This window comes from Bacteroides sp. AM32-11AC (assembly GCF_003603515.1).
Lineage (GTDB): Bacteria > Bacteroidota > Bacteroidia > Bacteroidales > Bacteroidaceae > Bacteroides > Bacteroides uniformis.
Map to the genome: position 1 here is coordinate 1 of NZ_QTNH01000020.1, position 57,671 is coordinate 57,671.

Below are 57,671 nucleotides of genomic sequence, written 5' to 3' on the forward strand. Positions count from 1 at the left end.
ATTCGCTGCTGATGCAGCATGAAATTTAACGAAGTATTGTTTTATACTCAAAGCCCAGACTTTCCCAAGCCCGGGCTTTGTTGTTTCCTAAAGTTTTCGTACCTTTAGGCATAAGTTTAAAGTTATGGCAAAGATACACTTTCGTCCTTACACTCCCAACCAAACGGTTCTTTTTCCTCAAAGAATCGATGAGGATATTGCACCGGATGCTCCGGTCCGCATAGTCAATGCGATTGTCGACAGTCTGGATCTTGATAATTTCAGGAGGCTTTACAAGGAAACCGGCCGCTGCCCTTACCATCCCAAAATGATGCTCAAGGCTATTCTCTATGCTTACATGAACAATGTCTACTCTTGCCGCAAGATAGAGCAATTGTTGTTGCGTGACATCCATTACATCTGGCTTGCCGGTTATGAGAAGCCTGATTTCATCACCATCAACCGCTTCCGCAACCGCGTAAAGGATGAGATCAACAACGTCTTCACCCAGTTGGTCCTCATCCTTGCCGACAAAGGCTTTATCAGCCTTGACGTGGAATATGTCGATGGCACGAAGATAGAGTCCAAGGCCAACAAATACACTTTTGTCTGGCGCAAGAGCGTTGAGAGGAACCGGGCAAAACTGATGGACAGGATACGCGTCCTTTTGGAGCAGGTGGATGAGTCCATTGCGCAAGAGAACGCCCCTCAAGACACACCTGTGGAATTTACCCCGGCCATGCTTTCTGAAATAGTGGATGAACTCAAGAATGCCTTGGACCGTGAGCCTGCTCCGGTCAACAAGGAACAGAAGAAGGCCCGCGGTGAAAAGCGGAAAAGGATAAAGGAACTTGAGGCTCATCGCGAGAAGCTGGCTGAATACGAAAAACATCTGGAGATACTGGGGGAACGCAACTCTTATTCCAAGACAGACCATGACGCCACCTTCATGCGCATGAAGGAGGATGCCATGAACAACGGACAGACCAAACCCGGATACAACCTGCAGATAGCCACAGAGGACCAGTTCATTACCGACTTCGCCCTCTTCCCCAACCCGACAGACACACTTACGCTCATCCCTTTCTTCCATTCATTCAGGAAACGCTATGGCAGGCTTCCCGGCACAGGTGTGGCGGATGCCGGTTATGGTTCGGAAGAAAACTACAGGTTCATGCGGGAGAACGGGATAGAGGCCTTCGTCAAATACAACTTCTTCCATAAAGAGCAACGTCCCCGTTATGTTCCCGATCCATTCCATGCGGAGAGCCTCCATTACAATGCGGAAGGGGATTATTACGTTTGCCCCATGGGACAGCACATGACCCGCATAGGAACCAAACGCGGCAAGACAGCCAGCGGGTATATCACTGAAAGTGCTCGGTACCAGGCACAAAGATGTGAAGGGTGTCCTCTGCGTGGCGGTTGCTTTAAAGCCCGGAGGAATCGCATCATCGAAGTGAACCACCGGTTGAACCAATATAAAAGGAAGGCGCGTGAAAGGTTGACTTCGGAAGAAGGGGTCAAGCACAGGGGAAAGCGGTGCATAGAACCTGAGGCCGTATTCGGACAGATGAAATACAACATGGCGTACCGCCGTTTCCGACATATTGGGAAAGACAAGGTCACAATGGATTTTGCCTTCTTTGCCATTGCCTTTGACATCAAGAAAATGTGCGCAAAAATAGCAAAAGAAGCTTCTAAGCTACCCCTTGACCGAATTTGTAGGGGAAACACACGCTTAAGAACAATTTATGGGATGAATTGGGAGTTTTTAAAATCGCCGATGCGGGAAATGGCTGCATAGACAAACTGCCGAACTGTATCTGATATGAAAAGAGGATGTGCCTGTTTTGACACACCCTCATTTATCTTGTATTTATTTTTTTCCTGCCCAATAAACTCCCCCCAATATCAGTATCGCCCCCATCAAAGCAACTATAGTAAGCTGTTCGCCAAGCAGAAAAGCAGAACCTACCAGAGTGAAGAGAGGATTCAGATAAATATAGTTGGAAGCTCTTATCGTTCCCAGCTGTTTTAATACTACGTTCCAGACTACAAAACAAATCAAGGAAGCCAATACACCCAGGAAAAGTAAATTGAACAGAATAGCCGGCTCGAGAAGACGGGCAATGTCGAAATTCCAGGGATGAATCAGAAATGCAGGAAGAATAGTCAATACTCCATAAAAAAATATCTTACGGGTAATGAAAGTTATACCATAACAATTGGACATTTTTCTCATTATCAAGCTATAGAATGCCCAGGAAAAAGCAGCAAGCAAAGTAAGGAAATCACCTAAAGGAGAAATCTCCAATACAAAACTACCATTATAAACCACCAATGCCACACCAACCAACGCCAGCAAAGAACCAGCCATCAATCCACGGGTGGCCTTCTCCTTTTTATAAATCCACAAAGAAAGAATGGTGGTGAGCAACGGAGCCGTACAGACAATAAACGACACATTCGTCGCCAATGTAATCTCCAAAGCTGTATTTTCTGTAAAAAAGTAGAATGAACCGCCTGTCATGCCTCCTAAAAACATCCAAAATTCATCTTTCCAATTGTCGGCAAACAGTTTTCGGGGAGAAATAAGCCAAATGCCCATATAAGCTATCAGGAAACGAAGCAAGAATATTTCCTGCGGAGAAAGACCGTGCCCAATCAATACTTTCGTTGAAATAAAGGTCAGCCCCCAAATACCTACCGTAAGGACGGCAACAAGATGATAAGTATAATTTTTCATTGCGTTCATACACTTCCGACAAGTCGCACAAATATACGTACTTTCTTTTTTCAATACAATGAAACCAACCATAAATAATGTTCAGGGAGGATTTACTAAAACTCGAAGGAAGATTTACTAAAACGGGAGGAAAGATTTAGTAAATCTTCCTTCGAGTTTTAGTAAATCTTTAAACCCCTTATTAGAAGCCTATTGAACGAACTCTCATTTATCGGCAGAATAATAAACAACAATCTGCCGAATACACAGACAAAAAACACAAAAGATGAAATCTTCCCAGACTTCATCCTTCGCTATATCCTAAAAATCTTTTAGTAAATATCCTATTGAATTAATTTAGCTATTATTTGTATTACAAACAAAAAATTAGTTTTAAAAGCACATCACAAATGTAAGTAATAAAAAGTGAATTATCAAGTCTTTGCCATTGTTTTTTATGTTACTTCGCTACAAATCTGAAAATAAACCCGTAACTTTGCACCGATATTAACCGAATACTAACCGGTTTTAACCATTGAATAAACAATGTTTTCAACAAAATATTAATAAGTACCACTATGGAATACAATTTCAGGGAAATTGAAAAGAAATGGCAGAAAAGGTGGGTGGAAAACAAAACCTACCAAGTGACGGAAGACGAAACGAAAAAAAAATTCTATGTACTGAACATGTTCCCCTACCCCTCCGGTGCGGGATTGCATGTAGGTCATCCGCTGGGATATATTGCTTCGGATATTTACGCCCGCTACAAACGACTGCAAGGTTTCAATGTACTGAATCCCATGGGATATGACGCTTACGGACTTCCAGCAGAACAATATGCCATACAAACGGGACAGCACCCTGCAATTACGACCGTCAACAATATCAACCGATACCGTGAACAGTTGGATAAGATAGGTTTCTCTTTCGACTGGAACCGCGAAATCCGTACCTGCGAACCGGAATATTACCATTGGACCCAATGGGCATTCCAAAAGATGTTCAACAGCTACTACTGCAACGATGAAAAGCAGGCACGTCCCATCCAGGAACTGATTGAAGCATTCAGCCAAACCGGTACCGAAGGAATAAACGTGGCTTGCAGCGAAGAACTGAGTTTCACCGCCGCAGAGTGGAATGCCAAGAGCGAAAAGGAACAACAGGAAATCCTGATGAACTACCGTATAGCCTATCTGGGCGAGACGATGGTAAACTGGTGCCCTCAGCTGGGAACCGTACTTGCCAACGATGAAGTGGTGGACGGCGTAAGCGAACGAGGCGGCTTCCCCGTCATTCAAAAGAAGATGCGTCAATGGTGTCTCCGTGTATCTGCCTATGCACAACGCTTGCTGGACGGACTCGATACCATCGACTGGACCGAATCCCTGAAAGAAACCCAAAAGAACTGGATAGGACGCAGCGAAGGCGCTGAAATAGAATTCAAGGTAAAAGACAGCGATTTGGAATTCACTATCTTCACCACCCGTGCAGATACCATGTTCGGCGTCACCTTCATGGTATTGGCTCCCGAAAGCGAACTGGTACAGCAACTTACCACCGACACACAGAAAGATGAAGTAAACGCTTATCTGGAACGCACCAAGAAACGTACCGAACGCGAACGTATTGCCGACCGTAGCGTTACCGGTGTATTCTCCGGAAGCTATGCCATCAATCCCTTTACCGGTGAGGCAGTTCCCATCTGGATAAGCGACTATGTACTTGCAGGATACGGTACGGGTGCCATCATGGCTGTGCCTGCGCACGACAGCCGTGACTATGCTTTTGCCAAGCACTTCGGTCTCGAAATTCGTCCGTTGGTAGAAGGCTGCGATGTAAGCGAAGAGAGCTTCGATGCCAAGGAAGGCATTGTATGCAACTCTCCACGCGAAGGCGTTACTCCCTATTGCGACCTCTCACTGAACGGGCTGACCATCAAGGAAGCGATTGCCGCTACCAAGAAATATGTGAAAGAGCATAACTTGGGACGTGTAAAGGTGAACTTCCGTCTGCGCGATGCCATCTTCTCACGCCAGCGCTATTGGGGCGAGCCGTTCCCGGTTTACTACAAGGACAACATGCCTTACATGATTGACGAGAGCGCCCTGCCCTTGGAACTGCCCGAAGTAGCCAAATTCCTGCCTACCGAAACCGGTGAACCTCCATTGGGACATGCCGCAAAATGGGCTTGGGATACCGTAAACAAATGCGTCGTAGAAAACGAAAAGATAGACAACATCACCGTCTTCCCGCTGGAACTCAATACTATGCCCGGATTTGCCGGTTCAAGCGCCTATTATCTGCGCTACATGGACCCACACAACAACCAGGCACTTGTAGACAAGAAAACGGATGAGTACTGGCACAATGTAGACCTTTACGTAGGCGGTACCGAACATGCCACCGGTCACTTGATATACTCCCGTTTCTGGAATAAGTTCCTGTACGACCTCGGCATTTCCGTAGCCGAAGAACCGTTCCAAAAGCTGGTGAACCAGGGCATGATTCAAGGACGGAGCAACTTCGTCTATCGCATCAAAGATACCAATACATTCGTGTCCCTGAATCTGAAAGACCAGTACGACACTACCCCACTCCACGTGGATGTGAATATCGTATCCAATGATGTTCTGGACCTTGAAGCCTTCAAGGCATGGCGTCCAGAATACGAAACTGCCGAGTTTATTCTGGAAGACGGCAAGTACATCTGCGGATGGGCTGTGGAAAAGATGAGTAAATCCATGTTCAACGTTGTCAATCCCGATATGATTGTCGACAAATACGGTGCCGACACTCTCCGCATGTACGAAATGTTCCTCGGCCCGGTAGAACAATCAAAGCCGTGGGATACAAACGGAATAGACGGTGTGCACCGCTTCATCAAGAAGTTCTGGTCACTGTTCTACGACCGCAACGACAATTATCTGGTAACGGATGAACCTGCCACCAAGGAAGAACTGAAATCCCTCCATAAACTGATTAAGAAAGTGACGGGAGACATCGAGCAATTCTCTTACAACACAAGTATCAGTGCCTTTATGATTTGTGTAAACGAGCTGTTCGGAATGAAATGCAGCAAGAAGGAAATCCTGAACCAGTTTATCATCGTTCTGGCTCCCTTTGCTCCGCATGTATGCGAAGAGTTGTGGGAGACACTGGGCAATGCAGGCTCCGTATGCGATGCCAAGTGGCCGGTATGCAACGAAGAATACCTGGTGGAAGATACGGTCAACTATACGGTTTCCTTCAACGGAAAAGCACGGTTCAACATGGAGTTCCCGGCAGATGCGGCATCGGATGCCATCCAGACTGCTGTATTGGCCGACGAACGTTCTGAAAAATGGATGGAAGGCAAGTCCATCGTCAAAGTAATCGTAGTGCCGAAGAAGATTGTGAACATCGTTGTCAAATAACAGATATGCAAATTACAAAACCAACCAAAGCGGAAGTGACGAGAGAGCTGAAGGATTATATCTTCATCACTCTGGGACTCATCAGCTATGCACTGGGATGGGCGGCATTCCTCATTCCCTATCAGATTACGACCGGAGGTACTACCGGTATCGGTGCCATCATCTATTATGCCACCGGATTTCCCATCCAGTGGTCATACTTCATCATCAATGCCGTACTGATGACTTTTGCCATCAAGATACTCGGACCGAAGTTCAGTATCAAGACTACGTTTGCCATCTTCGGACTCACTTTCTTCTTATGGTTTTTTCAGTTGCTGGTGAACGGTTCGGACGGCGTCCCTCCCCAACTGCTGGGCGAAGGACAAGACTTCATGGCTTGCCTGATAGGTGCGGCAATGTGCGGTGCCGGACTGGGTATCGTGTTCAACTGCAACGGCAGCACGGGAGGTACGGACATCATTGCAGCCATCATCCATAAATACAAGGATGTCACGCTGGGACGCATGATTATGGCTTGCGACTTCATTATCATCAGTTCCTGCTATGTGGTATTCCATGACTGGCGACGCGTGATATTCGGTTTTGTAACTTTGTTTGTCATCGGATTTGTACTGGATTACATAGTCAACAGTGCCCGGCAATCCGTTCAATTCTTTATTTTCTCCAAAGAATATGAAAAGATTGCCGACCGCATCACCAAAGAAACCCATCGCGGTGTAACGGTACTCGACGGTATCGGCTGGTACAGTAAACACAACGTGAAGGTACTGGTCGTCCTTGCCTACAAACGCCAATCGGTAGAAATATTCCGGATGGTGAAAGATATAGACCCGAACGCTTTCATTTCCCAAAGTTCCGTCATCGGTGTATACGGAGAAGGTTTCGACCGGTTGAAAGTGAAATAGGGACTTGTATAAGCCACAAGTATAAGGAGAACATAATATGAGAAAGAAATTTGTATTTGCCACCAACAATTCACACAAACTGGAAGAAGTAACTGCCATTTTGGGAGAGAAGGTCGAACTTCTCAGCATGAAGGATATCAAATGCGATACTGACATTCCGGAAACTGCAGACACACTTGAAGGAAATGCTTTGCTGAAAGCAAGATATATCTTCGATAACTATCATCTGGACTGTTTTGCCGACGATACCGGTTTGGAAGTGGAGGCCCTTGGTGGGGCACCGGGTGTATATTCCGCCCGTTATGCCGGCGATGCACACAATTCGGAAGCAAACATGAAGAAGTTGCTGAAAGATATGGAGGGCATCGAGAACCGTAAGGCACAATTCCGTACCGTATTTGTACTTATCATCGACGGAAAGGAACATCTGTTTGAAGGCATCGTGAAAGGAGAAATCACGAAAAACAGAAAAGGCGCTTCAGGCTTCGGTTACGATCCCATATTCATTCCCGAAGGATATACGCAGACTTTTGCAGAAATGGGGAATGAACTGAAGAATAAAATCAGTCACCGGGCATTGGCCACTAACAAGTTGTGTAAGTTCTTAATGAGATAATGTTTTTAATGTGCTGATATGCTAATGTGCCAATGTGCTAATTGGCTGCGCTGTCACGCCGAAAGGTCATTAGCACATTGGCACATTAGCATATCAGCACATTATAACCCCAGTTGAGCCGATATTTCCAACATCCTCTTAATCGGTTTCACTCCTTTTTCTGCAATCTCAGCATCCACCTTTATTTCCGGTGATTCGTTTTTCAAACAATCATAAAGCTTTTCCAGTGTATTCAGCCGCATGTAACTGCATTCATTGCAGGCACAAGTGCTGTCGTTGGGAGGAGCCGGAATAAATGTTGTCTGCGGGCATTGTTTCTGCATCTCGTGCAGGATACCGCTTTCGGTAGCTACAATGTAGCTCTTTTCGGGATGTGCCACTGCATACTTCAGCAAAGCTGCCGTAGAGCCTACCACATCGGCCAGTTTCAAGACTGTACTCTTGCATTCGGGATGTGCCAGTACCACCGCATCGGGATGCTGCCGTTTTATTTCAACAATCTTTTCAACCGAGAATTCCTCGTGTACATGGCATGCGCCATCCCATAATAACATATTTCTTCCGGTAATGGAGTTGATATAACTACCCAAGTTCCGGTCCGGGCCAAAGATTATTTTCTCATCTTTGGGGAAGCTTTCCACAATCTGCTTTGCATTGGTAGAAGTTACCACCACATCGGTCACCGCCTTTACGGCAGCCGTTGTGTTCACATAGGATATCACCGTATATCCGGGATGCTCTTTGACAAACTGACTGAATTTGTCTGCCGGACAACTGTCTGCCAACGAACAGCCTGCCGCCATATCGGGCACCAGTACCTTCTTGTCGGGACAAAGCACCTTTGCCGTTTCTCCCATGAAGTGAACGCCGCACATCACGATAATGTCCGCTTCCGTCCGGGCTGCCCATTGTGCCAAAGCCAGACTGTCGCCCACGTAATCGGCTATATCCTGTATTTCACCTTTCTGGTAGTAATGGCCCAGAATGATTGCGTTCTTCTCCTTCTTCAGCTGCTTGATAGCTTCTATAAGATTATCCATAATTATATTTTTTAATTTCTCTTTCTTCTTTAAAAATCCTTTGATAGTGATGATAGGCTGTTAATAGTGTGGACAAATAAATACGATTTTTCTTGCCCATGAAGTTATTAGTATCAAGCTGAATTTTACTCTTATGCTTATAAACCGGGGTTTTTAAGTTTATCCGTTGATAATAAGACTTCTGCTAAACAGCATTAACATGTTGTTAATAATATGCAAAGTTAATAACTTTAGAGTTATAAACCGATGAAACCAGGCTGAAAAATATGTTGAATGAAGCCTGGAAAATTCTCCTTAACTTTTTTGGTTTGTTCGTTTCACTGCTGTAATATGCAGACCTTTGAATAATGCAAGGATTATTTTTAAAATTGTTTCCCTATTGTATTGACACCTTTTCAACGGTTATTAACCGGGATATAAACGGAAAAAAGTATCTTTGCAGGGAGATTTAAAAGTATATTGTCATGCGTAAACTGAAGATAACTGAACTGAATCGTATTAGTGTAGAGGAATTTAAGGAAGCCGAAAAACTGCCTTTGGTAGTGGTATTGGATAATATCCGCAGTCTCCATAATATAGGTTCCGTTTTCCGTACTTCGGATGCTTTCCGCATCGAGTGCATTTATCTTTGTGGCATTACAGCTATCCCACCCCATCCGGAGATGCACAAAACAGCTTTGGGAGCGGAATTTACCGTAGATTGGAAATATGTTGATAACTCTGTTGAAGCTGTTGATAACCTAAAATCCGAGGGATACATCGTTTATTCTGTAGAGCAGGCAGAAGGTAGTGTGATGCTGGACGAACTGGTGCTGGACAAGACTAAAAAGTATGCTGTGGTAATGGGAAATGAAGTGAAGGGTGTTCAACAAGAAGTGATTGACCATTCGCACGGTTGCATTGAAATTCCTCAATACGGCACAAAGCATTCGTTGAATGTATCGGTTACGGCGGGTATTGTTATTTGGGATTTATTCAAGAAACTGAGATAATAACAGGGCTGTTAATAAGCTGTCAATATATCGGGTTTGTTGGAGCTATAGATGCAACACGCTGGATTTATAGCTCCAATAAACTAGTTCTATATAGGTATGATGAGAGATTTTATGAACAGTGGTTTATTTTTATAATCAACCACTTCATTCATTGTAAATTAATGCTTTATCTCCTAATTTATCCTTTTTGTTAACCATGTATTCAACACATATCGGTTGTATGTGGAAAACTTGCTGTACAGTTGGTGTCTTTTCTTATTTTTTGTATATTTGCTGAATATATATAAATCATATCGATATGAAAAAGATAATATCTTCATGGATAGGCATTTTTGTAGGTTGTACTATTCTGGCAGCAGGTTTTGTTTACTTTATCAATCCTTATAATCTTGTTCCTGGCGGGGTGTATGGAGCCAGTATTGTGCTTCATAATCTGTTCCCTTCTATTCAGGTAGGTACTTTCGGTTATATGTTTGATATTCCTTTGCTTATCATTTCCGTGCTGGTACTGGGAGCAAAATTGGGAGCACGTACTATCGTGGCGGCACTATTCACTCCGCTTGCCATGAATGTGCTGTCTCTCCTCTCCTATCCTTCTGAAGAAGCGCTCCATCAGTTGGACCCTACACAGTTGCTGGGTGGCAGTCTGAATATGTCCGACCATTTGATGCTGACTTCTGTGATTGGTGCGGTGGTTATCGGTATAGGCTGTGGTATTGTAGTGCGTAGCCGGGCTACTACAGGAGGTACGGATATTGTGGCGATGATATTGCAGAAATATTGCCATATACGTTTTTCAAAGGCGATACTGCTGGTAGATGGTATTGTGGTGGGATTCGGCCTATTGGTTATCGGTTTCGGTATCGGAAATCCGGATGATGCTACACAACCTTCGTGGCATTTGTCTTTCTATTCACTGATAGCTATTTTTGTCACTTCAAGGGTATTGGCCTATGTGATAAATGGGGAGAAGAATGACAAGATACTGTTTGTCATCAGTGATATGCGCCTTACCGCTTTGCACGACTATATTCTTAAAGATTTGGACCGTACAGCCACTTGCATCAAGAGTAGTGGTCTTTATACCAATGTAGACAAGGAAATGCTGTTTCTTGTGGTGAGTTACAAGGAAGTGGTAGGTATCAAGCAGAAGATAAGGGAAGTAGACCCAAAGGCTTTTGTAGTGGTTACCGATGCTTATGATGCATTTGGTGAAGGTTGGAAAGAGCTTCCGATGGCAGGAGAGGTACAACCCGAATAGGTAGTAATAAACAATTGTTCATTCTATTATTAACTGAATATATAGCTTAATATCAATTGTTTAATAACTAATTATTTGTGTTGCTAACATAGTTTTCAACATGGTGTTAACGATAAGTTTTTTGTTTGAATGAACGGTATTGTTGCGAAGTCGATGATGTGGAACTTATGGCATGGTTGCCATAAATTGAGTGCAGGTTGCAAGCATTGTTATGTTTATCGTGGTGATGCCCGACGAGAGGTGGACAGTTCGGTGGTGGTGCGGACAAAAAACTTTGACCTGCCTTTGCGTAAAAAGCGTAACGGAGAATTCAAGATACCACCTGGAACATTTGTCTACACCTGCTTTACTTCCGATTTCTTTGTGGAAGATGCTGACAAATGGCGGGCCGAAGCATGGGAGATGATTCGTTGTCGCAGTGACCTGCATTTTATGATGATTACCAAGCGTATAGACCGTTTTTCTGACTGTCTGCCCGATGATTGGGGAGACGGATATGATAATGTAACCATTTGTTGTACGGTTGAAAACCAGACTTGCGCCGATTATCGCTTGCCCATCTATAGGAGAGCTCCCATAAAGCATAAGATAATAATCTGTGAACCGCTGCTGGAAAGGATAGATTTAAGTACTTATGCTGTTGGCGAATGGATTGAACAGATAGTTGCAGGGGGAGAATCCGGTTACGAAGCCCGCCCTTGTGATTTTGAATGGGTGATGGACCTTCGCAGAATTTGTGTGGAAAATAAAGTGGACTTCTGGTTCAAGCAGACCGGTTCTAAGTTCGTCAAAGACGGAAAGACATATAATGTGAAACGCCAATTTCAACATTCGCAGGCACGCAAGGCGGGAATAAACATCAGTTTATAATTGTCCGCTTTCTACCATCAATATCACCCGTTCGGTCAATGCATCGTCTCCCATAGGGTCGTATTGTTTTTTTAGACTGGCGCCGAAGAGTGCGGCAAAAGTCTGGTAGAAACCGGCTTTGAAAGGGCCCATAAAAGCTTTTACCAGTTCATATCCGGTGGAGTTGGTCTGTCGGTCTACCAGTTTTATTAACAGTTTGCCTTGGGCAAAGGTAAGTTTCTTCATGCGGGGAGTGTATTGCTCCTTCAAGCTTTTCTCTACTGCTTTCATGTGTTTCTGGCGGGCTTTCTCGGTGGGCAGGGTCATCATGTATTCGTAGGTTTCAATGATGGCACGGTTAATCTCCTTGGAGATGGGAAGTACCTTCTTTACGTCACGAATGAGTTTGTAGTACTTGTTCATGTCGCGCTTGTTCTTGAATTTAAGCGGCTTGAAGATGTAGACAGTGGGGAGCTTGACATAAGGGATGGTATCTCCTTCGTAAACGCACATGGGAGTAAGATAGACACTCTTTTGCGCAGCAGACTGTGGTTGCTGCTGTGCAAAACATTTCAGGCTTCCGAGAGAAAGAAACATGATGAGTATTACTATGTTAAGCCTTGCGTTCATGTTGCAAAAGTACACCATTCTGTGTAATGTTGTTGCATCATGTTGATTTTTCCTTGCTCAATTAACTTATTTAAGGTAACTTCGCTTCCCAAAACATGAAAGTGACCTACTATTAATGGAATTACTCAAGATAGGAGTTTTTGTAAGTATGCTGTCAATGACTCCTATGCTTGAAGCTCAAAATATATCCGGCCTTCAGAAAGAACAGCCTTTACTTCTTTTGGAAGAAAATTTGGAACAACTTTCCATCGGGAATGAGGAAGAATACGGTTGGGAAGATGAATTGGAGGAGTTGTCCCGACGTCTGCAAGAGCCTGTCAACCTCAATGCCGCCACTAAACGGCAATTGGAGCAGTTTCCTTTTCTTACGGATATACAGATAGAGAATCTTCTGGCTTATGTCTATATACACGGACAGATGCAGACCATTTATGAATTGCAACTGGTGGAGGAGATGGATAAACGTACCATCGACCTACTGCTGCCCTTTGTCTGTGTGCGGGCAGTGAAAGCGGGTAGGGGGTATCCTGCTTTAAAATCTATACTGAAATACGGGAAACACGAAACATTGGCACGTTTGGATGTACCGTTCTATATCCGTAAAGGATATGAGAAGAATTACCTGGGACCTTCCCTTTACCATTCTTTGCGCTATAATTTTCATTATGGAGATTATCTCCAAATAGGCGTGACGGGAGAGAAGGATGCCGGAGAACCCTTCTTTGCCCTGCACAACAGAAAAGGCTATGATTACTATTCTTTCTATTTTCTGATAAAGAATCTGGGGCGGCTGAAGGCTTTGGCATTGGGCAATTACCGTCTGAGCTTCGGGCAGGGACTGGTACTTAGTACGGATTTTCGTTTAGGAAAAACATTCTCTATGTCTACAACAGAATATCGTACCGGAGGCATCCGTAAGCATAGTTCTACCGATGAGTACAATTATTTCCGGGGAGTGGCGGCAACGGTGGGAGTATTGCCTTACTTGGATATTTCGGCTTTCTATTCGCATCGCTCCATGGACGGTGTGGTGGAGGATGGCGAGATAACTTCCATTTACAAGACGGGATTGCATCGCACGCAGAAGGAGGCAGATAAAATGAATGCCTTTGCCTTGCAGGTGATAGGTGGAAACATGACCTATGAAAAGAACTCTCTGAAGGTGGGAGTGACGGGGATTTACTATTTTTTCAACCATCCTTACAAGCCTCGGTTGAACAAGTATGCAAAGTACAATCTTCATGGAAGTGATTTCTATAATGTGGGCATGGATTATAGGTATCGTCTGGGCCGTTTTGTCTGGGTGGGGGAAGCGGCAACCGGCAGTAAAGGCTATGCGTTGCTGAACCGGCTGAAGTATAATCTTTCTTCCGATTATCATCTGCTACTTGTTCACCGGTATTATTCATATGATTATTGGACTTTGTTTGGGCGTTCCTTTGGCGAAAGCAGTATGCCGCAGAATGAGAACGGATGGTATCTGGCAGCAGAGGCCACACCTTTCGCCCGGTGGAAGTTTTTCACTTCACTGGATGTGTTTTCTTTTCCTTGGTGGAAATACCGTATAAGTAAGCCCTCAAAGGGAGTGGATGTCATGTTTCAGGTTACTTATACTCCTCGAAAGAGCCTTTCGATGTATTTTAATTATCGGTACAAACAGAAAGAAAGAGACGTGACGGGTACAAGCGGTGCAGTTATCGAACCTATTTATCACCATAAACTCCGTTATCGGCTGACCTATATGCCGGGAAGATATATCTTTCGTACTACAATAGATTATAACCACTTCCGTCAGCAGGATGGGAAAGGGTATCGCTTTGATAGACGGCAAGGTTATCAGTGTACTCAACTTTGCTCGTACACTTTCCCCTTCCCTCTGTCAGTTTCCGTGCAGGGAACCTGGTTTCATACGGACGATTACGATTCGCGTGTTTACGCCTCCGAGCGTGGATTGTTATATACTTTCTATACCCCTTCCTTCTATGGCAAAGGGTTCCGTTACTCCGCTCATCTGCGATATGATTTGAGTAAGAACTTCATGTTTCTTGCCAAATTCGGACAGACGGTTTATCAGGATAGGGAGACGATTGGTTCGGGCAATGATGAGATACCGGGAAATAGGAAAGCGGACTTGCAGATGCAACTGCGTATCAAGTTTTAGAAACTGTTTTAATTTTATTTTTCAGGTTGCCTCAGAAGAAAACTGAAATAAAATTAAAACAGTTTTTTAGAGTCTTCTCTTTATCTGTCACTTTCTTCCAACATGAAAATTTCATTTACAGTCTTTCCGAATATCTCTGATATTTTCAATGACAGCAAGGTGGAAGGGACATACTTTCCCGATTCTATGGCATTGATGGTTTGCCGGCTCACTCCTATGGCTTCAGCCAATTGCTGTTGGGTCATATGCTTGATGGCTCTTTCTACCCTTAATGTATTAGTCATTGTTGCTCCTCCTAAATTTATAAAGTTCAATGTTGTACTTTATGATGAACAGAAACAATATCATGAACAAGTCTATAAATACAAAATTAAGATATTGCATGTCATAAATCAGCATAGTGCATACTATCAGTAGGGAATACGCTGTTATGGTAGCCCAGATAAGAGAGTTTGAACGAATATTGGCAATGCATTCATCTTCGTCCTTTTCTTTTGAGAAAGCTATGAACAAGAGTGAAACCGTAAGCCCTATCATACTCAACTCGTCGAATAAAGAGTTCTTGATAATACCCCAGGGAATTACTGACAACGCGTTTACCTTCAACCAATCTTCATTGCTGCCGTCGAAAAGGCAGATGAAGGACGTGATGGCGAATGGGACAAATAAACACCAACCTATCTTTCTGAAAGTGGTTGGAAATAAATAGTTCTTTCTCATAATACTATGCATTTAGATGCTATCTGCAAATGTAATGTATACTTTACATATAAACAAGTAAAATAGATAAAATGTAATGTATGATTTACTTTTTTAACATGAGATGTATGCTTTATAAAGGGAATATTTTCTTTTATGGGTAAACTTTTGCAAGCCGAACATTGCCAGATACCATAGTTTTCACTTAACTTTGGAGCGGTAAGATTGTTTAAGCATTAATCAAACCGTAAATCGTCAAATCGTAAATAGTATGACTGTCATTTATCCATCTCCCATATTCGGTCCCGTTCATTCTCGCCGTCTGGGAGTATCTTTGGGAATAAATTTATTGCCGGCAGACGGCAAAGTATGCACTTTCGACTGCATTTACTGTGAATGTGGCTTCAATGCCGACTATCGTCCCAAACAGCCGTTGCCTACGCGCGAAGAAGTCCGTTCGGCCCTTGAAGCCCGTCTGCGGGACATGCAGCAAAACGGACCTACACCGGATGTACTGACTTTTGCCGGTAATGGAGAACCGACGGCACATCCCCGTTTCCCCGAAATCATAGAAGATACACTTGCCTTGCGCGACAAGTATTTTCCGAATGCAAAGGTGAGCGTACTGAGCAATTCTACCTTTATTCATCGTCCTGCCGTATTCGAGGCTTTGAACAAGATTGACAACAACATCCTTAAACTGGATACGGTAGATGAAGAGTATATCCGTGTACTTGACCGTCCTACCGGACATTACTCCATCCGGGAGATTATAGAAGGGATGAAAGCGTTCAAAGGGAACTGCATTATCCAGACCATGTTTCTCAAAGGAAGTTATAAAGGACAAGATATGGATAATACATCCGATAAATTTGTTCTTCCCTGGCTGGAAGCTGTCAAGGAGATTGCTCCCCGCCAAGTGATGATTTATACCATCGACCGCGAAACGCCCGACCATGATTTGCAGAAGGCCACCCGCGAGGAACTGGATCGCATTGCGGAACGGATACGGGAAACGGGTATATCGGTAAGTGTTTCTTATTAATAATATACTTATGAAATCAATAGCAATTAAAGATTTAAGCGAGAACTTCTTCGAAGTGATAGGCAAAGAGTGGATGCTGGTTACGGCAGGCAGTAAAGAACATTTCAACACCATGACTGCCAGTTGGGGAGGTATTGGCTGGCTTTGGAACAAGCCGGTGGTGTTTGTCTTTATTCGTTCCGAGCGCTATACGTATGAGTTTATGGAGGAGAACGAATATTTCACCCTTTCTTTTTTAGGAAAGGAAAACCGGAGCATTTACAACCTTTGTGGCAGTAAATCGGGTAGGGAAGTGGATAAGGTAAAGGAAACTGGTCTGAATCCTATCGTTACCGAGCGGGGAAACATTCTCTTTGAGCAGGACCGCCTGGGATTGGAGTGCCGCAAGCTTTTCATTACCGATATGAAAGAAGAACTCTTTCTCGACCATTCCGTCTACGAGCGTTGGTATGGCGGTGACCACGGTGGATTGCACCGGGTTTATGTAGCCGAGATTGTAGATGCCTGGATAAAGGAATAGCTCCTTTACCACAGTTTCAAGTCATATTCGGCTTCCACCTTCTCTTCTATTTCATCCGGAAGGGCGGGGAAGAAGTCGATACCTGTAATCCGTTCCACTTCGTCCACTGTATTGACGTAGCTGTCCAACGGATGATTGCCTGATGCATTCTTATAAATGAAGCCGATGGCTTTGGGGGGATTGCTGTCTGCACACAGAACGACCTTGAAGAATGCTTCGGGCACTGTAATTTTGTGCTTCTTACCAATGGTACGGTGACGTTGGTCATAGAGAATAGGACCGCATACAATGTATATCTTGCCTTCTTCTTGTGCCCAACGGCGGCATGACTCTTCCAGTTCTTTCCAGTCGCCACGGTTTAGATTGTGGTTCTGCGGGCAAATGTTTGTCATGTAGAAGCTCTCTTGCATGGCTTTCCAGTGCCAGCGGTTGTCACCGGCCGGACACATATGTCCGCGGTCCATGCCGGCTCCTTTGTAGTCATCGGTGGTTACTGCCTCGTGCTCAGGCAGGTCGGGGTCGGGCAGGAACTTGTCTGTACGGCTTTCACGCTCCACCAGTTTTTCGGGAGTGAGTTCCCAGGCTACCCAGTTGGGTATCTTTAAATCTTTGTTGTAGGATACTGTGTAGCCTTTCCGCTGGAGAATCTGTTCGGAGACGTTCTTCAGCTTTGCCGGTATTTCAAGGCGTGTGCCTGCCGTGAGTTCTATCTTGGCAGGCGTAGAACTCTTTTGCCTGGCATCCGAAAGTATCTTTGCAACGGGTTCATAGGCAAGGCAGACCGCACATATAAACAATATAAGATAATAGACGCCTTGCGATTGTTTCTTTTTTTTTCGTGCCATGCCGGGATTAGTGTTGGATAATCATTTTGGCCCTTTCCAGTGCCACATTTATGTTCGGACAGATATTTTCTTCGCCCAACAGCTCATAGAAGCCCGATTTTTCCAGTACCTTATGTACCTTTTCATTGACACCGGAGAGCACAATGGTTATTTTTTCCTTTTGGGACATCTCACAAAGGCTTGTCAAGTTGTGGATACCGGTAGAATCGATGAACGGAACTTTACGCATGCGGATGATGCGCACTTTGGGGCGGTCGCCCAGCCGCGCCATGATTTCTTCGAATTTGGTGGCGATGCCGAAGAAGTAAGGACCGTTTATTTCATATACTTCCACATCCTCGGGGATTATCAGGTGCTCGTCATTGCTTGCAATGTCCGATTCTGCATTCGGGTCTATTTCATCTTTGATGACGGATATTTCGGTAGTCTCCATGACGCGGCGCATAAACAGCACGCAGGCAATCACCAGACCTACTTCAATGGCAATAGTCAGGTCGAAGATGACGGTCAGGAAGAAAGTAATCAGCAGTACCGTGACATCCGATTTAGGATTCTTCAATAATGCCTTGAACGTACGCCAACCACTCATGTTATAGGATACTATGACCAGTACACCCGCCAGGCAAGCCATTGGGATATACTGTGCCAGCGGCATGAGGAACAGTAGGATAAGCAGCAATACCACTGCATGCACCATGCCTGCTACGGGAGTTTTTCCTCCGTTGTTGATGTTTGCCATGGTACGCGCGATGGCTCCGGTGGCAGGGATACCGCCAAACAGCGGGGTAGCCATGTTGGCAACACCTTGTGCTATCAGTTCCGTGTTGGAATCGTGTTTGTCGCCTATCACACCATCGGCCACGGTGGCAGACAGCAAAGATTCGATGGCACCCAGTACAGCGATTGTAATGGCTACGGGGAACAAGTTCTTTATCGCTTCCCAATCCAGGGCAGGCATCACGGCATCCGGCAGTTCGGCACGGATGCTGAAACGGTCGCCGATGGTATCGATACAATCAATGCCTCCATATACTTTCATCAGCCAGACTGCCACTGTCACCACGATGATGGCAATAAGTGACCCCGGAATCTTCTTCGAGAACCGCGGTGTAATGGCAATGATGAAGATGCTGACAATACTTACAATCGTGTTCCACCAGTTTACGGTATCGAAATGTCGGAAATAAATCATCCATTTTCCTACAAAGTCTCCCGGAACTTTCTCTCCTCCGAACGTCAGCCCGAAAATGTCGGCAATCTGCGTAGTGAAGATGGTGACGGCAATACCGCTTGTAAAACCTACGATGATGGGATAGGGGATAAACTTAATGACAGCTCCCAGCTTGAACACTCCCAGCAGGATGAGCAGTACGCCTGCCATCAGTGTGGCGACAATAAGCCCCGATTCACCGTATTGCTGGATGATGCCATAGATAATGACGATGAACGCACCGGTCGGTCCTCCAATCTGTACCTTGCTCCCGCCCATCAGGGAGATGATGAAACCGGCTATGATAGCCGTAATGATACCTTTCTCCGGTGATACGCCGGAGGCGATACCGAATGCAATGGCAAGCGGGAGGGCAACGATACCTACAATGATACCTGCCATCAGGTCTGCCATGAACAGTTCTTTAGAGTAATTTTTTAAAGCCGTGTATAGCTTTGGTCTGAATCCGAACGCTTTCATTATAATCTACTTTTTTATACGTTTTTTTATACAGAATGTAATGTATATATTGCAAATTGCCTGCAAAAGTAGATAAAATAATGGATATTAGTGAACACAACTGTGATGTATTTTGTTTTCCTTATCAGATATGTGCTATTAATTATGTCTGAAATACCTCTTCGGGTTATCGGTGAAGATAGATTCTTTCTATAAGACGATAGATAAATCCGATGGGGCAGAGGTGTGATTATTTCAAACTAAATTCGTAATTTTGTGTTGTTTATAAACAGTACGAACGACATTTATACGTAATTATATTAACTAATAAAAAAAGAGACTATGGCTAAAAGTGTTAAAGGAACTCAGACTGAGAAGAATCTGCTGACTTCATTCGCTGGTGAATCACAAGCAAGAATGCGTTACACTTATTTTGCAAGTGTAGCCAAGAAAGAAGGTTACGAACAAATCGCCGCTATTTTCACAGAAACGGCTGACCAGGAAAAGGAACACGCTAAACGTATGTTCAAGTGGCTGGAAGGCGGTATGGTGGAAATCACCGCTTCTTATCCTGCAGGTGTTATCGGCACTACCCTGGAAAATCTTCAGGAAGCTGCTGCCGGCGAACACGAAGAATGGTCATTGGATTATCCTAAGTTTGCTGATATTGCAGACGAAGAAGGTTTCCCCGAAATCGCTCTTATGTACCGTAACATCGCCATTGCCGAAAAGGGACACGAAGAACGTTATCGCGCTTTTATCCAGAATATAGAGACTGCCAGCGTATTTGCCAAGGAAGGCGAAGTGGTATGGCAGTGCCGCAACTGTGGTTTCATCTACACCGGTAAGGAAGCTCCTCAGGTATGCCCGGCTTGCTTGCATCCGCAGGCTTACTTCGAAGTAAAGAAGTCAAACTATTGATGATAATTTCCTCATAGAGAGAACAAAGTCCCGCAGAGCGAAAGCAAGCTCTGCGGGGCTTTTTGTTTGCTGTGACAGTCATATAGCTTGTAATTGCTGCACATTTGCTGCAGCGTCACTGCAAACAAATTGCAGTGCGACTGCAAAACTGTTGCAGTGCTGCTGCAAACCGGTATGCAGTGACGCTGCAAAAAGTATGCAGTCGTTTTGCAGTGGCTGTACAGTACGACAGCAAGCTGTGTATGGCGATGCTGCAGCGGGCAGAGAAGGATTAATAGCCGGTTGTTGGAGATGTAGGGGGATTAATGGTTGCTTGAAACACTATTGAAAGTGCTTCATAACTGTTGGCAGCATCGGTTATTTCAAGCAGTTTCTCCCAGTTGGCTACCGGTTCCGTCTTGTGGTTGATGCGTTTTTCGGCTTTTATTCTTAATGTTCCGTCTTCAGTGGTGGCTTGGACAATGAAAGCGCCGCAGTCGTTTTCTACTTTTACGTTCAGTCTTTCCAGGCCTTCGGGAGAAATTCGATAACCTTCCGGCAGATTGACTGTGATGTCCCATTGGTAACAACGGGGCATCTCCCAATAAATGTCCTCCTTGCGCAGGCGTTGTTCGCCTTTCAGCTCTGGCTGTGACCCTATCAACCGACCTACGGAGAGAACAAAGTTTGTACCCGCTTTCTTTACGTATCCGTCCAGTACATAGTCCACTTGATAGGCAAGTGCCGCACTGTCTGCCCGGTTTCCGATGCTGAAAAGCTGGTAGCCGAGGAGTGTTTCCAGTCCTTCTTCCGAGCCATGATAACCGATGATTTCATTACGGTAACGCTCTTTCTCCTGTTCCCGTTCACGGCGGTAACTTTCGCGCAGGTCGGCATGGAATTTTTCTTTGGTTTCGTCGTAGATGGTGGCTGTAATACCCAGTTGGCGACGAACGGAGTTGTAAAGGTCCTCGTCCATAATGAGGTAGGGTTGGAAGTGTTCTTTCAGTGCACCGCTCATCTCTTCCCGGCGGCTGATGTGGAGAGTGGTGCCGCTTATAGAAGCGTTTATGGTAGCCATATCCCGGTTGTCTTGGGGGGTGGTGGAGGGAAGGGTAAGGCATGTGTTGTCTTCCAGTATGGCTTCTTCGCCTTGCAGGCTGGCAGGCACTTCACCGGGAACAGCATAGCAGGCCGGTGGAGTATAGCATTTTCCGTTGGATTCCAGATAGATAAACCAAGTGGTATTGCTGTAGTTGATGAGCTGGTCCAGAGGCTCCCGAGTATCTTTGGTCGTGATTCCTGTCCGGTGGGGAATACCTGCTTTTTCCAGAAGTTCGTGCATCAGCAGGATGAAACTGGCGGGAGTATAGTCTGCACCGTTTTCCATATACCGGTAATAGCAGTATTGGTAGAGGTAGTCCATCAGTTTCTTATCGCTCCATCCTTCGGCTTGACGGGCTTTGAGGGCTTTGGATATTTCGCCTTTCCGTCCGCTGCGCAGACCGGACCAGTTGGTGCCGGGAGCCTTCATGGAGGCACGTGTGTCATCTGTCATCAGTTTTGGATTGGGGTTGGCATATAGTCCCGGCTTGCGGGCGCTGGGTGGCATCCAGGCATAGGGTGTCTTGCTGTTGTAGATGTACATCAGAATCATGGGCGTTTGCCGGGCACTGTTGTACCAGAAGTCGGGAATGACACGTCCGGAGTCTCCGGTATGCAAGTCGAGGATATGGTTTCCTTCGGTATCGGTGCTATGGTCGAAGTCCCTTGCTCCGTTCAGGCAACGGTAGAAAGTGCTCAGCTTCGGGTCTATCTCGCAATGGACGGAATAGGCAAGCAGAGGATAGCTGTCCATAAAGTAAAAACCGAAAGGTTCGGGATTCTGGTTGTTCAGTATGGTGTATCGTACGAAGAACAAGTCGATGATGTCTCCGATTTCCAGTCCGGGTACGGCCAGCTTGTTCCATTTCTCTTGGATGTTGCGGCTACGTGGGTGGCCGCCTTCATCGGTTTCCATGTACTCCTGCGGGTCTGTTTCCTGAATTGTTCCGTCCGGTTTGATGATGCGCACACCCAGTATACGCTGTTGTTCATTACGGGTGTAGCGTTCTTTTTCCTGGGAAAGGAAGCTGAACTGTGACATCTCTTCCAGTGCACTTTGGCTGTTGATGTATACCATTTGGCGGTAGATGCTGCGGCAGGTTATCTGTTGTTTGGTCAATCCCATTCCCCACCAGTCCAACTTGGTTTTCCGGGTTACCTCCAGACGGCTGTGTACGGCAAGGATAACGGCGGGTTCGTTTCTGTATTTCTCGGGTACAGTCATATTTTTAAAGTCGGGCAGGTTCAGCGACCATACTTCATTGCGCACTTCGCTTACGAGCGCAGCATATTTGTCTTCTTCCTTTTGGGCATTCAGTCCCGAAGTGGCAAGTAACATCAGCAGCAGTAGGAAAAAACGTGTTGTTTTCATGGTGATGGCGTTTTATGTTCAATTATTTGTTTAAAGGGTGCTTTGCCGGATTACTATCTGTTCGTTGCAGGCTTTTTTCCATTGTCGCAGGGCATCATTCCAAGCAGGGATAAGAGCAAGTGGAATACGTTTTCTGCGTATCTCCATCACTTTTCGGAAGTGGATATATCCTGCTCCGGCGCGGTAGGAGCAACTGAGGATGCCCTGATTCGTTTCAATGTGAAAGTCTGCAGGCAAATAAGACACGGCATATCCTTGTGGAATATCAATCGTTACCTCGCGTATAATACGGCATCTCCACGGCAGTAGGTAATCCTGCTTGCGGCGGGTGGTGTCAATGGGCTGGTGGAAGAAATCTTCGTGCGGGTCTGCTTCGAGGCAGTACTCTCCATCGGCCGATTGTACGGCAGCGGTATTGTTTATCTGATTGTTTAGCAGGTCTGTCTGCTTCTCCTTGGGGGTGTCATGGTAGAGACTGAGCAGGTATTCCTTGTATTCGCCCGTACTTACGCGGATGGCGGTGCCTTTCAGGGTAGGGGGATTGCTGTCCGTCATCAAGCGATAGTGATAATTGAGACTGTCCGTAGAGGTAGAGGCATCCTGCTGGGGAAGAGTCAGTATCAGGCAGCTGTCTCCGTTTTCTACCAGTGCTTTTCGGCCTTGTATACCTTGGGGGATGTCTTCGGGCGGTAGGTATCGGTAGGTGGCATCCAGGCAATATCTTTTCCCTTGATGGAAAAGAAGGCAGAAGGCATGGTTGATGGCAGCCAGTGTCGGCACTTCGTCGGGAGAACTGGCGATGTCGTCCGTACCGATATAGGCCATTCGGGCATCGAATCCTTGGGCTTTCAGCAATGTGCGCAGCAGGAGTGCCATTCCCTTGCAGTCGCCGTAACGCTTGCGCAGCACTTCGGCAGGCCGGTCGGGCCGATGTCCTGCCAATCCGTTTTCAAAGGCGATGTAGCGTATGTTCTGCTGTACGTAGGCATAGGTGCGGCGTATCTTCTCCAGTTCATCGGTGCATCCGGCAGTAATTTCATCCGTCAGCATTTCGGCTTGGGGGAGAGTGCAGTCCACCTCGGCCAGTCCGTTCAGCCAGCGGTACATGGCCTGTACATCGGCAAAGGGACCGGTTACCAGCAGATGGGGATAGAGGCAGTTGTCTGCAGGGGCGGCTTCTTCTTTTCGGGTGGCAGGCACTCCTTTTAAGGTGTAGACAAAAAGGGAATCCCCTTCCTTATTCACGCTCTTTTCACACCGGATGCCGGGACCGAAGTTCTTCTCCACCAGCCGGAAACGGGACAGTGCGGCAGGAATGGTGACGGTGATACGTTTCTTGCGGATGAAGTATTCCTCCGGAAAGTAGATGCGTGTAAAGTAGTGCAGGTCATGGAAGGTACGGCTGAACTGTACGGCCGCCTTTTTCCCCTGCCGGCTTAGGGAGAGGTTGAAGTAGCAGATGCGGGTATCGTCGAAGAATACATTTTCCGGTGTGGCATGGCGGTGGATAGCTTTGGGGGCAAGTACTCCCTTGGCTTTGGCTTCGTCCAGAGAGATGAATTCGCCATAGAACATATGAGGTTGTACGGTAGCTCCCATCCGCAAGGCTTCATATTCGGTCTTTCGGGTGTTTTGTACGATGGGGTTGTCTCCTGGTCCTTCTTTGAAAACATAGCTGTCTTCACAGCAGTTGATGATGATATTGTCGTCCATCGTCTGACTGTAGAGACAGCTTGAGAAAATATACAAAAAAATGAAAGAGAAATATTGTTTCCTCATGATGGAGAGGATTTATGTTTATTTCTTGGCGTGCGGATAGTCTATCGTGTAATGCAGTCCGCGGCTTTCCTTGCGTTCCATGGCTTGCTTTGTTATCAGGTATCCTACGTTTATCATGTTGCGCAGTTCGCACAGCTCTCGGGTAGCCTTGCTACGCTTGAAGAGTGCTTCTGTCTCCTCGTAAAGGATGTCCAGGCGGTTCCATGCACGTGTCAACCGGGTATTGCTGCGGACAATGCCTACGTATGCCTCCATAATCTGGTTCACTTCCTTCATGCTTTGTGTGATGAGGACACGTTCTTCGGTGGAGATGGTACCTTCGTCGTTCCATTCGGGAATGTCTTCGTTGAAGTCATAACGTTCCAGTACGCTCAGCGCGTGTTTGGCTGCCGCGTCGGCATAAACCACGGCTTCAATCAGTGAGTTGCTTGCCAGACGGTTGCCGCCATGCAGTCCGGTGCACGAACATTCGCCGATGGCGTACAGGCGGCGGATGCTGCTCTGTCCGTCCAAATCCACCTTGATGCCACCGCAGAGATAATGGGCGGCGGGGGCTACCGGTATGTATTCCTTTGTAATGTCTATACCGATGCTGAGGCATTTCTTGTATATGTTAGGGAAGTGCTTCTTGGTTTCTTCGGGGTCTTTGTGGGTGACGTCCAGATACACATGGTCCTCACCGCGCTGTTTCATTTCGTTGTCGATGGCACGCGCCACAATGTCACGCGGGGCCAGTGAGAGTCGCGGGTCGTACTTCTGCATGAATTCTTTTCCGTCTTTGGTACGCAGCACGCCGCCATAACCGCGCATGGCTTCGGTGATGAGGAACGAGGGGCGGTCTCCCGGATGGAAAAGGGCTGTGGGATGGAACTGGATGAATTCCATGTCTTTCACTGCTCCCTTGGCACGGTAGACCATGGCAATGCCGTCTCCCGTGGCCACCAGCGGGTTGGTGGTATGGCGGTAAACGGCTTCGCAACCGCCCGTTGCCATGATGGTGACTTTGGAAAGGAAGGTATCCACCTCGCCCGTCGCTTCGTTCAGCACATAGGCACCGTAGCACTTGATGCCGGGGGTGTGGCGGGTAACGATGATTCCCTGGTGATGCTGGGTAATGATTTCCACAGCGTAATGGTCGGTCAGTACGGTGATGTTGGGGTGTTGCTTCACAGCTTCAATGAGGCTGGTCTGTATCTCTGCACCCGTATTGTCCTTATGGTGGAGGATGCGGAATTCGGAGTGGCCGCCTTCTTTGTGCAGGTCAAACTCTCCGTCCTCCTTTTTGTCGAAGTTCACTCCCCATTTGATAAGCTCCTTGATTTGTTCGGGGGCATTGCGCACCACCTTCTCTACAGCTTCACGGTCGCTTATCCAGTCACCCGCAATCATGGTATCTTCGATATGCTTTTCAAAATTGTCTACGGCCAGATTGGTGACAGAGGCGATACCTCCTTGTGCAAAATAAGTGTTTGCCTCTTCCAAACCTGCCTTACAAATGAGGGCTACTGTTCCTTTATGCGCTACTTTCAGCGCAAAACTCATACCGGCAAGTCCGGAGCCGATAACGAGAAAATCGAACTTTCTTACCATAGGTTTTGTGTATTAAACGCCGCAAAGATAGTGTAAACCAAACGTAGAGCAAAATAAGCGGGCTTATTTTTATTTGTTATGTAAGGTATTGTTTCAATACTTCATCCAGGGATTTTTCTTTGGGTAATTCCATGTTCTTGCGCATGCGCGAACGGACTACGTTTACACTATTCCGGTTGATTCCCATGATAAGGGCTATTTCGTCGGTACTTTGGTTCATGCAGATGAGCATGGCCAGTAATTCTTCGTTGCGGGTCAGTTGAGGATAACTTTCGCGGAGCTTGGGCAGATAAGAAGGATGTATGGTGGCAAACGACCGGCGGAATGTGTTCTCATCTTCCCTGCTGAGCAGGCTTTGCACGGTGAGCTGGCGAATGGAGTTGAGGTTATTGGTAGCCATGGCCCGTTCTATTTCTTCCGTCAGTTGTTCGTTGCGGCGGTTCAGGTCTTGCTGCCGGGTAATGAGGGTCTGTATTTCCCGTTTGTTGTTTTCTATAAGCTGGTGGTTGGCCTTCCTTCGGATGATGAAATAGGCTGTAGTGGTGATAAGTAGCAACAGTAATGTAATGGAGATGCAGATGTTGTAGAACAACTGCTGTTGCTGCCATTGCACTTGTGCCGAGAGCAGTTTGTTTTCTTTCTCTTTTTGGTTGGCATCAAACCGGATGTTGGCTGCTGCCACAGCACGTTTCTTTTCGTTATTGTCCAGAGAATCGGCAAACTGTCGGTTACGGATGTAGCAACGAGCAAAATCGTCGTTCATGCCTTTGGCCAGATAGTAATCCATTAATATCTCGTTGGCATCGCGGCCTTCCATGAACTTCATGTTGATGAGGTCTTGTGCAGCCCGGTCTATCAGGTGTATGCCGTTTTGCTCCTTCCCGGTTTGCAGTAAGGCCCGGCCTAGGTGGAGGTTGAGTTGGTATTTGGCCCATTGGGGCATCCGCACGGTATCGGGACAGATGCTAAGGGCAAGTTGCAGTGCTTTTTCCAAAGAGTCGGGATAGTCCAGATAACTGTTTACCGTTTCTACTTTGTTTACGAATACGCCCTTAAAGCTGTTTTGTATCATTGACAACTTTTCTCCCAGCCTGAGGTAGTGGAATACAGAGTCCTTTTGATTCATGTTACGAAAGATCTGGGCACGGTAGCGGTACAAGTCTCCCAGTCCGAAGCTGTCTTTCAGCATGGAGTAGTATTGGGCTTTTTTGTTCATTTCCAGGGCCTGGTCGTACATACCCAGTTCGGCGTAGAGATTAGCTTGTTCTCCGTAGGCAATCACTACATTTCCAGGTGCTATGCTGTCGTTGTAAGTGGCTATGGCTTCTTGGTTAGTGGCTATAGCTTTCTCGTATTCGCCACTGAGGTGGTAATAGATGCCCAACCGTGACATTATCCGCAGCATGTTCGGGAAGTTTCCACCTTTCCGGTAGACATCTATTGCTTTTTCCAAAATTTGGATAGCTTTGGGTAGATTGTTTCCGGAGTACATGTAGACACCGCTTATGATTTCTGCCTGCCGGATAAAGTCATTGGCACTGGTACAGACCGGTAACTGGAGGTAGTCTTCTGCCAGTCGGACAGCTTCCGGGTTATTGCCATACAGTTGGTTCAGTCCGGCCTTGAAGCTCAGCAGTTCGTGCGGGCAATGTTCGCGGATGAGGGGATGGTTCCCAATGCTGTCCATATAGTCGATGCCGTCTTTGTATTGTTTGGTGTTTATGTAATTGTTCCCGCAGGCATTAAATATCTTGCGGGCATAGTAAATCAGGGTATCTGTAGTTCCGTTTTTTTCTGCCGATTCCAGGATTTCGGGCAAGGTCTGTTTGGCAAGATCCAACGTTTGTCGCGCTTTGTTTTCGAGTAGTAAGGCATTGATTTGTTGAAGGACATTGTTCCAATGCCTCATTTCGTCTTGTTCCGAAGAGGTGGAGCGGTTGGTGCAGGCTACAGCTACGAGAATCAGAAGTAAAAATGAAAGTTTTTTGGCATTCATATTTTGTGGACTGTTTGTTTTGTAAGGCAAAGATATAATTTCTTAATTTAAAATTTACAACAATGGACTTGTTTTTTGTTTCTTGTTAATTATTTGATAATAAATATAATATGAAATTGTATATCAGATTGTATATCGTATTCTTATGGTTAGGTTGTGCATATTTTGCAAATTTGTATCAAAACGATTGTAAATATGTATAATGGTGAAATAAGATACAATGAAAACAAAGAAAACAGTGACACCTTTTAATATGCAGGAGATTGCCAGAGCTTTGCGCGAAATGATTTCGGAAGATTCTCCCAATGCTTCGGAGGCTTTGTTGTCCGGAACTCGTGAGGCTGTATTCCGTGAAATCTTTATTTTTCATTATCCTTCTTTTTTAGAGAAACTTTATCAGTCTATTCCGGAGGTGGATAAGGATGAAGAACTGATATGTATGCTGGTAGCTCTTGGACAGTCTGTAAAGGAGATTGCAGAACTGATTTATTTTTCGCCGGAACGGGTAGAATTGTTATGTGCTTCGGTCTGCCGCAAGCTGAATGTGACGGAAGTTCGAAAAATGGAGATACTAATGAAGAAGTTGTTATCATAAAAATACGTACCTTAGCGGCAAAAATCAGATAAAATGAATCGAATCTTTCATGCGCGCATTGCTATGGGGCAGTATCTGTTTCTCATCCTGATAGGTATTCTCGCCGTCTATATGCTTTGGTACAAGTCTCCGTTCCTGGCTGCTATTTTCATGCTTTGGCTGGTGGTTATTATCGAGAAGCTGATTCATACCACCTATACCGTAACGCCCGACGGGAAGTTGGTGTTGTCCTTCGGCCGTTTCTCCCGGAGTAAGGAAATTCTGATGAAAGACATCACTTCTGTGGAGCGTGCTTCTTCCATGCAGGTAGGGCGGTTTGCGGTGATGCGCTATGTGCTCGTGAAATATGGCGAGGGCAAGTGTGCAGTGCTTCTTCCCGTCAAGGAGGAGGAGTTTATCCGGTTACTGGAGGAACGGAGAGGGTGAGCAATAGGGTGTGCCCACGTATGCGATTCCGTTTTAATCTGCCGTTATCGGTTCCATGGTAATGTCTCCTGTGTAGCTTTCCGGAGTTATTTGTATGAACTTTCCCTTTATCTGTTTTTCCGTTTTTGTATATTCACCTGCGAATGTCAGCGTATAGGTAGCTACAAGCTTGCTGTAGTGTAGTGTTCCTTTTATGATGAGCCGACAGTGAGGTTGTATGCTGATGGTGGAAGTACTGCTGTTTGGACCTTTGGCTTTTGTTGTTTCGCTGCCATATTTTATGGTTGCCCCACTTAACAATAGTTCATCTCCAAACATGTAAGGGGTATTGACGAACACATCTTCTTCCCCCATCCATACAAATGCTTCGGGGTCGTTGCTCTGAAAGGTGGTTTCCTGCCATGTGTCTTCGAAGGGGGAGTTTGTGGTGGTGATACTATTGTTTAAATTGTTTTCCATGATGAAGGGCAGGAGCTCTACATCATACGTACTGAATCCATCCCCTTCTTCAAAAGAGTATTGAATATCTTTGAACAGATATTTTTCAGCATCTTTAATTTCGTCTTTATCGTAACAGCCGGTCGTGCAGACAATCAGCATGGCGGACAATACGAGGTGGAATAGTTTCTGTTGTTTCATAGCCTTTACTTTTTGTGGGGATGTACATGCAAAGATAAGTTTATTTTTTGAAACTGTTCATAATAAGTACTTTATTTTCCTGATAATATAGTCTTTCCGTAGAGGCAGATTGTTTTTGAATCATAAATAAAGCTTAATTTTAGCTCTTCTGTTTGCAGTTTTTCGGATATGGCAGCGTCCATTATGTAAAAGAGAAACGAATATGAATTTGAATTGCGCCATTTTACATGCAGACCCGGAGATTGCCGGAAGGTTGGAAGAGTATATCGACAAGGTTCCTTTTCTCTCTTTGCACGGAAAGTACGGCAATCCTCTTGAAGCGCTGAAGGATTATTATGAGACAAAAGTGGAAGTTTATTTTATTGGCATCTATCCGGTGGAAGAAGGTGAAATCAACGGAATGGATTTTTGCAGGCTCTTGTCCTCGTCCACTCGTGTCATTTTCATTACAGACACCGACCGCTATGCTGCCGAATGTTTCCGTCTGGATGCGTTGGACTATCTGATGGACGGGCTCAATTTCTCCACGTTTTTCCAGTCTGTCAGCAAAGCGGCACGCTGGTTCTCTTTGCAGGATGCAGGTACGTCCGACTCCAAACACAGGCAAGGTCCGGAAGAGGTTCCGAAGGTGATTTACATGCGGTGTGACAACCGCATCATGCGGCTCGACCTGGAACGGATAAACTATATAGAAGGTATGGGCGATTATGTGAAGATTTTCTGTAAAGATTCCCCTAAGCCTATCTTGAGCCTATGCAGTATGAAGTACATGGAGGAAAAACTTCCGGCGAACGAATTTATCCGCGTGCACCGTTCTTTTATTGTCCGCATGGACTGCATCAGCGCCATCGGGCGCAGCACATTGCTCATCGAGCAGAAGGATGTCCCCATTGGCGATGCTTACCGCGAAAGGGTGAAAGGGTATGTGTCCAGGCTGGCAATGTTGTAATACCCTGTTTTCAGATACTATATACTTTGTTTGTTGGATCTATAGTTCCAGCGTGCTGCATCTATATATGCAACGCGTTGCATATATAGATCCAACAAATGATAATCATTCGGTGTAAAATCCGTGTAATCTGTGGTGAACCGGAACCTTGTATTACTTTAGTTTTGCTCTCGAAATCCTTTCCCCGAACGTCAAGTTCAGATTCAGGCTGAATCGGCTTTCCTGCATCAGATTGCTGCGTGTGTTCAGTTGTTTCCGCCAGGTGGCGCCCAGCGAAAGATAGGAGTACCGGATGGGGAAACTCGCCCCTACACTGGCTTCCAGATACTGCATCTTCCCGCCTTTCAGGTTGATATAGGAGTTGCCGAAACCTATTCCACCCATCAGCTCGGTGGAACGTGCCAGACGTGGCTTGGTAATGTAGCTGCCTCCCAGGTTCACTTTGTGCTGGTTCTCGTATTTCATGGAAGTGTAGGAGGAGGAGTTGCGGCTCCAGTCCAGGTAGTTGTAGTCGGCGGTCAGCACCCAGCGTTCGGTGGTTATGCTGAGGCCGGTGCCGAGGTGCATGGGCAGATATTGTGTACGGCTGTGGTATCCTTTATCGAGGTTCTCGCTGGTAGATGAGTTGCTGTAAGTCAGTGTATTGTCGTGGCTGATGGGAAGGGAGGAAGCAAATACCAGCCCTGCCGCCCACTTCCGTTGTCCGGTCGCACCCCATTCGTAATGTATGCCGAAGTCCGCATAAAAGGCCTGTTTAGAAGATTCGTACTTTACGACGGCGCTTTCCTGCGTTTCGCTTTGCGTCACTGTGCCCGCTATCATCCCCAGGTTGATGCCGACCGACAGTTGCCTGCTCAGTGCAAAGGCATTGGTGACGTAGCACCGGTATAGTCCGCCCGTACCCTCAAAGAGCGAGTAGGTGTAGTTGCCGGGCATTCCCTCTATCTCTTCTTCGGTCTGGATGACATAGCCCACACTGCTGTATGGTGCTGCACCTACAAGGGCATACCAGCGCGGCAGGACACGGAAGCTCATGCTGATGCGGTTGGGGTTGCCGGTGAAGTTGGAGCTGTGTTCGCTCAGAAAGGAGTAGCGGGCATATGAGGCAGATACACCCACATCGAACGTGAAGCAGGCGGTGTCCATGCGGGTGATGGCTGCGGGGTTCAGCGTGTTCAGAAATCCGGTACGGTTCAGGGCGATGCCCGTGTTGCCCATGCCGGCATAACGTCCGCCGTCACCGGCACTCAGTTCGCCCACTCCGTACATGGAGGTGGGCAGGTTGGTGGTGTTCTGGGCCACGGCGGTGAGGCTTGCCGTACACAGACTGCACAGCAGAAGGGGAATCCGGTAATGGCGTTTCATTGCTCGTTGTATATTTTGAATCTTACGTCTAATCTGCATTGTCTCTCTTGTTCGGGGTCGTTGGTGAAGATGACCTGGTTGAAGGTGGTGGTGCTTTCTTCGTCTGTCAGACTCATCAGCAGTTTCTGCCGCTTGATGCCCGAAGTGCCGTAGTTGTTGCGGATGAATTCGGTGAGGTCGAAGGAGTAGTAGGTCTCTTTCCCGTACATCTCGTCGATGGTCAGGTCGCCGGTCTGTACGGTTACGCCGTCACTGCCGTATACGTAGTCCTCCAGCACATTGTTCTCGTCCGTGATATAAAGGCGGATGTCATTGGGAAGCTGGCTCACTTCGTTGTAGCTCCGGGCCAGAGGATAGAGGTAGAGTGTGGCGCTCTCTATGGAGACTATCTGTCCGGCACTTCCGAGGCTGTTGAGGTAGGGGAATTCCAGTTGGTTGTAGTAACCCGTCAATCCCTGCATATAGGCCAGGCAACCCATGTCGCTGGAGTGGACGAGGTTCTCTATTCCGCTTTTCAGGGAAGCAAGGTGGGTGCCGGTGGGGTCGTGCCGGATACCGGTATAGGCATAGTCGGTGTTTATGTTGAAAGTCAGCACTTGTCCGGTCCGCTGGTTGGAGACTTCCTGATAGTGGAGGTTGATGCTCATGGCAGAGTCGTTCACCATGAATCCGGTGATACACTGCCCGTCGTTTTCGGGAACAAAGGCCAGTCCGGGGAATTTCTTCTTGAACTTGTCTTGGGTATCGAAGTAGTCGTCCTGCGCCACGAGGTCATTCAGCAGTTGTTGTCCCCATGAGTCGGGCAGGCGGACGCTTACTTCCTTCTTCCGCCCCGGGCAGGGGGTGAAGGTAAAGCTGAAGAGCGGGGTATCTTCCGTCGGGAGTACGGTGCTGTTGTAAAGGTCCTCGTCGTTGTCCAGCACGATAGGGTTTTTCAGCCGGTAGATGGAGATGCGCTGTTGCGTCAGGGTATCTCCCCAGAAATGGCCCGAAGGTATCATTCGCAGTACGAGGGAGTCGAGGGTATAGGTATAGTCTGTGTTGGGGGTGAAGTCGGACGTGGAGTATTCGGCATAGTAGGTGGCGGATACTTCTCCCCAGGCGCTGCTCCGGTAATGTCCCAGCTGGCAGATGCTGTCGCCCCGGGTCTCTATGGAGTCCAGCAGGATGGTGCTGATGTCTACCGAGCAGGTGTCTGCGTATACATTATAGAAGGAGCTTTCCACGAGGCTCTTTCCAAGCTGCGAGTTCTCGTCCTGGCAGGCGCAGAAGATAGCGAGGACTGCGAATAAGCTGTACAATGACTTCTTCATTTCTGTTCTTTTAGTTGGCGGCAAAGGAAAGGCAAAACTTTTATATCTTCCTACAAAAATCGGCGTTTGGACGGTTTTTATCGGTAAAGGCGTTTAACGGGAATTTCGGACTGTTCGTCGGTTATTTTTGTCGGTGTGGTTGCGGTGGTTTACTTTTGCGGACAGACAAAAAGGACCTCCCGCAGCTTCTTGTTTTGGAAAGTGGGAAGTATAAAGCTTAATCATTAAAAAAACAATAAACAATGAACAGACTATTGGTAGGAATAATGTTGCTGGCCATCGTGTGCATTGCCGGCAGTTGTACGGACGAGGATGAATACACTCAGGGGCAGTGGATGAAGAAAGCCAGCTATAACGGTGTGTACCGCGCTTATGCCTCCGGCTTCACCATCGGCAATTATGGATATTTGTGTGGCGGCTTCTACGGAGCGAACAAGGATTACCTGAACGACCTTTGGGAGTATGACATGAGCCGGAACAGCTGGACGCAGTGTGCCGACATGCCCGTTGCCGGGCGCAAGGCTGCCGTGGGCTTTGCCGTGAATGGCAAGGGATACATTACGACCGGTTCCGTAAAGGACGGCTCCTCGTCCTACTGTGTAGCAGATACCTGGGAGTATGACCCTGCCACGGATACCTGGACACGGAAAGACGACTTCAAAGGTGGAGTACGCGATGGTGCCCTGGCTTTCAGTATAGGCGGATATGGCTATGTCGGTACGGGCTGCAACAGCGACGCTACCGGCAGCGAGAGTGCCTACAAGATGGACTTCTACCGTTTCAACCCCAATGGCGCCGAAGGTTCGCAATGGGAAGCGGTGAGCGGGTATGGAGGCGAGAAGCGCTACTTCGGTACGGCATTCGTCATCGATGAGGTGGCCTACATCTGTTGCGGGCGAAACAACAGTACCGATCTGGTGGATTTCTGGAAGTTCGACGGAAGCAACTGGACCCAGTTGCGTGACATTGCCGATACGGACTCCGACAATGACTATGACGATGACTACGCCATCACACGGTCCGAAGCCGTATCCTTCGTCATCGGTGGAAGGGGATTTGTGGCTACGGGAATACGTAACAGCACTTCCTTGAGCAGCGACTACTGGCTGTACGACCCTGACAAGGACTTATGGTACGGCGATTCCGATGACGACTTTACCCCCATTACAGATGTACATAATTATCCTTCCGGTGCTTCTTCGCGCAGGGCTGCCGTTGGTTTCTCTACCGGCGAACGTGGTTTTGTGCTGACAGGAACAAGTGGTACCAGCTACTTTGATGATGTGTACGAACTTCTACCCGATGAGGAAGAGGAAGTCTGATTCGCCCCATAATTGAACGGAACTTATGAAGCTGATGTTTATTATGATAAAGATAGGTGTACCGGCTGTGATGGCGGTATGCCTTTCTTGCTGTTCGGGTCATACTGCCGGCGGTGGCAATGAGTTGAAATGCCGGGTGATGGAGGTGGAAGGCGGTTACGGCTACGTGGTGCTGCATGGAGCCGATACCCTGATATATCAACCTTTTATACCTGCTTTGAGCGGTCGCCTGCCATTTGCAACAAAGGTGGAAGCGCTGGCGGCCGGTCGGCTGGTATGCCGTAAGCTTGCCGATGGGCAAGCTCCGGCATTGAGCAGGGAGGAGGTGGAGTCTTGTCTGACAGACACTGGACTCTAATCTTCTAAAGAATCCTTTACTTCGTGATGTATTTCCGAGCAGTCATAAGGGTATCTCTGCATGAATTTACCCTTGAGTACCTTCTTTGTATCGCTATCGGGACGTGAAAGGGTGGCGGTGAATGTCACTTGAAGCCGTTTGTAGTAGATGGTTGAAGTGTATATGTTCCATTTCATGCCCACTATGTCTACTTCAAAATGTTTATATCTCAGTTCGTCTTCTTTGTAATACTTGCCTTGGTTGATGAAGAATAACAGTTGTTGTCCCATGATTATTTTTCCGTCTTCTATGTGGTTGGGCAGATAGATGCTACGTTTCTCCGGGTCTATGCTTTTGAAGGTTTCATCAGAGTGCCCATCGGGTATGAATGCGTATTCTGTCCATTTATTGATGAATGGATAGTAGTCATGCTTGTCGGTTGTGTTTCCCAGATTTTCATTTTTATAGGTACTCTTATCAGGTCCTGTTCCGGCTTCTTTCACTCCGTCACCTTCTTCCACGCTGTATTCGATGGACTCTATCTGATAGAAGTTAGTGCACGGTTCTTGGTGTATGATGATTTGTTCCTTGTAGAGTCCCGTTTTCATCTCAAGGTTGATGATGAGGCTACGGGATTCACCTAAGTCAAAGTTGTCTTTAAAGTGCAGGATGAGATGGCTGTCGGTGTCCCGTTCCAAGTCCCACCATTTATAATGCAGGCTTCCCGTACCTTCCAGTTGTGGGAGCTTGTTGCCATCCATCATGAGGTCTCCCCATGGGGTGGTGATGGAGGTTATGCGCCAGTCGCCGCGTGTTAGGTCTATCTGCAGGGTAGAGGCTTCGCCCTTCACGGTAGTTTCCTGAAAGGGCGAGAGGCGGATTTCATCGCTATCATTGCAAGCCGTCAGGCCGCAAAGGAAAAGAGCGAACAAAAGGATGGATTGGAATAAGTCAGTCGTTTTCATGTTGGTTATTATTTGATTATGTCCATTGGACGTGGCATTCTTTGTAAATGCTGCACGACAAAGATAATTATTTCCTCTTTACGCTGTATTCTCCGAAAGAAAGAAGTGTTCTTTTTTGTCGGATAATACGGGTTTTATTAACTTGCGCACAAATTATCGCTAATCATTAACCACTAACCATTAATTCCATGAAATACCAAGTTGCCATTATCGGTGGAGGTCCTGCGGGATATACTGCTGCCGAAGCTGCCGGAAAAGTAGGATTGAGTGTCGTACTATTTGAGAAGCAGAGTCTCGGTGGAGTGTGCCTGAATGAAGGGTGTATCCCTACCAAGACCTTGTTGTATTCGGCCAAGACCTATGACGGAGCCCGCCATGCTGCAAAGTATGCGGTCAGTGTGCCCGAAGTATCGTTCGATTTGCCCAAGATTATTGCTCGCAAGCAGAAGGTAGTGCGCAAGCTGGTATTGGGAGTCAAAGGAAAGCTGACTGCCCATGGTGTGACGATTGTCAGCGGAGGGGCCACAGTGACGGACAAGAATCATGTGGAGTGCGGCGGAGAAACCTACGAATGCGATAACCTGCTGCTCTGCACCGGTTCCGAAACCTTTGTCCCTGCCATTCCCGGCATAGACAAAGTGTCCTATTGGACTCATCGTGATGCACTGGATAACAAGGAACTGCCCGCTTCGCTTGCCATCATCGGCGGCGGTGTCATCGGTATGGAGTTCGCTTCTTTCTTCAACAGCCTGGGAGTGCAGGTAACCGTCGTCGAGATGTTGGACGAGATACTGGGAGGCGGTATGGACCGAGAGCTGGCGGGTATGCTCCGTGCAGAGTACGCCAAGCGGGGAATCAAGTTCATGCTGAGTGCAAAAGTAGTGTCTGTCATGCCGGATACTGCCGAAGCTTCTTCCCTTATCCAGGTGAATTATGAAACAGCCGACGGTCCCGGTTCCGTCGTTGCCGAACGGCTTCTGATGAGTGTCGGGCGCCGTCCGGTAATGAAAGGCTTCGGATTGGAGAATCTGGGCTTGGAAAGAACGGAGCGCGGAAATGTCTTTGTCAACGGACAGATGCAGACTTCAGTTCCCGGAGTATATGCTTGCGGCGACTTGACGGGATATTCCTTGCTGGCGCATACAGCCGTCCGCGAGGCGGAAGTAGCCATACATTCCATCATTGGCAAGAAGGATGCCATGAGCTACCGTGCCATCCCCGGCGTGGTATATACTAATCCCGAAATAGCCGGTGTGGGCGAGACAGAAGAATCCCTGCAGAAGAGAGGCGTTGCCTATCGTGCTGTGAAGCTTCCGATGGCGTACAGTGGTCGCTTTGTAGCAGAGAATGAAGGAGTGAATGGCGTCTGCAAGTTACTGTTGGGCAGTGACGATACCGTATTGGGGGCACATGTCTTGGGTAATCCCGCTTCGGAAATCATCACGCTGGCAGGCATGGCTATTGAACTGAAACTTACTGCCGATGAATGGAAGAAGATTGTCTTTCCGCACCCCACGGTGGGAGAGATATTCAAGGAGGCATTGTAGAACCCATGACTATTGTTTCATATAAACATAAAAGATGAAAACCGTAAAGCTAATCACCTGCGACGATGCCTTTCAGGCACATGTTATTCAGGGTGCCTTGAAGAATGAGGGCATTGCGTCTGTTTTGCATAATGAAAACATGTCTTCCGTGATGCGCGGATATGTCCGTGATGTCACGGGAGTGGATATATTTGTCTATGAGGACGAATATGACAATGCCCTCCGTCTGCTTGAACGGAACCAGATGATTCCGGAACAGTTGAGGTACTGCCCCCATTGCGGTTCGGATGAGATTAAGTTTGTGCTGAAGAAGAGCCATCGGGTGCGTGCTGTGGTGGCTGCTGTTATTGCGGCATTGTCGGCCGCACCTCCGGGCACTGAGCATTGGGAGTATGTATGCAGGAAGTGCGGCACTCATTTTGAGAAGCCGGTGGCGAAAGGAACAGTTGAAGAATAATCAGGTGTTTATTCTTTTAACCGCTTTTCAATCCAGTCCCGGTTTTTACGTCCCAATCGGCTTTCCGCAAAATCCAGGAAAGCCGATGTGTCTGTTATATGGGCTTGGATGACACCTGCCAGAAAGTTGAAGAAAGGTTCTTCACCCACTCGGACAAGCAGGTCGGCGAGTAGTACTGACCCTTTCCTATAGAGGGCAAGATGCGCTTCGCGGTCGTTGCGGTCAATACCCCAGATAGGACGGATATGGCGTGTTTCCTTACGGTAGGCGTCGATGTAAGCGGCATAGGCTTTTTCGCCGCGGGCGTGGCGTATGTATTGCAAAGCACTGAATTCGGCAAAAGATTCGTTCAGCCAGTCGTGCCAAGATTCCACCGGAGCCTTGTTCCACCAGAAGTGGCCGATTTCGTGGGCGGTGTTCTTGAGTACATATTCATTGAATGTTCGGGAACTGAGCATAATGAAATTTTTACGGCTGTACCCTCCTGAGGTGCCGGAAGCTGAAAGCAGGAATTTCATGTAAATATCCTCATCTCCCGCAATTTTATAAAGGCGTCGGAAGAATTTCAAGGCATTGTGGCAACATTGAAGTGCCGAGTCTGCACCGGCATCCGGGAAGTCTGTATAGATAAGTTCAATGGTAGTTCCGTTATCATTGATGCGGCGGCTTTTCAGCATGGGTGAAGCCAGGATAACATTGTCGAAATTCTCCCAAGGTTGTTCCATTTCCCACATCCCTTCTTCTGTATGGGAAATAATACCTGAGCCGCTCACCGTATAACCGTCAGTGATGCCGATTCGTAAGTGCGAATAATCTGCCCGGTTACCGTTGCAGACAGGATACCATCCCGTATAGTAACCAAGTTCAATCCAATGGTCATTGAATGATTTTGCAGGGCCCTGCACTTCCTGCATGTAGAGTGTGTAACGGGTATTTATGCGGCAGCGGTCATCGGCTCCTGCCGGCCGGTAGAGGGTCAAGGTCCGTCCGTCGGGAATGAATTGGGCAGGTGCCGGGGCAAGCGTATCGAAACGGTAGGTTATCTCCCGGCTGCTGTGGCGTAGTGTGTCGATACGGGCATGGCGCCATAGTACCAACGAGATTGAGTCACTGTCCTGGAAATCGACTTCAAACGAACCGCCAACTTCGACTTGTCGGTTCGGTACATCAATCTGTACGGTTAAGTCATAACTGACAATGCGCGGAGATTCTTGTGCCCGAAGCATGGGGGAGAAAAGGAGGCATATTGTAAAGCTGGCAATTGTAAGTTGTAGTTTCATGGTACATCAATTTTAGAGTGATAGTAACTGGGAGATTTTGCCTATGCAATCTATGCAAAAGTAGTATTTTTAAAGGAATATTAAGATGGATGGCTGGATATAATTTATGAAAAGACTACCTGGTTATTGTTCATTTGTAAGATTGTCGTACTTTTGCCTTTAAAGATAAATATATTTATGAAAAGGATATTGTTGCTGTTAATTTTATCCGTCTGCCTGCTCCCATTGTGGTCCCAAGAGACGGTAACTCCGGTGAAGCCGCTCTCTGCGCGGATTGATGCGTTGATAGAACACAAACTTCCCGCAGGCTCTAATGTGGCCATTTCGGTCTATGACCTGACTGCCGGCAAGCCCTTGTACGGCTATCAGGCGGACAAGCTTTCCCGTCCCGCTTCCACTATGAAGCTGCTGACCACCATTACCGCCCTTTCCCGTCCCGAAGCCGACGAGCCGTTCCGTACGGAAGTGTGGTATCAGGGAACCATTGAGCGCGATACCTTGCAGGGGAATATGTATGTGATAGGCGGTTACGACCCGGAGTTTGATGAAGAGGCATTGGATTCCCTGGTGGCTGCCGTGGCCCGTTTCCCCTTCTCTGTCATCAAAGGCAAGGTGTATGGAGATGTCTCCATGAAAGACTCCTTGTACTGGGGCAGCGGCTGGTTGTGGGATGATACTCCCTATTCCTTCCAGCCCTACCTCTCACCGCTGATGCTGAATAAAGGAGTGGTGAAGGTTACCGCCACACCCGGCGAACGGGGCGACAGCGCACGCCTTGAATGCACTCCCGCCTCTTCCTATTATACACTGACGAACAAGACCCAAAGCCGTACCCCTTCTGCCGGACGTTTCCGTGTGTCGCGCGACTGGCTGGTGAACGGGAACAACATCACCGTGACGGGCAACGTCGATGCCCGCCGTGCAGGTACGGTCAATATATTTTCTTCGCAGGACTTCTTCATGCATACCTTTATGGAACGGTTGCAGGCACGAGGCATCCGGTGCATTCCGGCGGTAGATGCGGAAGTCTCTTACCTCTTCGGCGAGTTCAGGCAAGACAGCCTCTCCGTACGGATGGCTTCCTACGAAACTTCCGTGCAGGATGTGGTGAAACAGATAATGAAGGAGAGCGATAATCTCAATGCCGAAGCCATGCTCTGCCGGTTGGGTGTGCAGAGCAGCGGAAAGAAGCGTGTCTCTGCCGAGGACGGGCTTTCTGCCATCCGCATGCTGATAAAAGAGATGGGATATAACCCCGATAGGTATAATCTGGCAGATGGTTGCGGTCTTTCCAATTACAACTACATTTCACCGGAACTCTTGGTTTCTTTCCTGCGATATGCCTACTCGCGTACGGATGTTTTCCAGAAACTTTATAAGGCTTTGCCCATTGGCGGCGTGGACGGTACACTGGAGTTCCGCATGAAGAAAGGCACCCTTTCCCACAGAAATGTACATGCCAAGACGGGTTCCTTTACCGCCATCAACTGCCTGGCCGGCTACCTTAAAGCCCGCAACGGACACGAGATAGCCTTTGCCATCATGAACCAGAATGCACTGTCGGGCAGGGAAGCACGCGCTTTCCAGGATGCGGTGTGTGATGAAGTGATACGTTGAGGTTTAGCCATCGTAAAGTTGACCTTTAGCGTCGTAAAGTTAAGGTTTAGCTTCCTAATGCAGACCTTTACGGAGTGAGCCCCAAGAGTAGGGGAAATCATTCCTCTTTCGTATTGCGGTAGCGTGCCGGAGACATACCCAGATAAGACTTCACATACTTCCCGAAGAAAGACTGGTTGGGGAAATTAAATTCTTCTGCAATCTCCTTGATGGACTTGTCCGAATGCTTCAGCCGGTACTTGATGTGCTCGATGGCACTTTCGTTAATCAAGTCCAGCGGTGTACGTCCGCATGCCTGCTTGATGACCTTCGAAAAGTGTTTGGGACTATAGCAGAGTGCATCGGCATAATATCCTACAGAACGGTGTATGCCGTTGTCTTTGGACAACATCTCTATAAACTTACGCAGGATATAGTCGGACTGTTTGATGCTTTCTTTTGTATCGACTGTCATTTCTGAAGGGTTCACTTCTTTGTTGAGGTGTCCCAACATCTCACAGAAAATGGCAGAAAACAAGTATTGCATCACTTCCCTGTGATAGTGATGAGGCTCGTCGTTTATCTTTGCCATAAGCAGTTCCCGGTAGAATTTGAAGATTTCCTTGTCCCCTTCCTCCCCGACAGACTTTATGGGATTGTTGTGGATATGCATAACGGTATTCCATGTATCCTTCTCCATCTTGACCACGCGTTGTAGGAACTGTGTGGAGAATGCGGCAAGCCTTATCTTGTGCTTTGGGCTTACCATCGCGTGGCTGATAATGGTATTGGGAAGGCCGAGCAGTAAGTCGCCTGCTTCCAGTTGGTAGGTTTTGTAGTTGACGTCCAACTGGATACAGCCTTCTAGACAGATAGCGATAAGGAAGCATCCTAATCTTATTGTATCTTCATTGTAGGGGCTTCCCTCCAGACTATTGATTATGACAAAGTCATTGTCTACATAGTCAAGGACATGTTCGCTGTTTTTAAAGTCCGCGATTTCTACGATTTTTATGTTCCCTTTCTCCATATTCTTCCTTTTTCGTTTTGCAAAGTTGGTGAATAATGGGAAATATGGGATGTTCCATTATGCGGCTTTCTTGTTCTATATGTCATTTATAGACAATTCATTAGCCTTAAAAAAGATGAATGTCGAAAAAGGAACATCTTTGGTGTGTAATTGGTCATTATGGCGTTGTTCCTTTCTCCTACTTTTGCCATCGGTTTTAACAAAAAGACAATGAGAAAAAGTATGATTACATTGAACAGGAAATGGATACGGCTGATAGGGATTGTCGGCTGTACAATGTGTTTGGCATCTTGCAAGCAGGCAACGGATGCTTCCGGAATGAAACCTTCTTACGCTACCATGAAAGTGGAGGCGACGGACAAAGAGCTTTCCACTTCGTACTCAGCAACGATACGCGGACGGCAGGACATAGATATTTATCCGCAAGTGTCGGGTACCATCGAGAAGTTGTGTGTGACCGAGGGGCAGAAGGTGCGCCGGGGACAACTGCTTTTCATCATCGACCAGGTTCCCTACAAGGCTGCACTCAAAACGGCCGTTGCCAATGTGGAAGCGGCACGTGCCGCACTGGCTACTGCCGAACTGACTTATAACAGCAACAAGGAATTGTATGCGCAGAAAGTGGTTTCGGAATTCAGCCTGAAGACTGCCGAAAACAGCTACCTTACCGCCAAGGCGCAACTCTCGCAGGCCGAGGCCCAGGAGATAAGCGCACGCAACAACCTCTCCTATACGGAAGTGAAGAGTCCCAGCGACGGGGTGGTGGGGGCATTGCCCTACCGTGCAGGGGCATTGGTCAGCCCCAGCTTGCCGCAACCGCTGACAACGGTCAGTGACAACAGCGACATGTACGTTTACTTTTCCATGACCGAGAACCAGTTGCTCGCCCTGACACGCCAGTACGGCAGCATGGACGAGGCGCTGAAGAACATGCCGGCGGCAGAGCTGCGTCTGAACGACAATTCCGTCTACGACAAGAAAGGTACCATCGAGTCCATCAGTGGTGTCATCGACCGCCAGACGGGTACGGTAGTGGCACGCGTGGTCTTCCCCAACGAATCGCGCCTGCTCCATAGCGGGGCATCGGGCACGGTGGTGGTGCCTGCCACGTATAAGAACTGCATTGTGATTCCGCAAGAAGCCACCGTACAGTTGCAGGACAAGACATTGGTATACAAGGTAGTGGATGGCAAGGCCGTCTCTACCCTGATTACCGTGGCAGGAATAAATGACGGACGCGAATACGTGGTGCTGGACGGACTGAAAGTGGGTGACGAGATTGTTTCCACAGGTGCCGGACTGCTGCGCGAAGGAACGCAAGTGAAATGATGATTGCTATTTTATCAACTATCAATGACCCATTAAGATGAAAGGAAATATATTTATAAAACGGCCGGTGATGGCTATCTCCATCTCCGTACTGATTCTGGTGATAGGGCTCATTTCGCTCTTTACGCTGCCGGTGGAACAATATCCTGACATTGCGCCTCCTACGGTATATGTCAGTGCCAACTACACCGGCGCCGATGCCGAAGCCGTGCTGAACAGTGTCATCATGCCGTTGGAGGAGAGCATCAACGGTGTGGAGAACATGATGTACATCAGTTCTACCGCCACCAATGCCGGTTCTGCCACCATACAAGTCTATTTCAAGCAGGGCACGGACCCCGACATGGCTGCGGTGAACGTACAGAACCGCGTATCCAAGGCGCAGGGACTGCTGCCCGCCGAAGTGACGAAAATCGGTGTGACTACCCAGAAGCGGCAGACCAGCTTCCTGCAAATCGGCGCTTTGGTGAGCACCGACGGGCGCTACGACCAGACGTTCCTTGCCAATTACCTCGACATCAACGTGATTCCGCAAATCAAACGTATCGAAGGTGTGGGTGACGTAATGGAGCTGGGTGATACCTACAGTATGCGCATCTGGCTGAAACCGGAACGGATGGCGCAGTATGGACTGGTCCCTTCGGATGTGACCGCCGTATTGGGCGAGCAGAACATCGAAGCGCCTACCGGTTCGCTGGGCGAGAATTCAAAGAACGTGTTCCAGTTTACGATGAAGTATCGTGGACGCCTGAAGAGTGTGGAGGAATTCCAGAACACGGTGGTACGCTCGCAGAGCGACGGTTCCGTGCTCCGTCTGAAGGACGTGGCGGATGTGGAGCTGGGTACGCTGACCTATAGTTTCCGCAGTGAGATGGACAGCAAGCCGGCGGTACTTTTCATGATGTTCCAGACGGCAGGCTCCAACGCAACCGCCGTCAACAAGCAGATTACCGCACAGATAGACGAGATGAGGAAGAGCCTGCCCGAAGGGACGGAATTTGTGACGATGATGAGTTCCAACGACTTCCTCTTCGCTTCCATACACAATGTGGTGGAGACACTGGTCATTGCCATTATACTGGTAATTCTGGTGGTGTATTTCTTCCTGCAGGACTTCAAGAGTACGCTTATACCCTCCATTTCCATTATCGTGTCGCTGGTCGGCACGTTTGCCTGCCTGGTGGCTGCGGGGTTCAGTCTCAATATCCTGACGCTGTTTGCGTTGGTGCTTGCCATCGGTACGGTGGTGGACGATGCCATCGTGGTGGTGGAGGCTGTGCAGTCCAAGTTCGACGCCGGATATAAGTCTCCCTACCTTGCCACGAAGGATGCGATGGGCGATGTGACGATGGCTATCATCTCTTGTACCTGCGTGTTCATGGCGGTGTTTATCCCCGTGACGTTTATGGGTGGTACTTCGGGTGTGTTTTATACGCAGTTCGGCATTACGATGGCAACGGCAGTGGGCATCTCCATGATTTCGGCATTGACGCTTTGCCCCGCCTTGTGCGCCATCATGATGCGTCCGTCGGACGGTACGAAGAGTGCGAAGAGCATCAACGGACGGGTGCGTGCGGCATACAATGCCTCGTTCAACGCCGTGCTGGGCAAATATAAGAAAGGTGTGATGTTCTTCATCCACCACCGCTGGATGGTGTGGACTTCATTGGCGGCTACCGTCGTATTGCTGGTTTACCTGATGAGTACCACCAAGACGGGGCTTGTGCCGCAGGAGGACCAGGGTGTCATCATGGTGAACGTCAGCACGTCTCCGGGAAGCACGCTGGAAGAAACCACGAAGGTGATGAACAAGCTGGAGGACATCCTGAAAAACACTCCCGAGATAGAACACTATTCCAAGGTGGCAGGATACGGATTGATGTCCGGTCAGGGCACTTCCTACGGTACCATCATCATCCGTCTGAAGGACTGGGGCGAGCGGAAGGGGAGCGAACACACGTCCGACGCTGTGGTGGCCCGTCTCAATGCACAGTTCTACGGTGTGAAGGAGGCACAGATATTCAGCTTCCAGCCGGGTATGATTCCGGGCTATGGTATGGGTAACTCCCTGGATCTGAACCTGCAGGACAGAACGGGTGGTGACATGGCTACGTTCTACGAGGCAGTGATACAGTTTCTGGGTGCGTTGAACCAGCGTCCTGAGGTGGCTATGGCGTATACCTCTTATGCTATGAACTTCCCGCAGGTATCGGTAGATGTAGATGCGGCCAAGTGTAAGCGTGCGGGCATTTCGCCGAGTGTGGTGCTCGACGCATTGGGCAGCTATTGCGGCGGTGCCTATATTTCCAACTACAATCAGTTTGGCAAGGTGTACCGCGTCATGATGCAGGCATCGCCCGAATATCGTCTGGACGAACAGGCACTGGGTAATATGTTTGTGCGCAACGGTACGGAGATGGCTCCGGTCAGCCAGTTCGTGACGTTGAACAAGGTGCTCGGTCCGGAGACGGCAAACCGTTTCAATCTGTACAGCGCTATCGCCGCTAATGTGAATCCGGCGGAAGGATATTCGTCCGGTGAAGTGCAGAAAGTGATTGCGGAAGTGGCAGAACAGACATTGCCGCTGGGCTACGGTTACGAGTACGGAGGTATGGCACGTGAGGAAGCCAATACTGGTGGTGCGCAGACTGTCTTTATTTATGCCATCTGTATCTTCCTTATCTATCTCATCCTGGCATGTCTTTATGAGAGTTTCCTGATACCGTTTGCGGTCATCTTCTCCGTACCGTTCGGGCTGATGGGTTCATTCCTCTTTGCCAAGGTTCTGGGATTGGAGAACAACATCTATTTGCAGACGGGTGTGATTATGCTGATTGGCTTGCTCGCCAAGACGGCCATCCTGATTACGGAGTATGCCATCGAGCGGCGCCGCAAGGGAATGGGCATTGTGGAATCAGCTTATTCGGCCGCCCAGGTCCGTTTGCGTCCTATCCTGATGACGGTGCTGACGATGATATTCGGTATGCTTCCGCTGATGTTCTCGAGTGGTGCGGGCGCCAACGGTAACTCTTCGCTGGGTACGGGCGTAGTAGGCGGCATGCTCATCGGAACGCTAGCGCTGCTTTTCGTCGTTCCGGTGTTCTACATCATCTTCGAGTACTTACAGGAGAAGGTTCGTCCGCCAATGGAGGAAGAAGCCGATATGCAGGTATTGCTTGAAAAGCAGAAGAGTGAGGCAGAACGGGCGAAAGATTGAGGAAAATAAAATAAAAACAGATTGGAACAATGAAGAAACATATCATCCTATTGTCCGCCGCCGGTTTGCTGTTCAGCAGTTGCGGCGTGTACACCAAATACAAACCCGCTACCGAGGTCCCCGACGGCCTCTATGGGGAAGAAATGGCAGCTTTTACGGAGAGCCTCGCCGGTTCTCCGGCTGCCACCGAAGACAGCCTGGACCTTGGCCTGGGCGGCATGGACTGGCACGAGCTTTTCACCGACCCGCATCTGCAGGCACTCATCGGACAAGGGTTGCAGAACAATACCGACTACCAGTCGGCACAGCTCCGCGTGGAAGAGGCTGAAGCCACCCTGCTGTCCGCAAAGCTTGCCTTCCTGCCCTCCTTTGCCCTTGCGCCGCAGGGCACGGTGAGCAGCTTTGACAGCCGCAAGGCCACACAGACCTATTCGCTGCCCGTTACTGCCAGTTGGGAGCTGGATGTTTTCGGCCGCATGCGCAATGCCAAGAAACAGTCGAAGGCGCTCTATGCGCAGAGTCAGGACTATCTCCAGGCCGTGCGTACCCAGCTCATTGCCGGGATAGCCAATACTTACTATACCCTGCTGATGCTGGACCAGCAGCTTGCCATCTCCAGGCAGACCGAAGAGACGTGGCGGGAAACCGTTGCTTCCACCCGTGCCCTGATGAATGCGGGCATGGCGAACGAATCCGCCGTGTCGCAGATGGAGGCCACGTACTATCAGGTGCAGACTTCCGTGCTCGATTTGGAAGAACAGATAAACCAGGTGGAGAACAGCCTTGCGCTGTTGCTGGCAGAGACGCCCCGTCATTACGAGCGCGGTGTGCTGGCAGAGCAGCAGTTCCCCGTGGGCTTTTCTATAGGGATTCCTGTTCAGATGCTTTCCTGCCGTCCTGATGTCCGTTCGGCTGAGCGGACACTGGAAGCGGCGTTCTACGGCACCAATGCGGCGCGCTCTGCCTTCTATCCCTCCATCACGCTGGGCGGGAGTGCGGGCTGGACCAATTCTGCCGGTTCAATGATTGTGAATCCCGGCAAGTTCCTGGCTTCGGCAGTGGGTTCGCTGACGCAGCCGCTCTTTGCCCGCGGGCAGGTCATTGCACAGTACCGCATAGCCCGTGCCCAGCAGGAGGAGGCTTCCCTTGCCTTCCAGCAGACATTGCTGAATGCAGGCAGCGAGGTGAACGATGCCTTGACTGCCTGGCAGACAAGCCTATCCAAAAGCGAACTGCTGGACAAGCAGGTAGCTTCCTTGCAGACAGCTGCCCGCAGCACTTCCCTGCTGATGGAGCATGGCAACACCACCTATCTGGAGGTGCTTACCGCCCGGCAGACATTGCTCAACGCACAACTGGCACAGACGGCAAACCGATTTTCTGAAATACAAAGCCTGATTAACCTCTACAAGGCGTTAGGGGGAGGTCAGGAATAAAGTGTCATCATACTACTCTCTCTGCATCTTCACTTTAAATGTGAAGGAAGGGCTGTCTGGGAAGTGATTCCGGGGCAGCCCGCTTTCAATGAATAGGAGGGATTAAATGGAGGCAAGTATTTCTCTAGACAAATTATTGCAGTTTTTCACTCAATGCGAACGATAAGTGTTGGCTCGGTGAGAGATCGATTGAAGAAACTGAAAAGGAAACTGAAGCAAAAGATAGTGAGTTTACCGGTAAGAAGGAGGTTTTGCCAGGAATTGATGCAGGGATGTAGTAGGTACTGAAATAGCTTGTTGTTGGATCTATAGATGCAGCGTGTTCCATCTATATATGCAACGCGTTGCATATATAGATCCAGCAAACCGGAAATATACATGCAACGCGGTATATCTTTCGGGCGGTTTTTCTCCGCCTTTTTAGGGAGCAGTTTATTTATACTGTGCCCAGTCTACATTCTTCATGTCTCCACTTTTGGCCAGCTCAGCGTGCATAGCCAGTGCGGCGCGCAGGGCATGGGGAGTCTGTGACTTGCCGTCGGTCAGTTTCAGGTAATCCCACAGAATGTTCTTGTAGTCCGGATGAACACAGTTCTCGATGATGGCTTGTGCACGTTCTTTCGGACTCTTGCCGCGGAGGTCGGCCACACCTTGTTCGGTGATGATGATGTTGACGTCATGCTCCGTGTGGTCCATGTGCGAAACCATCGGCACGATAGCCGAGATTTTACCTTCCTTGGCAACGGACGGACAGGTGAAGATGGAGATATAGGCATTGCGGGTGAAGTCACCGCTTCCACCGATACCGTTCATCATCTTCGTACCGCCGATGTGCGTGGAGTTCACGTTGCCGTAGATGTCGGCTTCGATGGCGGTGTTGATGGAGATAACACCGAGTCGGCGCACCACTTCCGGGCTGTTGGAGATTTCCGACGGACGGAGCACCAGCTTGTCGCGGAAGAAGTCCATATCCTGGTAGATGCCTTCCAGGCAGTCGTTCGTTACGGTCAGTGAGCAGGCGCTTCCGAATTTCACGCGGCCTTCGCGGATAAGTCCGATAACGGAGTTCTGGATAACTTCTGTGTACATTTCAAACGGCGGGATGGTCTTGTCACGTCCCAAAGCACCCAGTACGGCATTGGCAATGTTGCCCACACCAGATTGCAGCGGCAGGAAGGTAGGCGGAATGATTCCGCGTTTCATGTCGGCGGCAAGGAAGTCGGCCACGTTCTGTCCGATTTTGTCGGTCAGCGGGTCGGCGGCGGCAAACGAACGTGCCTCGTCCGGCCAGTTAGTCTCCACTACGCCGACAATCTTTTTCGGGTCTACCTGGATGTAGGGCAGGCCGATACGGTCACTCGGTTTGTAGATGGGGATTTCGCGGCGGCAAGGAGGGTCGAGGGGTTCGTAGACGTCGTGCAGACCCATGGCACTCTTGCTGTGGGCGGCATTCAGTTCCACGATAATCTGGTCGGCCAGGCGGCAGACAGTCGGAGCGATACCGCCGGCAGCCGTCAGGTAGATTTTACCGTCGGGAGTAACTTCACATGCCTCGATGATAGCAACATTCACTTTTCCCATGAAACCATAGCGTACTTCCTGCGCCATCTGTGAGAGATGGATGTCGTTGTAGGCTATTTCGCCATTGTTCACGGCTTTGCGGAAATCGGCGTTGGTGGTGTAAGGAGCACGGTAGCGGATAGCTTTGGCGCGTGAAAGGATACCGTCGCAGGAATCTCCGGTAGAAGCACCGGTGAAGATACCTATCTGGAACGGGTTTCCTTTTGCATGTTCTGCTTCCGCGATTTTTGCTAATTCAGCCGTAACGGCTTTGGCTGTTCCTGCGGGAGTAAATCCGCTCAAGCCGATGTTGTAGCCATGTTTAATCAGGCTCGCAGCTTCTGCTGCCGAAATGTAATTGAGTGCCATAATATAAATAGTTATTTTTTCGTGTAAAGATTCTGAAGGGGCTCGTAATTGGTTCTGCAATTATCGACTGTCTTTAATATTTCCGTTGAAGTATTTCTGACCAGATGATGGCTTTCCTCGCTTCTTCTGCCGAGTGGATGCCGTATTCGGACGTTACTTCATCGGATTCCTGCGGACGGGATGCCGGGGAGGGAGGGGAAGCCTTTATGGAAGTGTGCTTGGATTTGGCAGACGGTTTGGATACCGGCTTGGGCTTTTCTGCCGGCTTGGGGCCTTCGGGAATAAAGCCTCCGTAAGTATCTCCGCCCCAGTATTCGGGCAGTGGGTTGTCAACGTCGGGCATAGGTATGTCGGGACTCTTGTCAGCATTTTTATTTGCTTCTTTCTTAAACTGCTTGACGAGTCCGATTACTATGACAGCCGCAACTAACAGAAACTTAAAGACATCTTCCATATTCTTTTTGATTTTCCACCCAAAGATAGTGCAATTATCTCTTATCTTTGCTTTTGGGCAAAGTTAATTATTTAATCTGATTACAGCCAAGGAATTGGTAATAAAAAAGGGCAGCTTCACAGCTCCCCTTAATTTTTTTAACCTAAACCTTAACTATGAAAAAATCTAATGTTTCTTTCATTCCACAAATTTGTGAATTAATTTGCTCTATGCCAAATTAACACTCGGAAAATGTTTGCTCTCTTAACATAAATTAGCTGATAAGGCGCAGATTGACAACTTGTAATGGCATTTTTCTTTCATTTCATCCGTTTATTGGGAGGGAAGAAGTATCTTTGCGCTCCGAATGACAGATACCAACTTATGATATAAACTGATTTTAAACGAACTGATTATGGAAAAAGTAACGGGAGCAGACTTTAAATCTGCAACTGCTGATGACAACAAGAAGTTGTTTATCGAGACTTACGGCTGCCAGATGAATGTGGCCGACAGTGAAGTGATTGCATCCGTCATGCAGATGGCGGGATATTCGGTGGCCGACACCCTGGAAGAAGCCGATGCAGTGTTTATGAACACCTGCTCCATCCGCGACAATGCGGAGCAGAAGATTCTGAACCGTCTGGAGTTCTTCCACTCGCTCAAGAAGAAGAAACGCGGCCTGATAGTGGGTGTGCTGGGCTGTATGGCAGAGCGTGTGAAGGACGACTTAATCACCAACCATCATGTGGACCTGGTGGTGGGGCCGGATGCCTACCTTACTCTGCCCGAACTGATTGCCTCGGTAGAGGCCGGTGAGAAAGCAATGAACGTGGAGCTCTCCACCACAGAGACCTATCGGGATGTCATCCCCTCGCGCATTTGCGGAAACCACATCTCCGGCTTCGTCTCCATCATGCGTGGGTGCAATAATTTCTGTACTTACTGCATCGTTCCCTACACCCGTGGCCGTGAGCGTAGCCGTGATGTGGAAAGCATCCTCAATGAAGTGGCCGACCTCGTGGCAAAGGGTTATAAGGAAGTCACCCTGCTGGGACAGAACGTCAATTCCTACCGCTTCGAGAAGCCGGACGGAGAGACGATTACTTTCCCAATGCTGCTGCGCACCGTGGCAGAGGCAGCGCCGGGCGTACGTATCCGTTTCACTACCTCGCACCCTAAAGACATGAGCGACGAAACTCTCCAGGTCATTGCCGACATGCCCAACGTATGTAAGCACATCCACCTGCCGGTACAGAGTGGGAGCAGCCGCATCCTGAAGCTGATGAACCGCAAGTACGACCGCGAGTGGTATATGGACCGCGTGGCAGCCATCCGCCGCATCATCCCCGATTGTGGCTTATCTACGGATATATTCTCCGGTTTCCATAGTGAGACGGAGGAGGACCACCAGCTTTCCCTCTCGCTGATGGAGGAGTGCGGATACGATTCCGCCTTCATGTTCAAGTACAGCGAACGCCCCGGTACGCATGCTTCCAAGCATCTGCCGGACGATGTGCCCGAGGAGGTGAAGATTCGCCGTCTGAATGAAATCATCGCCTTGCAAAACCGTCTCTCTGCCGAGGCGAATGCCCGTTGCGTGGGCAAGACGTACGAGGTGCTGGTGGAAGGTGTTTCCAAACGCAGCCGCGACCAGTTGTTCGGCCGTACGGAACAGAACCGTGTGGTGGTGTTTGACCGTGGCACGCACCGTGTGGGCGATTTTGTGATGGTGAAGGTTACCGAATCCAGTTCGGCTACGCTGAAAGGAGAAGAGGTAGCCGGCTGACGGGATAGAAAAGTCTCGATGACATCAGTATGATGACACCGGTATATAGAATAAAAGCACGAGCCTCACGGCCCGTGCTTTCCATATTATAAACTTTAAATTTTATTCTGCCATGGCCAGAATATTCGCTACGTAGTCAGTCCTGTTGTAGTTTACCAGGGTCAATTCGGACTTTGGCGCGTCCTGATTGTAGAGTTTGTAAGCTACCGGCATGTTTTCATCGTTCAATTCATACACACTTTTCTTCATGTCTTTGTCATAAGCCTTGTGAGACTCGTTCCAACGTGCGTAGGACATGGTGATTTCATCATTGCCATATTGGTATGTCATCTTGAAGTAAGGTACCCATTCGTCTTTTACACCGTCCCACTTGGAGGCTTCCTTGCAGGTCAAGCGTTTCTGGTCGTCATAAGAGTATTCATAACGGATGTGCCGGTAAAGTTGTGCACCGTCTTGCTTAAAGATGGTCTTGGCAACTACTAATTCGTTTTTCACTTCTTCATTGGTGATGAAGTTGTTTTCCTGAGCTTTCACTTCTGTATTCATAACGCTTACGATAGTCATTGCTACGAATGCGACTGCCTTGAATAAATTTGTAGTTTTCATAATCTTTATTTTTAATTGTTGTTACTTACTCTGTTTCTTTTAGACGTTGTTCCCGATTAAAAGGTTGCATTCCAACTAATCTTTTTCTCAAACGCCTTCGCCTAATTATAGTCAATTCCCATGCCAAATATTTAAGTTGTTGATAATCAATGAATAAATGCTTTCGAAAACTGTTCATTATCGGACAGTTGTCCGCTTAATATCGAACAGTTGGTCATTCGTTCCGCCGGCTGGCCGGAGCAAGTGTTTGTTTTCTTAAATCTCCTTAATGGAAACCCTATAAATCACTTTTTATTTGTTATTTTGCACCAAATTTAGGTATGGTGTGGTCTGTTTCATTCGGGCTGCACTTCCTTATTGGCAGAACGTTCGATGAATAAACTCACTATAAAAGCTTGTCCGTTATGTGGTGGAACGCATTTGGAGCGTGCCCTGACATGTGTAGACCATTATGCCTCGGGCGAAATGTTCCACTTGTGCCGCTGCCGGGATTGCGGTTTCCTTTTCACGCAAGACTTTCCCGTGGAGGCTGAAATCGGTCGTTACTACGAAACTCCTGATTACATTTCACATACCGATACCCGCAAGGGGGCGATGAACTCCGTGTACCACTGGGTGCGCAACTATATGCTGGGACGCAAGGCACGCCTTGTGTTCCGTGAAGCACACCGCAAGGAGGGCCGCCTGCTGGATTTGGGTACGGGGACCGGTTACTTTGCCGATGCCATGCAGCGTCGCGGCTGGCAGGTGGAAGCTGTGGAAAAGAGTGCGCAGGCGCGTGCCTTTGCCAAAGAACACTTCAATCTGGATGTGAAACCCCATACGGCATTGAAAGATTTTGCACCGGGCAGTTTCGACGTCATCACCCTATGGCATGTCATGGAACATCTGGAACCCCTCAACGAAACGTGGGAAACCCTGCACTCCCTGCTGACTGAAAAGGGGGTGCTGATTGTAGCTGTGCCCAACTGCTCCTCCTTCGACGCAAAGAAATACGGGGCTTACTGGGCTGCCTACGATGTGCCCCGCCATTTGTGGCACTTCACACCGGGCACCATCCAGCAATTCGGTTCCAAGCATGGTTTCATCATGGCAGAGCGGCATCCCATGCCGTTCGATGCCTTCTACGTCTCCATGCTGACAGAAAAGCACATGAGGCACTCGTGTACTTTCCTGCGGGGAATGGTGACCGGTACACTGGCCTGGTTCAGCGCGTTGGTGAAGAAGGAACGCAGCAGTTCCATGATTTACGTGTTCAGGAAGAAAGGGTGAGAAAAGAGATTAGGGATTAATGATTAATAGCGACTGATTTACATAACTTGTAGCTTGTAACTCGTAACTTATAATTGATATAATGAAAGCAAAGAATAACTCGGTATCCTATTTTGACATGCAGTTCATTACGTCCAGCATCAGTACGACGCTGGTGTTACTGCTGTTGGGGCTGGTTGTATTCTTTGTGCTCGCGGCTCATAATCTTTCCGTGTACGTCAAGGAGAACATCAGTTTCTCCGTGCTTGTCAGTGACGACATGAAGGAGAGCGACATCCTGAAGCTTCAGAAGAGGCTGGACAAGGAGGCTTTTGTGAAGCAGACGGAATACATTTCCAAGAAGCAGGCACTCCGCGAGCAGACTGAGGCGATGGGTACGGACCCGCAAGAGTTCCTCGGCTACAATCCTTTCACTGCCTCCATCGAAATCAAGCTGCATTCCGACTATGCCAATTCGGACAGCATCGCCAAAATAGAGAAACTGATTAAAAAGAATACCAATATCCAGGAAGTGCTCTACCAGAAAGACTTGATAGATGCCGTGAACGATAATATAAGGAATATCAGCTTGATGCTGCTGGGGCTGGCTGTGATACTGACGTTTATCTCCTTTGCGCTGATAAACAACACCATCCGTCTGGCTATATATTCCAAGCGTTTCCTTATCCACACCATGAAGCTGGTGGGGGCAAGCTGGGCATTCATCCGTCGTCCGTTTCTGCGGCGCAATTTCTGGATAGGTGTGCTGGCCGCTTTCATAGCCGACAGCATTCTGTGGGGAGCCGCCTATTGGCTGGTGTCCTACGAACCGGAGTTGGTCAAGGTGATTACGCCCGAGGTGATGGTGCTGGTGTCGGGTGCCGTGCTGGTGTTCGGTGTACTTATTACGTGGCTGTGCGCTTTGCTTTCCATCAACAAATATCTGAGGATGAAGGCAAGCACACTGTATTATATTTAACGCCTTGAAGTGCATAGAGAGAAAGCACTGTTATCGCAGCCTCCAAATAGTAAATTGTAAATAGTAAAATAGTAAATGTATAGATGAGTAAAGAGAAATTCGCTTTTGATAAGACCAATTTTATCCTGCTTGGCATCGGAATGGCGGTGGTTATCATTGGTTTTCTTCTGATGACCGGCCCCGTGTCTACCCCGACGACCTTTGAGCCGGACATTTTTAGTGTGAGACGCATCAAGGTGGCTCCGGTAGTTTGCCTGCTGGGGTTTGTGTTCATGATATATGCCGTGCTGCGCAAGCCTAAAAGCTGTCGTGCAGAGGAGTAAACTTTCAGACGCGGATTACACAGATGACGCAGATTGGAATATTAGAAATCCGCGTCATCTGCGTTATCTGCGTCTGAAAAATAATCAGAAAGAAAGTAGTAACAGAGCTTCCGGACAGCCCCTCCGGCAACTCAAGAACTTAAAAACTTAAACAAATTGGAATGGTTTGAAGCGCTTATCCTTGGGCTTATTCAAGGACTGACCGAATATCTGCCGGTGAGCAGTAGCGGACACCTCGCCATCGGTTCGGCATTGTTCGGTATTGAGGGAGAGGAGAATCTTGCTTTTACGATAGTGGTACATGTGGCTACGGTGTTCAGTACGCTGGTGATACTCTGGAAAGAGATTGACTGGATTTTCAAGGGACTGTTCAAGTGGCAGATGAACGAGGAGACACGTTACGTCATCAATATACTGGTATCCATGATACCTATCGGCATTGTGGGGGTATTTTTCAAGGACGAAGTAGAGGCCATTTTCGGTTCGGGACTGGTCGTTGTGGGCTGCTGCCTGCTGCTGACAGCTCTGCTGCTGTCTTTCTCCTATTATTATAAGCCGAAGCAGAAGGAGAACATCAGCATGAAGGATGCCTTTATCATCGGTCTGGCACAAGCATGCGCGGTGCTTCCGGGGCTTTCCCGTTCGGGCAGCACCATTGCAACCGGTCTGTTGCTGGGCGACAACAAGGCGAAGCTGGCACAGTTCTCTTTCCTGATGGTGATGCCTCCCATCCTGGGCGAGGCACTGCTGGATGGAATGAAGATGATGAAAGGTGAGGCGGTTGCAGGGGATATTCCGACACTTTCGCTGGTGGTAGGTTTTCTGGCTGCTTTTGTTTCGGGCTGCCTGGCCTGCAAGTGGATGATAAATATTGTGAAGAAGGGCAAGCTGATTTATTTTGCCATCTATTGCGCGATAGCCGGTGTCATAACGCTCATATTAAGCTAAAGTCCCCTCCTTGTGTGGGGGAAAGACTGATTACTCCGGAAATCAATAAGAGAAAAATATTAAGTTGTACCATTTTATCCCCCTCCCTACCGGGGAGGGGTTAGGGGAGAGGCCAATGAATTTTAAAGAAGGAGAAGTCCTCTATTTCAATAAACCGCTGGGATGGACATCGTTCAAGGTTGTGGGACATGCGCGTTACCACATCTGCCGGCGGATAAAGGAGAAGAAGTTGAAAGTAGGCCATGCCGGTACCCTCGACCCGCTTGCTACGGGGGTGATGATAGTCTGTACGGGCAAGGCCACGAAACGGATTGAGGAATTCCAGTATCACACGAAGGAGTACGTCGCCACCATCCGGTTGGGCGCCACCACTCCCTCTTACGATCTGGAACATGAGATAGATGCTACCTATCCCACGGAACACATCACCCGCGGACTGGTGGAGGAGACGCTGAAGAAGTTCATCGGCGAGATACAGCAAGTGCCTCCCGCCTTCTCGGCATGTATGGTGAACGGGAAACGTGCCTACGACCTTGCCCGCAAGGGAGAGGAGGTAGAGCTGAAACCCAAGTTGCTCGTCATCGACGAGATAGAGCTGCTGGACGACGGGCTGGATATTGCCGAACCGTGGATAAAGGTACGCGTAGTATGCAGCAAAGGAACCTATATCCGCGCCCTGGCACGTGACATCGGCGAAGCCCTGCAGAGCGGCGCTCACCTCACCGCCCTGGAGCGTACCCGCGTAGGCGACGTCCGGCTGGCAGACTGCCTCAATCCCCTCGATTTTAAAGAGTGGATAGAGGCGCAGGAGATAGATATTTAGTTATAAGTTATGAGTTATTTGCTATGAAGTGTAGTATACTGCCGGATAACTCATACCCTCTTATGACTAAAACAGACTGATATAAATAATAAATAACTTATAACTCATAACTAATTATGAAACTGTCGCAATTCAAATTCAAGCTTCCCGAAGAGAAGATAGCTTTGCACCCCACGAAGTACAGAGACGAGTCACGTCTGTTGGTGTTGCACCGTAAGACGGGTGAGATTGAGCACAAGATGTTCAAGGATGTTCTGGACTATTTTGATGACAAAGATGTGTTTATCTTCAACGACACCAAGGTTTTCCCTGCCCGCTTGTACGGTAACAAGGAAAAGACCGGTGCGCGTATTGAAGTGTTCTTGTTGCGTGAGTTGAACGAAGAGCTCCGGTTGTGGGATGTACTGGTGGACCCTGCCCGTAAAATACGTATCGGCAATAAGCTCTACTTCGGTGACGACGACTCCATGGTGGCTGAGGTTATCGACAACACCACTTCGCGCGGGCGTACGCTTCGTTTCCTTTACGACGGTCCGCACGATGAGTTCAAGAAGGCGCTCTATGCGCTGGGCGAAACGCCGCTGCCCCACAGCATCATCAACCGTCCCGTAGAGCCGGACGATGCCGAACGTTTCCAGTCTATTTTTGCACGCAACGAAGGAGCTGTTACGGCGCCTACCGCCAG

Annotated in this window: 50 protein-coding genes (1 of these 50 running past the window's edge); 30 read left to right on the top strand and 20 right to left on the bottom strand. The window is 48.2% G+C overall.

What is annotated here, in order from left to right:
• Positions 1-124: 124 nt before the first annotated feature.
• Complete coding sequence (locus tag DW800_RS18025; RefSeq protein WP_117704092.1) at positions 125-1,786, top strand: IS1182 family transposase; 1,662 nt, start codon at positions 125-127, stop codon at positions 1,784-1,786.
• A gap of 72 nt (positions 1,787-1,858) precedes the next feature.
• Here DW800_RS18025 and DW800_RS18030 read toward each other — a convergent pair whose 3' ends face one another.
• Positions 1,859-2,737 carry a DMT family transporter gene (locus DW800_RS18030; protein WP_117704091.1) on the bottom strand — a complete coding sequence of 293 codons (879 nt, stop codon included), beginning with the start codon at positions 2,735-2,737 and terminating at the stop codon, positions 1,859-1,861.
• Positions 2,738-3,285: 548 nt separating this feature from the next.
• On the opposite strand from DW800_RS18030, the gene leuS reads away from it, so the two are divergent.
• Genes leuS through DW800_RS18045 form a run of 3 tightly spaced genes read left to right on the top strand, consistent with a single transcriptional unit; the run spans position 3,286 to position 7,647 of the window.
• Complete coding sequence (leuS, locus tag DW800_RS18035; protein ID WP_009037512.1) at positions 3,286-6,123, top strand: leucine--tRNA ligase; 2,838 nt, start codon at positions 3,286-3,288, stop codon at positions 6,121-6,123.
• Between the two features lie 5 nt (positions 6,124-6,128).
• Entirely contained in the window at positions 6,129-7,031 is a 903-nt protein-coding gene (locus DW800_RS18040; protein WP_005825197.1) for a YitT family protein, read from the top strand.
• Positions 7,032-7,068: 37 nt separating this feature from the next.
• On the top strand, positions 7,069-7,647 hold the full coding sequence (locus tag DW800_RS18045) for a non-canonical purine NTP diphosphatase (RefSeq protein WP_005833965.1): 579 nt from the start codon (positions 7,069-7,071) through the stop codon (positions 7,645-7,647).
• Between the two features lie 101 nt (positions 7,648-7,748).
• Here the strand turns inward: DW800_RS18045 and nadA are convergent, their stop codons facing one another.
• Complete coding sequence (nadA, locus tag DW800_RS18050) at positions 7,749-8,687, bottom strand: quinolinate synthase NadA (RefSeq protein WP_117704090.1); 939 nt, start codon at positions 8,685-8,687, stop codon at positions 7,749-7,751.
• A gap of 464 nt (positions 8,688-9,151) precedes the next feature.
• On the opposite strand from nadA, the gene DW800_RS18055 reads away from it, so the two are divergent.
• The 3 genes from DW800_RS18055 to DW800_RS18065 all read left to right on the top strand — a co-directional run bounded on the left by DW800_RS18055 (position 9,152) and on the right by DW800_RS18065 (position 11,813).
• Positions 9,152-9,679, top strand: coding sequence for an RNA methyltransferase (locus DW800_RS18055; protein WP_009037513.1), 528 nt, complete (start codon positions 9,152-9,154; stop codon positions 9,677-9,679).
• Between the two features lie 301 nt (positions 9,680-9,980).
• Positions 9,981-10,943: a YitT family protein gene (locus DW800_RS18060; RefSeq protein ID WP_005825206.1), complete on the top strand. Its 963-nt coding sequence runs from the start codon at positions 9,981-9,983 to the stop codon at positions 10,941-10,943.
• Between the two features lie 129 nt (positions 10,944-11,072).
• On the top strand, positions 11,073-11,813 hold the full coding sequence (locus DW800_RS18065; protein WP_005825207.1) for a DUF5131 family protein: 741 nt from the start codon (positions 11,073-11,075) through the stop codon (positions 11,811-11,813).
• On the opposite strand, the gene DW800_RS18070 is transcribed toward DW800_RS18065, so the two are convergent.
• Positions 11,808-12,440, bottom strand: a complete 633-nt coding sequence (locus DW800_RS18070) for a DUF4294 domain-containing protein (RefSeq protein WP_005833968.1) — start codon at positions 12,438-12,440, stop codon at positions 11,808-11,810. The two genes, DW800_RS18065 and DW800_RS18070, sit on opposite strands and share 6 nt — an antisense overlap.
• A gap of 97 nt (positions 12,441-12,537) precedes the next feature.
• Here DW800_RS18070 and DW800_RS18075 point away from each other — a divergent pair, with 97 nt between their 5' ends.
• Complete coding sequence (locus DW800_RS18075; protein ID WP_034522924.1) at positions 12,538-14,583, top strand: helix-hairpin-helix domain-containing protein; 2,046 nt, start codon at positions 12,538-12,540, stop codon at positions 14,581-14,583.
• Between the two features lie 80 nt (positions 14,584-14,663).
• Here the strand turns inward: DW800_RS18075 and DW800_RS18080 are convergent, their stop codons facing one another.
• Entirely contained in the window at positions 14,664-14,867 is a 204-nt protein-coding gene (locus DW800_RS18080) for a helix-turn-helix transcriptional regulator (protein WP_008662275.1), read from the bottom strand.
• On the bottom strand, positions 14,860-15,303 hold the full coding sequence (locus DW800_RS18085; RefSeq protein ID WP_117588639.1) for a hypothetical protein: 444 nt from the start codon (positions 15,301-15,303) through the stop codon (positions 14,860-14,862). The genes DW800_RS18080 and DW800_RS18085 overlap by 8 nt, the downstream gene beginning before the upstream one ends.
• A gap of 250 nt (positions 15,304-15,553) precedes the next feature.
• On the opposite strand from DW800_RS18085, the gene DW800_RS18090 reads away from it, so the two are divergent.
• Complete coding sequence (locus DW800_RS18090; RefSeq protein ID WP_044469124.1) at positions 15,554-16,327, top strand: radical SAM protein; 774 nt, start codon at positions 15,554-15,556, stop codon at positions 16,325-16,327.
• Positions 16,328-16,337: 10 nt separating this feature from the next.
• On the top strand, positions 16,338-16,847 hold the full coding sequence (locus DW800_RS18095) for a flavin reductase family protein (protein WP_117704094.1): 510 nt from the start codon (positions 16,338-16,340) through the stop codon (positions 16,845-16,847).
• Positions 16,848-16,852: 5 nt separating this feature from the next.
• On the opposite strand, the gene DW800_RS18100 is transcribed toward DW800_RS18095, so the two are convergent.
• Both DW800_RS18100 and DW800_RS18105 read right to left on the bottom strand, forming a co-directional pair.
• Positions 16,853-17,692 (bottom strand): DNA/RNA non-specific endonuclease, encoded by an 840-nt coding sequence (locus tag DW800_RS18100; protein ID WP_008662282.1) that lies wholly within the window; start codon positions 17,690-17,692, stop codon positions 16,853-16,855.
• Between the two features lie 7 nt (positions 17,693-17,699).
• Complete coding sequence (locus DW800_RS18105; RefSeq protein ID WP_005825218.1) at positions 17,700-19,382, bottom strand: SulP family inorganic anion transporter; 1,683 nt, start codon at positions 19,380-19,382, stop codon at positions 17,700-17,702.
• A 321-nt stretch (positions 19,383-19,703) separates the two neighbouring features.
• Between DW800_RS18105 and rbr the strand changes: the two genes are divergently transcribed.
• Positions 19,704-20,282, top strand: coding sequence for a rubrerythrin (rbr, locus tag DW800_RS18110; RefSeq protein ID WP_005825226.1), 579 nt, complete (start codon positions 19,704-19,706; stop codon positions 20,280-20,282).
• A gap of 134 nt (positions 20,283-20,416) precedes the next feature.
• Complete coding sequence (locus DW800_RS19745; RefSeq protein WP_155517507.1) at positions 20,417-20,557, top strand: hypothetical protein; 141 nt, start codon at positions 20,417-20,419, stop codon at positions 20,555-20,557.
• Here the strand turns inward: DW800_RS19745 and DW800_RS18120 are convergent.
• The 4 genes from DW800_RS18120 to DW800_RS18135 form a co-directional block, all read right to left on the bottom strand.
• Positions 20,554-22,737, bottom strand: coding sequence for a DUF3857 domain-containing protein (locus tag DW800_RS18120; RefSeq protein ID WP_005833973.1), 2,184 nt, complete (start codon positions 22,735-22,737; stop codon positions 20,554-20,556). The genes DW800_RS19745 and DW800_RS18120 overlap by 4 nt on opposite strands.
• Positions 22,738-22,767: 30 nt before the next feature.
• Positions 22,768-24,516, bottom strand: a complete 1,749-nt coding sequence (locus DW800_RS18125; protein ID WP_117688945.1) for a transglutaminase domain-containing protein — start codon at positions 24,514-24,516, stop codon at positions 22,768-22,770.
• Between the two features lie 18 nt (positions 24,517-24,534).
• Positions 24,535-26,106: an L-aspartate oxidase gene (gene nadB, locus DW800_RS18130; protein ID WP_005825234.1), complete on the bottom strand. Its 1,572-nt coding sequence runs from the start codon at positions 26,104-26,106 to the stop codon at positions 24,535-24,537.
• 76 nt (positions 26,107-26,182) lie between these two features.
• Positions 26,183-28,102, bottom strand: coding sequence for a tetratricopeptide repeat protein (locus DW800_RS18135; protein ID WP_005825236.1), 1,920 nt, complete (start codon positions 28,100-28,102; stop codon positions 26,183-26,185).
• Between the two features lie 220 nt (positions 28,103-28,322).
• Between DW800_RS18135 and DW800_RS18140 the strand changes: the two genes are divergently transcribed.
• Positions 28,323-28,697: a helix-turn-helix transcriptional regulator gene (locus tag DW800_RS18140; protein ID WP_009037523.1), complete on the top strand. Its 375-nt coding sequence runs from the start codon at positions 28,323-28,325 to the stop codon at positions 28,695-28,697.
• 33 nt (positions 28,698-28,730) lie between these two features.
• Positions 28,731-29,123, top strand: coding sequence for a PH domain-containing protein (locus tag DW800_RS18145; RefSeq protein WP_005833977.1), 393 nt, complete (start codon positions 28,731-28,733; stop codon positions 29,121-29,123).
• Positions 29,124-29,156: 33 nt separating this feature from the next.
• Here DW800_RS18145 and DW800_RS18150 read toward each other — a convergent pair whose 3' ends face one another.
• A complete protein-coding gene (locus DW800_RS18150; RefSeq protein ID WP_057256731.1) occupies positions 29,157-29,762 on the bottom strand; it encodes a hypothetical protein in 606 nt (201 codons plus the stop codon).
• Between the two features lie 202 nt (positions 29,763-29,964).
• Here DW800_RS18150 and DW800_RS18155 point away from each other — a divergent pair, with 202 nt between their 5' ends.
• On the top strand, positions 29,965-30,711 hold the full coding sequence (locus tag DW800_RS18155) for a LytR/AlgR family response regulator transcription factor (protein ID WP_057256730.1): 747 nt from the start codon (positions 29,965-29,967) through the stop codon (positions 30,709-30,711).
• A 153-nt stretch (positions 30,712-30,864) separates the two neighbouring features.
• Here DW800_RS18155 and DW800_RS18160 read toward each other — a convergent pair whose 3' ends face one another.
• Both DW800_RS18160 and DW800_RS18165 read right to left on the bottom strand, forming a co-directional pair.
• Positions 30,865-32,076 (bottom strand): hypothetical protein, encoded by a 1,212-nt coding sequence (locus DW800_RS18160; RefSeq protein ID WP_117704089.1) that lies wholly within the window; start codon positions 32,074-32,076, stop codon positions 30,865-30,867.
• On the bottom strand, positions 32,073-33,389 hold the full coding sequence (locus DW800_RS18165) for a DUF4270 family protein (RefSeq protein WP_057281504.1): 1,317 nt from the start codon (positions 33,387-33,389) through the stop codon (positions 32,073-32,075). Before DW800_RS18165 ends, DW800_RS18160 begins: the two co-directional genes overlap by 4 nt.
• 242 nt (positions 33,390-33,631) lie before the next feature.
• Here DW800_RS18165 and DW800_RS18170 point away from each other — a divergent pair, with 242 nt between their 5' ends.
• On the top strand, positions 33,632-34,711 hold the full coding sequence (locus tag DW800_RS18170) for a Kelch repeat-containing protein (RefSeq protein WP_005825248.1): 1,080 nt from the start codon (positions 33,632-33,634) through the stop codon (positions 34,709-34,711).
• A 25-nt stretch (positions 34,712-34,736) separates the two neighbouring features.
• Positions 34,737-35,069: a DUF4907 domain-containing protein gene (locus DW800_RS18175; protein ID WP_005825250.1), complete on the top strand. Its 333-nt coding sequence runs from the start codon at positions 34,737-34,739 to the stop codon at positions 35,067-35,069.
• Here the strand turns inward: DW800_RS18175 and DW800_RS18180 are convergent.
• Complete coding sequence (locus tag DW800_RS18180; RefSeq protein ID WP_005833982.1) at positions 35,066-36,013, bottom strand: hypothetical protein; 948 nt, start codon at positions 36,011-36,013, stop codon at positions 35,066-35,068. The genes DW800_RS18175 and DW800_RS18180 overlap by 4 nt on opposite strands.
• Before the next feature lie 188 nt (positions 36,014-36,201).
• On the opposite strand from DW800_RS18180, the gene lpdA reads away from it, so the two are divergent.
• Both lpdA and DW800_RS18190 read left to right on the top strand, forming a co-directional pair.
• A complete protein-coding gene (gene lpdA, locus DW800_RS18185; protein WP_119958248.1) occupies positions 36,202-37,560 on the top strand; it encodes a dihydrolipoyl dehydrogenase in 1,359 nt (452 codons plus the stop codon).
• A 34-nt stretch (positions 37,561-37,594) separates the two neighbouring features.
• A complete protein-coding gene (locus DW800_RS18190) occupies positions 37,595-38,017 on the top strand; it encodes a DUF2007 domain-containing protein (RefSeq protein ID WP_005825260.1) in 423 nt (140 codons plus the stop codon).
• A gap of 8 nt (positions 38,018-38,025) precedes the next feature.
• On the opposite strand, the gene DW800_RS18195 is transcribed toward DW800_RS18190, so the two are convergent.
• Entirely contained in the window at positions 38,026-39,297 is a 1,272-nt protein-coding gene (locus DW800_RS18195) for a M1 family aminopeptidase (RefSeq protein ID WP_061412803.1), read from the bottom strand.
• Between the two features lie 177 nt (positions 39,298-39,474).
• On the opposite strand from DW800_RS18195, the gene dacB reads away from it, so the two are divergent.
• Complete coding sequence (gene dacB, locus DW800_RS18200; RefSeq protein ID WP_117866685.1) at positions 39,475-40,914, top strand: D-alanyl-D-alanine carboxypeptidase/D-alanyl-D-alanine-endopeptidase; 1,440 nt, start codon at positions 39,475-39,477, stop codon at positions 40,912-40,914.
• Positions 40,915-41,011: 97 nt separating this feature from the next.
• Here the strand turns inward: dacB and DW800_RS18205 are convergent, their stop codons facing one another.
• Positions 41,012-41,923: a helix-turn-helix domain-containing protein gene (locus DW800_RS18205; protein WP_005825269.1), complete on the bottom strand. Its 912-nt coding sequence runs from the start codon at positions 41,921-41,923 to the stop codon at positions 41,012-41,014.
• A 222-nt stretch (positions 41,924-42,145) separates the two neighbouring features.
• Between DW800_RS18205 and DW800_RS18215 the strand changes: the two genes are divergently transcribed.
• Genes DW800_RS18215 through DW800_RS18225 form a run of 3 tightly spaced genes read left to right on the top strand, consistent with a single transcriptional unit; the run spans position 42,146 to position 47,905 of the window.
• A complete protein-coding gene (locus DW800_RS18215; protein ID WP_119958249.1) occupies positions 42,146-43,252 on the top strand; it encodes an efflux RND transporter periplasmic adaptor subunit in 1,107 nt (368 codons plus the stop codon).
• A 37-nt stretch (positions 43,253-43,289) separates the two neighbouring features.
• Positions 43,290-46,469, top strand: coding sequence for an efflux RND transporter permease subunit (locus tag DW800_RS18220; RefSeq protein ID WP_119958250.1), 3,180 nt, complete (start codon positions 43,290-43,292; stop codon positions 46,467-46,469).
• 29 nt (positions 46,470-46,498) lie between these two features.
• The gene (locus DW800_RS18225; RefSeq protein WP_117958541.1) at positions 46,499-47,905 is read left to right on the top strand and encodes a TolC family protein; all 1,407 of its coding nucleotides are present in this window, start codon (positions 46,499-46,501) and stop codon (positions 47,903-47,905) included.
• 432 nt (positions 47,906-48,337) lie between these two features.
• Here DW800_RS18225 and DW800_RS18230 read toward each other — a convergent pair whose 3' ends face one another.
• Entirely contained in the window at positions 48,338-49,834 is a 1,497-nt protein-coding gene (locus DW800_RS18230; protein ID WP_009037535.1) for an acetyl-CoA hydrolase/transferase family protein, read from the bottom strand.
• Between the two features lie 73 nt (positions 49,835-49,907).
• Positions 49,908-50,288, bottom strand: a complete 381-nt coding sequence (locus DW800_RS18235) for a hypothetical protein (RefSeq protein ID WP_005825277.1) — start codon at positions 50,286-50,288, stop codon at positions 49,908-49,910.
• Between the two features lie 394 nt (positions 50,289-50,682).
• On the opposite strand from DW800_RS18235, the gene miaB reads away from it, so the two are divergent.
• Positions 50,683-52,056 (top strand): tRNA (N6-isopentenyl adenosine(37)-C2)-methylthiotransferase MiaB, encoded by a 1,374-nt coding sequence (miaB, locus tag DW800_RS18240; protein WP_005833992.1) that lies wholly within the window; start codon positions 50,683-50,685, stop codon positions 52,054-52,056.
• A 102-nt stretch (positions 52,057-52,158) separates the two neighbouring features.
• On the opposite strand, the gene DW800_RS18245 is transcribed toward miaB, so the two are convergent.
• Positions 52,159-52,662, bottom strand: a complete 504-nt coding sequence (locus tag DW800_RS18245; RefSeq protein WP_119958251.1) for a DUF3836 domain-containing protein — start codon at positions 52,660-52,662, stop codon at positions 52,159-52,161.
• 372 nt (positions 52,663-53,034) lie between these two features.
• Between DW800_RS18245 and DW800_RS18250 the strand changes: the two genes are divergently transcribed.
• From DW800_RS18250 to queA, 6 genes are all read left to right on the top strand, one after another.
• Entirely contained in the window at positions 53,035-53,934 is a 900-nt protein-coding gene (locus DW800_RS18250) for a class I SAM-dependent methyltransferase (RefSeq protein ID WP_057089640.1), read from the top strand.
• A gap of 82 nt (positions 53,935-54,016) precedes the next feature.
• Entirely contained in the window at positions 54,017-54,892 is an 876-nt protein-coding gene (locus DW800_RS18255; protein ID WP_005825286.1) for a cell division protein FtsX, read from the top strand.
• Between the two features lie 83 nt (positions 54,893-54,975).
• Positions 54,976-55,215 carry a DUF3098 domain-containing protein gene (locus tag DW800_RS18260; protein ID WP_005833999.1) on the top strand — a complete coding sequence of 80 codons (240 nt, stop codon included), beginning with the start codon at positions 54,976-54,978 and terminating at the stop codon, positions 55,213-55,215.
• Positions 55,216-55,371: 156 nt separating this feature from the next.
• The gene (locus tag DW800_RS18265) at positions 55,372-56,163 is read left to right on the top strand and encodes an undecaprenyl-diphosphate phosphatase (protein ID WP_005825291.1); all 792 of its coding nucleotides are present in this window, start codon (positions 55,372-55,374) and stop codon (positions 56,161-56,163) included.
• Positions 56,164-56,278: 115 nt separating this feature from the next.
• Positions 56,279-56,986 carry a tRNA pseudouridine(55) synthase TruB gene (gene truB / locus DW800_RS18270; protein WP_005825294.1) on the top strand — a complete coding sequence of 236 codons (708 nt, stop codon included), beginning with the start codon at positions 56,279-56,281 and terminating at the stop codon, positions 56,984-56,986.
• Between the two features lie 116 nt (positions 56,987-57,102).
• Positions 57,103-57,671 carry the 5' portion of a tRNA preQ1(34) S-adenosylmethionine ribosyltransferase-isomerase QueA gene (gene queA / locus DW800_RS18275; RefSeq protein WP_005825296.1) on the top strand. The gene runs 490 nt beyond the window's last position, so only the first 569 of its 1,059 coding nucleotides appear in the window; the start codon lies at positions 57,103-57,105; its stop codon lies beyond the right edge, outside the window.

What these genes read in the sequence shown, in the direction of transcription:
- DW800_RS18230 (WP_009037535.1), bottom strand. Translation starts at nt 49,834, where the DNA reads ATGGCACTCAATTACATTTCGGCAGCAGAAGCTGCGAGCCTGATTAAA.
- DW800_RS18235 (WP_005825277.1), bottom strand. Translation starts at nt 50,288, where the DNA reads ATGGAAGATGTCTTTAAGTTTCTGTTAGTTGCGGCTGTCATAGTAATC.
- DW800_RS18055 (WP_009037513.1), top strand. Translation starts at nt 9,152, where the DNA reads ATGCGTAAACTGAAGATAACTGAACTGAATCGTATTAGTGTAGAGGAA.
- nadA (WP_117704090.1), bottom strand. Translation starts at nt 8,687, where the DNA reads ATGGATAATCTTATAGAAGCTATCAAGCAGCTGAAGAAGGAGAAGAAC.
- DW800_RS18160 (WP_117704089.1), bottom strand. Translation starts at nt 32,076, where the DNA reads ATGAAACGCCATTACCGGATTCCCCTTCTGCTGTGCAGTCTGTGTACG.
- DW800_RS18135 (WP_005825236.1), bottom strand. Translation starts at nt 28,102, where the DNA reads ATGAATGCCAAAAAACTTTCATTTTTACTTCTGATTCTCGTAGCTGTA.
- DW800_RS18195 (WP_061412803.1), bottom strand. Translation starts at nt 39,297, where the DNA reads ATGAAACTACAACTTACAATTGCCAGCTTTACAATATGCCTCCTTTTC.
- DW800_RS18215 (WP_119958249.1), top strand. Translation starts at nt 42,146, where the DNA reads ATGATTACATTGAACAGGAAATGGATACGGCTGATAGGGATTGTCGGC.
- miaB (WP_005833992.1), top strand. Translation starts at nt 50,683, where the DNA reads ATGGAAAAAGTAACGGGAGCAGACTTTAAATCTGCAACTGCTGATGAC.
- nadB (WP_005825234.1), bottom strand. Translation starts at nt 26,106, where the DNA reads ATGGTAAGAAAGTTCGATTTTCTCGTTATCGGCTCCGGACTTGCCGGT.
- DW800_RS18100 (WP_008662282.1), bottom strand. Translation starts at nt 17,692, where the DNA reads ATGGCACGAAAAAAAAAGAAACAATCGCAAGGCGTCTATTATCTTATA.
- DW800_RS18260 (WP_005833999.1), top strand. Translation starts at nt 54,976, where the DNA reads ATGAGTAAAGAGAAATTCGCTTTTGATAAGACCAATTTTATCCTGCTT.
- DW800_RS18225 (WP_117958541.1), top strand. Translation starts at nt 46,499, where the DNA reads ATGAAGAAACATATCATCCTATTGTCCGCCGCCGGTTTGCTGTTCAGC.
- DW800_RS18030 (WP_117704091.1), bottom strand. Translation starts at nt 2,737, where the DNA reads ATGAACGCAATGAAAAATTATACTTATCATCTTGTTGCCGTCCTTACG.
- DW800_RS18175 (WP_005825250.1), top strand. Translation starts at nt 34,737, where the DNA reads ATGAAGCTGATGTTTATTATGATAAAGATAGGTGTACCGGCTGTGATG.
- DW800_RS18085 (WP_117588639.1), bottom strand. Translation starts at nt 15,303, where the DNA reads ATGAGAAAGAACTATTTATTTCCAACCACTTTCAGAAAGATAGGTTGG.
- dacB (WP_117866685.1), top strand. Translation starts at nt 39,475, where the DNA reads ATGAAAAGGATATTGTTGCTGTTAATTTTATCCGTCTGCCTGCTCCCA.
- DW800_RS18105 (WP_005825218.1), bottom strand. Translation starts at nt 19,382, where the DNA reads ATGAAAGCGTTCGGATTCAGACCAAAGCTATACACGGCTTTAAAAAAT.
- DW800_RS18145 (WP_005833977.1), top strand. Translation starts at nt 28,731, where the DNA reads ATGAATCGAATCTTTCATGCGCGCATTGCTATGGGGCAGTATCTGTTT.
- DW800_RS18060 (WP_005825206.1), top strand. Translation starts at nt 9,981, where the DNA reads ATGAAAAAGATAATATCTTCATGGATAGGCATTTTTGTAGGTTGTACT.
- lpdA (WP_119958248.1), top strand. Translation starts at nt 36,202, where the DNA reads ATGAAATACCAAGTTGCCATTATCGGTGGAGGTCCTGCGGGATATACT.
- DW800_RS18155 (WP_057256730.1), top strand. Translation starts at nt 29,965, where the DNA reads ATGAATTTGAATTGCGCCATTTTACATGCAGACCCGGAGATTGCCGGA.
- DW800_RS18025 (WP_117704092.1), top strand. Translation starts at nt 125, where the DNA reads ATGGCAAAGATACACTTTCGTCCTTACACTCCCAACCAAACGGTTCTT.
- truB (WP_005825294.1), top strand. Translation starts at nt 56,279, where the DNA reads ATGAATTTTAAAGAAGGAGAAGTCCTCTATTTCAATAAACCGCTGGGA.
- DW800_RS18205 (WP_005825269.1), bottom strand. Translation starts at nt 41,923, where the DNA reads ATGGAGAAAGGGAACATAAAAATCGTAGAAATCGCGGACTTTAAAAAC.
- DW800_RS18045 (WP_005833965.1), top strand. Translation starts at nt 7,069, where the DNA reads ATGAGAAAGAAATTTGTATTTGCCACCAACAATTCACACAAACTGGAA.
- DW800_RS18255 (WP_005825286.1), top strand. Translation starts at nt 54,017, where the DNA reads ATGAAAGCAAAGAATAACTCGGTATCCTATTTTGACATGCAGTTCATT.
- DW800_RS18190 (WP_005825260.1), top strand. Translation starts at nt 37,595, where the DNA reads ATGAAAACCGTAAAGCTAATCACCTGCGACGATGCCTTTCAGGCACAT.
- DW800_RS18065 (WP_005825207.1), top strand. Translation starts at nt 11,073, where the DNA reads ATGAACGGTATTGTTGCGAAGTCGATGATGTGGAACTTATGGCATGGT.
- leuS (WP_009037512.1), top strand. Translation starts at nt 3,286, where the DNA reads ATGGAATACAATTTCAGGGAAATTGAAAAGAAATGGCAGAAAAGGTGG.
- DW800_RS18140 (WP_009037523.1), top strand. Translation starts at nt 28,323, where the DNA reads ATGAAAACAAAGAAAACAGTGACACCTTTTAATATGCAGGAGATTGCC.
- DW800_RS18070 (WP_005833968.1), bottom strand. Translation starts at nt 12,440, where the DNA reads ATGGTGTACTTTTGCAACATGAACGCAAGGCTTAACATAGTAATACTC.
- DW800_RS18165 (WP_057281504.1), bottom strand. Translation starts at nt 33,389, where the DNA reads ATGAAGAAGTCATTGTACAGCTTATTCGCAGTCCTCGCTATCTTCTGC.
- DW800_RS18180 (WP_005833982.1), bottom strand. Translation starts at nt 36,013, where the DNA reads ATGAAAACGACTGACTTATTCCAATCCATCCTTTTGTTCGCTCTTTTC.
- DW800_RS18170 (WP_005825248.1), top strand. Translation starts at nt 33,632, where the DNA reads ATGAACAGACTATTGGTAGGAATAATGTTGCTGGCCATCGTGTGCATT.
- DW800_RS18080 (WP_008662275.1), bottom strand. Translation starts at nt 14,867, where the DNA reads ATGACTAATACATTAAGGGTAGAAAGAGCCATCAAGCATATGACCCAA.
- DW800_RS18095 (WP_117704094.1), top strand. Translation starts at nt 16,338, where the DNA reads ATGAAATCAATAGCAATTAAAGATTTAAGCGAGAACTTCTTCGAAGTG.
- DW800_RS18075 (WP_034522924.1), top strand. Translation starts at nt 12,538, where the DNA reads ATGGAATTACTCAAGATAGGAGTTTTTGTAAGTATGCTGTCAATGACT.
- DW800_RS18220 (WP_119958250.1), top strand. Translation starts at nt 43,290, where the DNA reads ATGAAAGGAAATATATTTATAAAACGGCCGGTGATGGCTATCTCCATC.
- DW800_RS18040 (WP_005825197.1), top strand. Translation starts at nt 6,129, where the DNA reads ATGCAAATTACAAAACCAACCAAAGCGGAAGTGACGAGAGAGCTGAAG.
- DW800_RS18250 (WP_057089640.1), top strand. Translation starts at nt 53,035, where the DNA reads ATGAATAAACTCACTATAAAAGCTTGTCCGTTATGTGGTGGAACGCAT.
- DW800_RS18245 (WP_119958251.1), bottom strand. Translation starts at nt 52,662, where the DNA reads ATGAAAACTACAAATTTATTCAAGGCAGTCGCATTCGTAGCAATGACT.
- DW800_RS18120 (WP_005833973.1), bottom strand. Translation starts at nt 22,737, where the DNA reads ATGAAAACAACACGTTTTTTCCTACTGCTGCTGATGTTACTTGCCACT.
- rbr (WP_005825226.1), top strand. Translation starts at nt 19,704, where the DNA reads ATGGCTAAAAGTGTTAAAGGAACTCAGACTGAGAAGAATCTGCTGACT.
- DW800_RS18150 (WP_057256731.1), bottom strand. Translation starts at nt 29,762, where the DNA reads ATGAAACAACAGAAACTATTCCACCTCGTATTGTCCGCCATGCTGATT.
- DW800_RS18125 (WP_117688945.1), bottom strand. Translation starts at nt 24,516, where the DNA reads ATGAGGAAACAATATTTCTCTTTCATTTTTTTGTATATTTTCTCAAGC.
- DW800_RS18090 (WP_044469124.1), top strand. Translation starts at nt 15,554, where the DNA reads ATGACTGTCATTTATCCATCTCCCATATTCGGTCCCGTTCATTCTCGC.